Source organism: Streptomyces sp. NRRL B-1140 (assembly GCF_001280065.1).
Taxonomy (GTDB): domain Bacteria; phylum Actinomycetota; class Actinomycetes; order Streptomycetales; family Streptomycetaceae; genus Streptomyces.
Genome location: NZ_LGEA01000095.1, coordinates 1 through 57,671, shown reverse-complemented (window position 1 = coordinate 57,671; position 57,671 = coordinate 1). Strand labels below are relative to the sequence as shown.

Below are 57,671 nucleotides of genomic sequence, written 5' to 3'. Positions count from 1 at the left end.
CGACAGGGCTCCGAAGATACGGTCCACCTCGGCCTGTTCTGCCTCCCCGCCGCCGTCGAGGGTGCGACGCAGTTCCGCGTAGGCCTCCAGCTTGGCGCGCAGGCCGGCGAAGGCGAACGGTTTGACCAGGTACTGCAGGGCGCCGTGCCGCATCGCCGCCTGCACGGTGGAGACGTCCCGGGCCGCCGTCACCATGATCACGTCGGTCTGGTCGCCGCGCCGCCGCATCTCCTGAACCACCGCGAGCCCCGTGGCGTCCGGCAGATAGTGGTCCAGGAGCACCAGGTCCAGCCGGGGCGGTGTCTCCAGCTGGTGCAGTGCTTCCGCCGCGCTGTGGGCCACACCGGCGACATGGAAGTTCGGCACCTTCTCGACGTAGGCGGCATTGACCTTCGCGACTCTCAGGTCGTCGTCCACGACCAGGACCTCGATCATCACGACTCCTTCTCGGCGGTGTGCGGAGCTGACGGCACGGTCGGCACGGCCGGTTCGGGACCCGGCTCGGCCAGTGCCTCGGGCAGGACGACGGTGAACTCCGCGCCCCCGCCGTGTGCCTCGCCGACGGTCGCGCTGCCCCCCTGCCGTTCGGCCAGCCTGCGCACCAGGGAGAGTCCGATACCCCGTTCACGGTGAGCCGGCGGCTTCTTCGTAGACCATCCCGACGTGAAGATCAACTCCCGGTGTTCCGGCGGCACGCCCGGGCCCGTGTCACGCACCCGGAGGATCGCCGTACGCCCCTCGGCGCGCAGTTCGACCTCCACGCGCGCGTGCGGCTTGCCGGCGACGGCGTCGAGGGCGTTGTCCACCAGGTTTCCCACGACCGTGACGAGACCCTGCGGGTCGACCAGGCGGTCCGGGAGCCGGGTCCGGTCCGACACCGCCAGGGCGACGCCCCGTTCTGCCGCGACGGTCGCCTTGCCGACCAGCAGGGCTGCGAGCAGCGGGTCCTCGATCCGCTCGGTGACCTGCTCTGCCGTGGCCCGGTGGTCACCGACCACCTCGCCGACGAACTCGACGGCGTCGTCGTACATCTCCAGTTCGAGCAGCCCGAGAAGCGTGTGCATTCGGTTGGCGTGCTCGTGGTCCTGGGCGCGCAGGGCGTCGATCAGGCCGTGGGTGGAGTCCAGTTCCCGGCCCAGCTGCTCCAGTTCGGTGCGGTCGCGCAGGGTGGCCACGGCGCCGCCGTCGTCGGTGGGCATGCGGTTGGCGACCAGTACCCGCTGGCCGCGCACGGTGAGGAGGTCCGTGCCGGTGACGCGACCGGCCAGCACGTCGGCCGTGCGGCCCGTGCCGAGCGCCTCGTCGGGGGAGTGGCCCACGACCGTCTCCCCGATGCCCAGCAGGCGCTGCGCCTCGTCGTTCACGAGGCGAATGCGGCCGGTGCGGTCCAGCGCCACGACGCCCTCCCGGATGCCGTGCAGCATCGCCTCACGTTCGGCGAGGAGCGCCGCGATATCGGAGAAGGCCAGGTCCCTCGTCTGCCGCTGGACGCGCCGTGAGATGATCCACGCGGCCAGCGCGCCCACGGCCAGGGCGCCCCCGGCGTACGCGAGCAGCCCCGGGATCGCGTGGATCAGACGGGCCCGCACGCTGTCGTAGGCGATGCCGACCGAGACCGCGCCGACGACATGGCCGTCGTCGTCGCGCAGCGGCACCTTGCCCCGCGCGGAGCGGCCCAGGGTGCCGCTGTCGATCTCCATGATCTCCTTGCCGGCCAGGGCCTGGCCGGGGTCGGTGGAGACGATGCCGCCGATCTGCTTCGGGTCCGTGTGCGACCAGCGCACGCCCCGCCAGTCCATCACCACGATGTACTCGGCCTTGGTGGCCTTCCGGATCCGCTCCGCCTCCCGCTGCACCGGGCCGTTCGGCGTGGGAGGAGTGTCTCGCAGGTCCTTCGCTAGATCTGGCAGTTGCGCGGTCGTCTGCGCGATCGCGAGCGCACGGCGCATCGCCTGGTCGTCCAGCTGGTTGCCGAGGGGCGCGAGGAACAGCCCGGTCGCGAGCACCGCGACTCCCGCGGCGATCACGACCTGCATCAGCAGCACCTGCGAGAACACCCGCCGGGGCAGGCCGAGGCGCAGGCGGCGTGCGGGGGGAGTGGGGCTCATACCCAAGACCGTACGTGCGGACGGCTACCCGCCCTAGACGGGTGTGGCGTGGATCTCCAGATCAATGTGAGGGGAGCCGCTTGCCGGGTGCCGAGGCCCGAAGTGCTCGGATCCATACGGTCGGGCCGGCCCAGCCCGGGGTGAGCCAGCTGCTCAGCCGGCCAGGGCCGGCGTGACACGCACCTCGCGCACCGCCACCACGTCCATCCGCGCCGGAGAACCGAGAACGGACGCCCCGCAGCTCTCCGGGCGGGGCGGCAGGCCCGCGGCCTGGGCCACGTCGACCTGCCAGCGGCGTCCGTCGGTGTGGGCGACGGTCACCTCCCACCGCGGTGCCGCACCGACCGTCCGGACGACGCTCAGCGCCTCCGCCGTGAATTCCCCGGCGCTGGCGCGCACGGCGAGCTCGGCAGCCTGACCGGGCCGTTCCCAGGCCGAGCTGCCCCTGCATCCCTCCATGACGATCCGTCCCTCCCGCGCGCTGTGCAGGACCTCCTTGAGGGAGTGGGCCTCGGCTCGGCCGTACGCGTATCCGTACGGCAGCACGAGCACGGTGGGGGAGAAGCGGTGACCACCCAGATGGGTGACTTCCCAGATGCCCTCGACCCCGGACGTCGCCAGCTCGGCCGCGAGGGGACGGCCGAGGAGGGCGCAGCAGCGGTCACGCTTGCCGTTGGTGCAGACGAGGGCCAGCGGGTCGCCGTCGTGGGGCCGGCCGCCGAGCAGGACGTCGAACGTGCGGTGGTCGCCCCGGCCGAGTGCCGCGAAGTCGAGATCGAGCAGTCGCCCGGGGTCCGAGGTCGAGGCGCTGTGCAGCCAGACGTTTCCCGGGACGACGTGCGCCACGTACACCCGGCGCGCGGCGGGCATACGGCGGTCCGCGTGCCGCCCGGGACGGCGGATGAGCGCGATCCGTACGCCGGTGTCCTTCGCGGCCGCCTCCAGGGCACGCCCCAGGGCGGGGTCCAGGTGGCTCGAAGTGAGCGCCTTGGCACCCCACGGACCGGGCTGTTCCAGCAACAGCCAGGTCCTCGCGGTGGCCGCGGTTCCCGAAACGGGCTCGTCGAAGTCCCGGGAGACGCTAGAGCACGTACTCACAGAGGTGAGCCTAACCTGACTTCGGTCGGGGCGGCTTTCGGCCCCCTCCCGTGTTACTCCGGCAGGGGCTGAGGAGGCTTCGGGCCTGCGTAGAGACCGCTCGGCCGCATCCGCAGCGGGCGTTCGCCGTACTCCTCCAGGGCGTGGGCGATCCAGCCCGCCGTCCGGGCCACGGCGAAGATCGTCTCGCCCGCGGTCGGATCCATGCCGCTGGACGCGGTGAGGACGGCGAGCGCCAGGTCCACGTTGGCGTGCAAGGGAGCGTGGCGGGCGGTGGTCTCCACGATGTCGCGGGCGGCGAGGAGAGCGGGCTCCGCGCGCGGGATCCGTTCCAGGAGGGCGAACAGAGCGCGTGCGCGTGGGTCCTCACCGGGATACAGCCGGTGGCCGAGGCCCGGGATGCGGCGTCCGGCGCGCAGTTCGGCCGCGATCACGGGCGCCGCGTCGCCCTGTTCGAGCACGTCCTGCAGCAGCCGGTGGGCGAGCCCGCCGGCCGCGCCGTGCAGCGGGCCCTCGATCACGCCCAGCCCCGCGGAGACCGCCGCATAGGCGTGTGCGCGGGCAGACGCCGCGACCCGCACGGCGAGGGTGGAGGCGGCCAGGTCGTGGTCGACGAGGAGGGCGAGGGCGGCGTCCAGGGCGCGCAGGGATGCCTCGTCGGGGTTCTCGCGCACCGACAGCCTGCTCCACAGACGGTGGGCCAGGGGGCCGTCGTCGCGGCGGTGGTGCCCAGCGGGGGGCAGTGCGTCGACGAGCGTGGGGATGAGGCTGCGCGCGGTGCCGAGCACGGCCTCCTCGGACAGGTCGAACCGCAGCGGGTCGGCGGTCGCGGCGGCGATCGTCGCCACCCGCAAGCGGTCGGTGGGAGCGGCGTGTCCGGGCAGGGCTTCGACGGCCCGGCGGGCGACGGCGACGGAGGCGGCGGGCGCGGTGAAGGTGCGGCCCGGGATCATCCGGCCCGTCCACAGCCACTCCGCGACCTCCTCGTAGGAGTGTCGTGTGGCCAGGTCGACCGCGTCGACACCACGGAAGAAGTAGTGGTCGTTCCCGATGAGCGTGATCCGGGTGCGTACGGACAGGTCGCCGCCGGAACCGGAACCGGAAGCGCCCGCGCCCTCACGCCTGTTCCGCCGGGCGAGGGCCTCGACCTCCTGGGCGTCGAAGGTGCTGCCGCGCCCGCCGCTCACCCGTCGGCTGCTGAGCTGGCCGCGGCTCACGTACGCGTACACGGTCTCCGGCTTCACGCCGAGCAGCTCGGCGGCTTCCTTGGTGCTCAGCCGTCGTTCCGCGCCGAGGGGGGCGGGGTCTTGATCGCGCATGGGGGTCACCGTATCCGTCTGGCGGACCATTGACTGCAACATTGATTCAATCAATATTGACACGCCGTGAATCAATCATGGACAGTCAAATCAAGTTCAGGGAGGCAGTCATGTCCGTCAACAGGTCAGCAGCAACTCTTCTCGAAGCACCTCGGGGGCTCGCCGGAGTCGTGGTCACCGACACCCGCGTCGGTGACGTCCGGGGCCGGGAGGGCTTCTACCACTACCGGCAGTACTCGGCCGTCGACCTCGCGCGCACCCGGGGCTTCGAGGACGTCTGGCATCTGCTCGTGCACGGAGACCTTCCGGACGCCGGGCGGAGCGCGGCCTTCGCGGCCGAGACCGCGGCGTTGCGGCGGCTGCCCGACGAGGTGCGAGCGGCACTGCCCGCCATCGCGGCGGCCGGCGGCCGCTCCGGGCCGCTCGCCGGGATGCGTACGGCCCTGTCACTGCTGGGCGCGGCGAAGGGTTTCCGCCCCGTGTACGACATCGACGCCGAACGGCGCCGACAGGACACCATCGAGGCGGCCGCGGCCGTGCCCACGCTGCTCACGGCGCTGCACCGGCTGGGCAACGGGCTGGAACCGGTGGAGCCGCGCGAGGACCTGTCCTACGCGGCGAACTACCTCTACATGCTGACCGGTTCGGTGCCGGCCGAGTCGCACGCACGGGCGATCGAGCAGTACCTGATCTCAACCATTGATCATGGGTTCAACGCATCCACTTTCACGGCCCGGGTCATCGCGTCGACGGGCGCGGACGTGGCGGCGTGCCTGGCCGGTGCGGTGGCCGCGCTGTCGGGCCCGTTGCACGGAGGTGCGCCCAGCCGCGCGCTGGACACCCTGGACGCGATCGGCACCCCGGACCGGATCGAGCCCTGGGTGCGTCGGCGCGTGCTCGCCGGTGAGCGCATCATGGGCTTCGGGCACGCGATCTACCGCACCGAGGACCCGCGGTCCCGGATGCTGCGCGAGGTCGCCCAGGGGTTCGGCGGGCCGCGGGTGGACTTCGCCGTCGAAGTCGAGCGCCACATCGAGGCGATCCTGGCGGAGCTGAAGCCCGGCCGGGAACTGCACACCAACGTCGAGTACTACGCGGGCGTGGTCATGGAACTCTGCGGCCTGCCCCGCGAGATGTTCACCCCGACCTTCGCCGCCGCGCGGGCGGTGGGCTGGAGCGCCAACATCCTGGAGCAGGCGGAGGACACGAAGATCATCAGGCCGGTGGCGCGGTATGTGGGGCCGGAGGCGCCGGTGCCCGTGCCCGCCTGACAGTCCGGGTCGGCTGAGGGGGCCGAGACCGAGCGGTGCGAGGTGCGCCGCCGACCCGTTCACTCCGGCGTGGATCTCCCGGCTCGTATCCTGGGGCGGCATCCCATCCTCCACGTGTGCCGGGAACGCGAGCCGGTGCACGCGTCGGCGCGAGAAAGGCCGCACGGTGAGCCAGCCGAGCCCGCAACCGCAGCAGATCCCGGTGGTCGTCCTGGCCGGATTCCTCGGCTCGGGGAAGACCACCTTGCTCAACCACCTTCTGCACCGCAGCGGCGGCAGCCGGATCGGCGCCCTCGTCAACGACTTCGGGGCGATCGAGATCGATGCGATGGCGGTCGCGGGCGCGCTCGGCGACTCGACGGTGTCCCTCGGCAACGGCTGTCTGTGCTGCGCCGTCGACGCGAGTGAACTGGACCAGTACCTGGAGCGGCTCGCGGAGCCCTCGGTCGGCATCGACGTCATCGTCATCGAGGCCAGCGGTCTCGCCGAGCCGCAGGAGCTCGTGCGGATGCTGCTGGCCAGCGAGCACCCGGGGGTCGTCTACGGCGGGCTCGTCGAGGTCGTCGACGCCGCCGAGTTCGACGACACCCGGGCCAGGCACCCCGAGATCGACCGGCATCTCGCGCTGGCCGACCTGGTCGTGGTCAATAAGCTCGACCGGGCCACGGACGGCGAACGCGTCCTCGGGCTGGTCCGGTCCCTCGTCGACCGCGCCGCCGTCGTCCCGGCCACCTACGGCCGGATCGACCCCGAGTTCCTCTTCGACTGCCGGCCGAGCGAGGAACGCATCGGGCAGCTGTCCTTCGACGACCTGCACGAACACGGCCCCGCCGGGAACGAGGACCACACGGGCGAGGACCACTCCGGGCACCTGCACACCGCCTACGACAGCCTGTCGTTCGCCTCGCCGGAACCCCTCGACCCGCGCAGGCTGATGGCGTTCCTCGACAGCCGGCCCGAGGGGCTGTACCGGATCAAGGGCTACGTCGACTTCGGGCCGTACGACATCCGCAACCGCTACGCCGTCCACGCCGTCGGCCGCTTCCTGCGCTTCTACCCGGAGCCCTGGCCGGCCGACGCCGAACGCCTCACCCAACTCGTCCTCATCGGCTCGGGGATCGACGCGCCCGCTCTCGAGCAGGAACTCAAGGCGTGCAGGAGCGAGGCCCCACATGCCGACGAGCACGGCATGTGGGGCGTCCTGCGGTATGTGCGCGACCCCGAGGAGGACGGCGACGCCGACCCGGCCTGGACCGGCCCGGCTTCCACCGCCTGAACCGGCCCGGCCACCAGCTCCCGGACCGGCCGGGCCACCACCTCCTAGACCGGCCGGGCCACCACCTCCTAGACCGGTCCGGCCACCACCGCGACCGTCTTCGCCAGGGACACCCCTGAACCGTCGCGGCGCGGGTCGATCTCCGGAAGCTCGGCCGGAGTGCCGTTCTTCTGCGCCGCCAGGGCCGGGGTGGGGCCCGCCCAGGCCAGGGACAGGCAGTCCTCGCCCTTCAGGAACCGCTGGCAGCGGACGCCGCCGGTGGCCCGGCCCTTGCGCGGGTACTGGTCGAACGGGGTCAGCTTGGCCGTCGTCTGGACGGAGTCGTCCAGCGTGCCCCGCGAGCCCGCGACGGTGAAGACGACGGCGTCCACGGCCGGGTCCACCGCCGTGAACGAGATGACCTTCGCGCCCTCGGTGAGCTTGATGCCCGCCACACCGCCGGCCGGGCGCCCCTGCGGTCGGACCTGGGACGCCTGGAAGCGCAGCAGCTGCGCGTCGTCCGTGATGAAGACCAGGTCCTCCTCACCGGTGCGCAACTCGATCGCGCCGACGATCCGGTCGCCCTCCCTGAGGCTGATCACCTCGAGCTCTTCCTTGTTGGCCGGATAGTCCGGCACCACGCGCTTGACGACGCCCTGTGCCGTGCCGAGCGCCAGGCCCGGCGACGACTCGTCGAGCGTGGTCAGGCAGACCACCGTCTCGTCGTCCTCCAGGGAGACGAACTCCGCCAGCGGGGCACCGCCCGCGAGGTTCGGCGACGGGAGCGAATCCGGAAGCTGCGGCAGGTCGATCACGTTCAGCCGGAGCAGCCTGCCCGCCGAGGTGACCGCACCCACCTCGCCGCGGGCGGTGGCCGGCACCGCCGAGACGATCACGTCGTGCTTCACACGCTTGGCGGCGGCGTCCTCCGTGAACGGCTCACCGTTCGCCGTGCGGGCCAGCAGTCCCGTGGAGGACAGCAGCACCCGGCACGGGTCGTCGGCCACCTGCAGGGGCACGGCCGCCACCGGGGCACCGCCCGACTCCAGCAGGACCGTACGCCGGTCGGTGCCGAACTTCTTGGCGACCGTGGCCAGTTCGGACGAGACCAGCTTGCGCAGCTCCGCGTCCGAGTCGAGGATCCGGGTCAGCTCCTCGATCTCCGCGTTGAGCCGGTCCTTCTCCGTCTCCAGCTCGATGCGGTCGTACCTGGTCAGACGGCGCAGCGGCGTGTCCAGGATGTACTGCGTCTGCACCTCGCTCAGCGAGAACTGCTCCATCAGGCGCTGCTTGGCCTGCGCGGAGTTGTCGCTGGAGCGGATCAGGCGGATGACCTCGTCGATGTCCAGCAGGGCCGTCAGCAGACCCTCGACCAGATGCAGCCGGTCGCGCTTCTTGCCGCGGCGGAACTCCGAGCGCCGCCGTACGACGTTGAAGCGGTGGTCGAGGTAGACCTCCAGGAGCTCCTTCAGGCCCAGCGTGAGCGGCTGGCCGTCGACCAGGGCCACGTTGTTGATGCCGAAGGACTCCTCCATCGGCGTCAGCTTGTAGAGCTGCTCCAGGACGGCCTCCGGCACGAAGCCGTTCTTGATCTCGATCACCAGGCGCAGGCCGTGCTCACGGTCGGTGAGGTCCTTGACGTCGGCGATGCCCTGGAGCTTCTTCGAGCCCACCAGGTCCTTGATCTTGGCGATGACCTTCTCGGGGCCGACCGTGAAGGGCAGCTCCGTGACGACGAGGCCCTTGCGGCGGGCCGTCACGGGCTCCACCGACACCGTCGCACGGATCTTGAAGCTGCCGCGGCCGGACTCGTAGGCGTCCCGGATGCCGGACAGGCCGACGATGCGGCCGCCCGTGGGCAGGTCGGGGCCCGGGACGTGCTTCATCAGGGCGTCGAGATCCGCGTTGGGGTGCCGGATCAGATGGCGGGCGGCGGCGATGACCTCGCGCAGGTTGTGCGGCGCCATGTTCGTGGCCATGCCGACCGCGATGCCCGAGGCGCCGTTGACCAGGAGGTTCGGGAAGGCGGCGGGCAGGGCCACCGGTTCCCGCTCCTGGCCGTCGTAGTTGGGGTTGAAGTCGACGGTGTCCTCGTCGATGGACTCCGTCATCAGGCTCGTGGCCTCGGCCATCCGGCACTCGGTGTACCGCATGGCGGCCGGCGGGTCGTCGTTGCCCAGGGAACCGAAGTTGCCGTGGCCGTCGACCAGGGGGACGCGCATCGAGAAGGGCTGGGCCATGCGCACGAGGGCGTCGTAGATCGACGCGTCGCCGTGCGGGTGCAGCTTGCCCATCACCTCGCCGACGACCCGGGCGCACTTGACGTACCCGCGCTCGGGGCGCAGGCCCATCTCGCTCATCTGGTAGACGATGCGGCGGTGCACGGGCTTGAGGCCGTCGCGTGCGTCCGGCAGGGCGCGGGAGTAGATGACCGAGTACGCGTACTCGAGGAAGGAGCCCTGCATCTCGTCGACGACGTCGATGTCGAGGATCCGCTCCTCGTACGCGTCGTCGGGCGGCGGGGTCTTCGTGCTGCGGCGGGCCATCGCTGCCGGCTCCTTGCTGCTGCGATCCAGATCTGACGCGGACCATTGTGGACCGCCGCACTGACAAGCGGGACCAGGACCCGGGGCAAGCGGCGTCCCGGTCCTGGGACCGAGGTCGCCGCCGGGAACTTCACCAGTGCTCCGCACGCTTGCATACAGTGGCAGGACCGGCAGGAATCCGCGGTCTGAACAACCGCTCCGCGAGCGAAGGGACGTACATGCCCATGGGTCACACGGCCACAGCCCAGGCAGGCTCCGGGGGCCTGACAGCGACCGAGCACCGCCTGGCCAACGGTCTGCGCGTGGTGCTCTCCGAGGACCACCTGACCCCGGTCGCGGCGGTGTGCCTCTGGTACGACGTCGGCTCACGTCACGAAGTCAAGGGGCGTACCGGCCTGGCTCACCTTTTCGAGCACTTGATGTTCCAGGGTTCCGCGCAGGTCAAGGGCAATGGTCATTTCGAGCTCGTCCAGGGCGCGGGCGGCTCGCTGAACGGCACGACCAGCTTCGAGCGGACCAACTACTTCGAGACCATGCCCGCCCACGAGCTGGAGCTCGCCCTCTGGCTGGAGGCCGACCGCATGGGCTCGCTGCTGGCCGCGCTCGACGACGAGTCGATGGAGAACCAGCGCGACGTCGTCAAGAACGAGCGCCGCCAGCGCTACGACAACGTCCCCTACGGCACCGCCTTCGAGAAGCTGACCGCCCTCGCCTACCCGGAGGGCCACCCCTACCACCACACCCCGATCGGCTCGATGGCCGACCTGGACGCGGCGACCCTGGAGGACGCGCGCGCGTTCTTCCGCACCTACTACGCGCCGAACAACGCCGTGCTCTCGGTGGTGGGCGACATCGACCCGGAGCAGACCCTCGCCTGGGTGGAGAAGTACTTCGGATCCATCCCCGGCCACGACGGCAAGCCCGCCCCGCGCGACGGCTCGCTGCCGGAGATCATCGGCGAGCAGCTGCGCGAGGTCGTCGAGGAGGAGGTCCCGGCCCGTGCCCTGATGGCCGCCTACCGGCTGCCGCACGACGGCACGCGCGCCTGCGACGCGGCCGATCTGGCCCTCACCGTCCTCGGCGGCGGCGAGTCGTCCCGGCTGTACAACCGGCTCGTGCGCCGCGACCGTACGGCCGTGGCGGCCGGCTTCGGCCTGCTGCGGCTCGCCGGGGCCCCCTCCCTGGGGTGGCTGGACGTGAAGACGTCCGGCGACGTGGAGGTCCCGGTCATCGAGAGCGCCATCGACGAGGAGCTCGCCCGGTTCGCCGAGCAGGGCCCCACGGCCGAGGAGATGGAGCGCGCCCAGGCCCAGTTGGAGCGCGAGTGGCTGGACCGGCTCGGCACGGTCGCGGGCCGCGCCGACGAACTGTGCCGGTACGCCGTGCTCTTCGGCGACCCGCAGCTCGCCCTGACCGCCGTGCAGCGCGTGCTGGAGATCACGCCGGAGGAGGTCCAGGAGGTCGCCAAGGCCCGCCTGCGCCCCGACAACCGCGCGGTGCTCGTCTACGAGCCGACCGCCCCCGAAGCCCCCGCCGACCAGGACGAGAACGAGGAGGCGGCCCGGTGACCGAGCTCGCCACGATGGACTTCCACCCCCGGCCGCAGGCGGGCGACGCCAAGCCGTGGGCCTTCCCGGCCCCCGAGCGCGGCTCGCTCGACAACGGCCTCACGGTGCTGCGCTGCCACCGCCCCGGCCAGCAGGTCGTCGCCGTGGAGGTGCTGCTCGACGCCCCGCTGGACGCCGAGCCCGCCGGCCTCGACGGTGTGGCCACGATCATGGCCCGGGCCTTCTCCGAGGGCACCGACAAGCACTCCGCCGAGGACTTCGCCGCCGAACTGGAGCGCGCCGGCGCCACCCTCGACGCGCACGCCGACCACCCCGGTGTCCGGCTCAGCCTGGAGGTGCCGGCCTCCCGGCTCACCAAGGGACTGGGCCTGGTCGCCGACGCCCTGAGGGCGCCCGCGTTCGCCGACAGCGAGGTCGAGCGGCTGGTCGCCAACCGTCTCGACGAGATCCCGCACGAGCTGGCCAACCCCTCGCGCCGGGCCGCCAAGGAGCTGTCCCGGCAGCTGTTCCCGGCGGACTCGCGCATGTCGCGGCCCCGGCAGGGCACCGAGGAGACCGTCGCCGCCATCGACTCCGCGGCCGTACGCGCCTTCTACGAGAAGCACGTCCGCCCCGCCACGGCCACCGCCGTGGTCGTCGGGGACCTCACCGGCATCGACCTCGACGCCCTGCTAGGGGACACGCTGGGCGCCTGGACGGGCTCCCCGGCCGAGCCTCGTCCCGTGCCGCCGGTGACCGCCGACGACACCGGCCGGGTCGTCATCGTGGACCGCCCGGGCGCCGTACAGACGCAGCTGCTGATCGGCCGGATCGGCCCGGACCGGCACGACCGCGTGTGGCCCGCGCAGGTGCTCGGCACGTACTGCCTCGGCGGCACCCTCACCTCCCGCCTGGACCGCGTCCTGCGCGAGGAGAAGGGCTACACCTACGGCGTACGGGCGTTCGGCCAGGTCCTCAGGTCCGCCCCCGACGGCACGGGCGCGGCGATGCTCGCCATCAGCGGCTCCGTGGACACGCCCAACACCGGACCCGCTCTGGAGGACCTCTGGACGGTGCTGCGCACGCTCGCCGCCGAGGGGCTGACCGACGCCGAGCGGGACGTCGCCGTGCAGAACCTGGTCGGTGTCGCGCCGCTGAAGTACGAGACGGCGGCGGCCGTCGCGAGCACACTGGCCGACCAGGTCGAGCAGCATCTGCCCGACGACTACCAGGCCGCGCTGTACCGGCAGCTCGCCGCGACCGGCACCGTGGAGGCCACCGCGGCGGCCGTCAGCGCCTTCCCGGTGGACCGGCTGGTGACCGTCCTCGTCGGTGACGCGGCGCAGATCAAGGCGCCTGTGGAGGCCCTCGGCATCGGCGAAGTCAGCGTCGTCGCCGCCGAGTAGCGGCACGCGCGCTGAGGGGCCCTGGATGTCTTCGAAGGCACCAGGGCCCCCTTATGCCCGAATTGGGATGGGAGTTGCCTGTCTGCCCTGTGGGATGCGCTACAAAAGCGGGGATCCGTTTGGGAATTGAAAGTGGCGCCGCTTAGCGTCGTCCGGGCTGTTCGTCAGGCAGTGCGCCGCACCCGCGGCACCGGACAGTCATCGCCGAGTCCCCGTACGGCGCGAGCCAGGGGAGCCGGGGACCCACCGCAGTCCCTGGGGTGAATCGGACGCCCGCGCGTGCCGCGAGGGAGTCCGTAGGAGACCTTCCTGCTCCGAACCCGTCAGCTAACCCGGTAGGCGAGAGGGAAGGAAAGGACCAGCCACCACATGGCGTTCACTCGCGCCACCGGGAAGCACCGTCGTCCCAGCAGGATCCAGCGCCGCACCGCCCGCGCGGCGGGTGTCGCGGCTCTCGCCACCACCGGCGTGCTCGGCACCGTGGCGGCCCCCGCGGCCTTCGCCGCCGAGCCCAGCGCCGAGCAGACCGGCCTCACCCCGGTCGTCACCATGGGTGACACCGTTGCCCAGCAGGTCGACGCGCAGGCCGTCGCGCAGCAGCAGGCCGCCGAAGAGGCCGCCGCCAAGCGGAAGGCCGAGGAGGCCGCCCGCAAGCGGGCCGCCGAGGTGGCCGAGAAGGCCAAGGCGGAGGCCGAGAAGGCCCGTGAGGCCAAGGAGCGCGCCGCCCGCGAGGCCGAGCGCAAGCGCCTCAACGCCTACGTGGCCCCGATCTCCGGCTCGTACGTCTCCACCGGCTACAAGGCCAGCAGCGGCCTGTGGTCCTCCGGCAGCCACACCGGCGTGGACTTCCACGCCGCCACCGGCACCTCCGTCCACGCGGTCGGCAGGGGCGAGGTCGTCGAGGCCGGCTGGGGCGGCTCCTACGGCAACAACATCGTGATCAAGATGGACGACGGCACGTACACCCAGTACGGCCACCTGTCGTCCATCGGCGTCTCGGTCGGCCAGAAGGTCACCCCCGGCCAGCAGATCGGCCTGTCCGGCGCGACCGGCAACGTCACCGGCCCGCACCTGCACTTCGAGGCGCGTACGAGCCCCGAGTACGGCTCGGACATCGACCCGGTCGCCTACCTCCGCTCGCACGGCGTCGGCGTCTGACCCGGACCCCTCCACCGTTTCCGAAGCCCCGGCTCCCCGAGCCGGGGCTTCGGTGTTTTCCGCTTGCCCGCGGGATGTCCGTGAGGTGCCGCCGGATGCCCGCCGTCCAAAAAATATCCCTGGATTCCCGCCTGCCGTCGGAAATTCCGGCTCATTGCAATAGAGTCACAGAATCACGCGCCGCTCGCCGGCGTTTCACGGGGATTAAGCGGAGGTCGGTCATGCGTATTCCCGCGCACTCGGTGTGCACCGCCATCCGGGACGACATCGTCGCGGGAGTCCACCCGCGCGGCAGCCGGCTCACCGAGGAACTCCTCGCCCGGCGCTACGGCGTCTCGCGGGTGCCCGTCCGGGAGGCGCTCCGCACGCTGGAGGCCGAGGGCTTCGTGGTGACCCGCCGGCACGCGGGCGCGTGCGTGGCGGAACCCACCGAGCAGGAGGCGGGCGACCTGCTGGAGATGCGGATGCTCCTGGAGCCGCTCGGGGCGGCCCGCGCCGCCCAGCGCCGCACCGAGGCGCATCTGAAGGTCCTGCGCGGACTGGTCCGGCTGGGCCAGGACCGGGCCCGTCGCGGCAACAGCGACGACCTGCGCTCCCTCGGCGGCTGGTTCCACGAGACGCTCGCCCAGGCCTCCGGCAGCCCCGCCCTGACCTCGATGCTCACGCAGCTCCGCCACAAGATCGCATGGATGTACGCCGTGGAGGTACCGCTCAGCCCGGTGGAGTCCTGGGCGGAGCACGGCGCGATCGTGGACGCGGTGGCGCGCGGGGACGGCGAGCGCGCCCGGGCGGTCACGGCGCTGCACACCGAGCGGGCGACCGGCGCGCACCGCCTGCGTCTCGGCCCGGCCGAGGAACGCGCCGACCGTGTGAGGAACTCGCAACATCCCGTAAACACGGCGAGCCTGCGGCATTAACACGGCAGCCGTATACAAAGAGAGGCGAATTCACGGGGGCTTATTTCCGCTGCCCGCACACGGGAATTCTGTGCCCGGGCTCGGGAAATCCTGCACCCGAGTGGGCCGGGAATGGCGAAGGGCCCGCCCGGTGAATTCGGACGAGCCCTTCACTGTGCGCCGCATCGGGCGCTCGGGACATCAGACGGTCTCGGGCAGTTCCTCGAGACCCTCGGAGACCAGCTTCGCCAGCCGGTCGAGGGCGGCGTCCGCGCCCTCGGCGTCGGAGGCGAGGACGATCTCCTCGCCTCCCTGGGCGCCGAGGCCCAGGACGGCCAGCATCGAGGCCGCGTTGACGGGGTTGCCGTCAGCCTTGGCGATCGTCACCGGGACGCCTGCGGCCGTGGCGGCTCGGACGAAGATGGAGGCGGGGCGGGCGTGGAGGCCCTCGGCCCAGCCGACGTTGACGCGGCGCTCAGCCATGTGTTGCTGCCCTTCGGTGTTCAGGGTTGTCTAGACCAGTTTCCCATATCGTGAAGCCCGCCCGGAGCGGTCCTCGCGTTCCACTCCGGGGGTGCCGTCGGATCGCGGCCTCGACCCGACTGACGCCCTCCACAGACTGCCTCGCACCCGCTGTCGGACGCTAGCCGTACTCTGGGGCCCATGCAGACCTCGCCGGACCGGCACGAGTATCCCGCCCACTGGGAAGCCGACGTGGTGCTGCGCGACGGGGGTACCGCGCGCATCCGGCCCATCACCGTTGATGACGCCGATCGCCTGGTCAGCTTCTATGAGCAGGTCTCCGACGAGTCGAAGTACTACCGCTTCTTCGCGCCGTACCCTCGCCTGTCCGCCAAGGACGTCCACCGCTTCACGCACCACGACTTTGTGGACCGGGTGGGACTCGCGGCCACAGTGGGCGGCGAGTTCATCGCCACCGTACGCTACGACCGGATCGGCCCGGACGGAACGCCCGCGTCCGCACCCGCCGACGAGGCCGAGGTCGCCTTCCTCGTGCAGGACGCCCACCAGGGCCGTGGGGTCGCCTCCGCCCTGCTCGAACACATCGGTGCCGTCGCCCGTGAGCGCGGCATCCGCCGTTTCGCCGCCGAGGTGCTGCCCGCCAACACCAAGATGATCAAGGTGTTCACGGACGCCGGCTACACGCAGAAGCGCAGCTTCGAGGACGGCGTCGTCCGTCTGGAGTTCGACCTCGAACCCACCGACCGCTCCCTGGCCGTGCAGTACGCCCGGGAACACCGCGCCGAGGCGCGGTCGGTGCAGCGGCTGCTCGCCCCCGGTTCGGTCGCCGTCATCGGCGCCGGCCGCACCCCCGGCGGTGTGGGCCGCAGCGTCCTCGGCAACATCCGGGACGCCGGGTACACCGGCCGCCTCCACGCCGTGAACAAGGCCCTTCCCGAGGAGCAGAAGGAGCTCGACGGGGTGCCCGCCCACCGCTCGGTGCGCGACATCGACGGCCCCGTGGACCTCGCCGTCGTCGCCGTCCCGGCCGAACACGTCCCCGAGGTCGTCACCGAGTGCGGCGAACACGGCGTGCAGGGGCTGGTCGTGGTCTCCGCCGGATACGCCGAGAGCGGCCCCGAGGGGCGCGAACGCCAGCGCGCCCTCGTGCGGCACGCGCGTACGTACGGCATGCGGATCATCGGCCCGAACGCCTTCGGCATCATCAACACCTCCCCCCGGGTGCGGCTCAACGCCTCCCTCGCCCCCGAGGTGCCGCGCCCCGGCCGGATCGGCCTGTTCGCCCAGTCCGGCGCCATCGGCATCGCCCTGCTGTCCCGGCTGCACCGGCGCGGCGGAGGCGTCACCGGTGTGACCGGAGTCTCCACCTTCGTCTCCTCCGGAAACCGCGCCGACGTCTCCGGCAACGATGTCCTGCAGTACTGGTACGAGGACCCCGACACCGACGTCGTCCTCATGTACCTGGAGTCCATCGGCAACCCCCGCAAGTTCACCCGCCTCGCCCGCCGGACCGCCGCGGCCAAGCCCCTGGTCGTCGTCCAGGGCGCGCGGCACGGCGCCGCCCCCCAGGGGCACGCCGTACGGGCGACCAGGCTCCCGCACGCGACCGTGTCGGCCCTGCTGCGGCAGGCCGGAGTCATCCGCGTCGACACCATCACCGAGCTGGTGGACGCGGGTCTGCTGCTCGCCCGCCAGCCCCTGCCGGCCGGGCCCAGGGTGGCGATCCTCGGCAACTCCGAGTCGCTCGGCCTGCTCACCTACGACGCGTGCCTCGCCGAGGGCCTGCGGCCGCACCCTCCGCAGGACCTGACCACGGCGGCGTCCGCGGCCGACTTCCACGCGGCCCTGTCCCGCGCGCTGGCCGACGACCGGTGCGACGCCGTCGTCGTCACCGCCATCCCGGCGGTGGGGGAGGGCTCGGTCGGGGACGCGGCCCTCGCACAGGCCCTGCGGTCGGCATCGGCAGCGGCTCCGGCGAAGCCGGTCCTCGTGGTCCATGTGGAACTCGGCGGTCTGGCGGAGGCCCTGTCGGCGGCGGCGAGCACGGCACCACAGGCCGGATCGGACAATCCACCACAAACAGCTCCCAGTCCGGCTCCGACCGCGACGCAGCCCACCGCGACGCAGCCTTCCGCCGCCGAGGCGCCCGAGGACACCCACCTCATCCCCGCCTACCCCGCCGCGGAGCGCGCCGTGCGCGCCCTCGGCCAGGCCGTCACCTACGCGCAGTGGCGACGTGACGCCGCCGACCCCGGCAAGGTGCCCGAGTACGACGACATCAACCAGAGGGGCGCCGCCGCGTTGATCGAGGGCCTCCTCGCACGCGGGCAGGGCCTCACACTCGGCTCGGACGAGACCTGCGACCTCCTCGGCCACTACGGCGTCCAGGTTCATCGCGCCCTGCCCGCCCCGACCCCCGACGCCGCCGCCGAGGCCGCCCGCACCCTCGGCTACCCGGTCGCGCTCAAGGCCACCGCCCCGCACCTGCGGCACCGCGCCGACCTGGGCGGCGTCCGCCTCGACCTCGCGGACGAGGACCAACTGCGCAGGGCCTACGTCGAGTTGACCGACCTGTTCGGCGCGCCGGAGGAGCTGCGGCCGGTGGTGCAGCGGATGGCGCCGCGCGGCGTGGACGTCGTCGTACGCGCCGTCATCGACCCCGCGGCCGGAGCCGTGCTGTCCTTCGGGCTCGCCGGGGCCGCCTCGCAGCTGCTCGGGGACACCGCGCACCGGCTCATCCCGGTCACCGACCGGGAGGCGACCTCCCTGGTGCGCTCGATCCGCACCGCCCCGCTGCTGTTCGGCTGGCGCGGCTCCGCACCGGCCGACACCCGGGCCCTCGAGGAACTGCTGCTGCGGGTGTCCCGGCTGGTCGACGACCACCCCGAGGTCGTCGCGGTCACCCTGGAGCCGGTCGTCGTCGCCTCGCACGGCCTGAGCGTGCTCGGCGCCTCCGTCCGCCTCGCGCCCCCTCCCGCCCGCGACGACCTCGGCCCACGCACGCTCCCCGCGTACTGACCGGGGGCGAGCGGTCCCTCGCAGTCAGTGGTCCCCCGTAGGATGGGCGTCATGGCCAAGACCAGTACGACGACCCAGGGGCTGCGGGCGGCGATCGAGCGCAGCGGCTACTACCCGGCCCTCGTGGCCGAGGCGGTGGAGGCCGCCGTGGGCGGCGAGCCCATGCGGTCGTACCTGGTCCACCAGGAGACGACGTTCGACCAGAACGAGGTGCGGCGGCACGTGACGGTGCTCGTCCTCACCGACACCCGCTTCATCGTCAGCCACACCGACGAGCAGGCCGCCGACAGCACCTCCCCGACGCCGTACGCCACGACGTCGACGGAGTCCGTGAAGATCGGCCGCATCTCGTCGGTCGTGGTCAGCCGCGTGGTCGCCAACCCGGAGTCGTACAAGCCGGGGACACTGCCCCGCGAAGTGGTCCTCACCATCGGCTGGGGCGCCGTCTCGCGCATCGACCTGGAGCCGGCCGCCTGCGGCGACCCCAACTGCGAGGCGGACCACGGCTACACCGGAAACTCCACGGCGGACGACCTCAGCCTGCGCGTCAGCGAGGCCGGGGACGGACCGGAGACCGTGCGGGAGGCGCTCGCCTTCGCGCAGGCCCTCTCCGAGGCGACCGCGGACACGACCCGCTGATGGCGCAGCTCGACACGGCGTGGGACCAGCACCCCGAACCGCTCTCCCTCGCGTCCGCGCCGGTCCCCGAATACGGCAGCGGATCACTCGCCGACCTTCTGCCGACCCTGGCCGCCGGTCTGGGCGTACCGGACATGAGCGCCGCGATCACCGAGCTGACCCCCGCCGACCGGAACTGCGTGTTCCTGATCGACGGCCTCGGCTGGGAGCAGCTGAGGGCGCACCCCGAGGACGCTCCTTTCATGGCGTCCCTGCTCGCCACCTCCCGCGGCGGCACCGGACGTCCGCTCACCGCCGGCTACCCGGCGACCACCGCGACCTCCCTCGCCTCCGTCGGTACCGGCCTGCCGCCCGGCGCGCACGGCCTGCCCGGCTACACCGTCCGCAACCCGGACACCGGCGAGCTGATGAACCAGCTGCGCTGGCAGCCGTGGGCCCCGCCCGGCCCCTGGCAGCCGTACCCCACGGTCTTCCAGCTGGCGCACGCGGCCGGGGTGCACGCCGCGCAGGTGTCGTCCCCGACCTTCGAGAACACCCCGCTGACCAAGGTCGCACTGAGTGGAGGAACGTTCCTCGGGCGGCTGTCCGGCGAGGACCGCGTGGACCTGGCGGCCGAGCAACTGGCCGCGGGCGACCGCTCCCTGGTGTACACGTACTTCGCCGAGGTCGACGGCGCCGGCCACCGCTACGGCGTCGACTCCGACACCTGGCGCGGCCAGCTCATGTACGCCGACCGCCTGGTCCAGCGCCTGGCCGAGCAACTGCCGCCGCGCAGCGCCCTCTACGTCACCGCCGACCACGGCATGATCGACGTGCCCTTCGACGAGCAGCACCGCATCGACTTCGACGAGGACTGGGAGCTGAGCGCCGGTGTCGCCCTGCTCGGCGGCGAAGGCCGCGCCCGCCACGTCTACGCGGTGCCCGGCGCCTCGAACGACGTCCTGACCTGCTGGCGCGAGGTGCTCGGCGAGCAGTTCTGGGTGGCCTCACGCGACGAGGCCATCGCGGCGGGCTGGTTCGGCCCGCGGATCGACGAACGGGTGTACGGCAGGATCGGCGACGTGGTCGCGGCCGCCCGCGACGACGTCCTGCTCATCGCCTCCGAGCGGGAGCCGAAGGAGTCGGCGATGGTCGGCAACCACGGCTCGATGACCCCCGCCGAGCAGCTCGTCCCCCTGCTCGAAGTACGCTCCTGAGACAGCCCCACCCCAAGCCCCGCTGTCCTCCCACGCCGAAAGGTGCTCAACTCCACATGCCCGAGCTGGTGTTCTTCTGCGGAACGATGGACTGCGGGAAGTCGACGCTGGCTCTCCAGATCGAGCACAACCGCTCCGCGCGCGGCCTGCAGGGCATGATCTACTCGCGTGACGACCGCGCCGGCGAGGGCAAGCTGTCCTCGCGTCTCGGCCTGGTGACGGACGCGGTGGAGGTCGGGGACGGGCAGGACCTCTACAGCCATCTCGTCGACCACCTCTCGCAGGGCGGCCGTGCGGACTACGTCATCGCCGACGAGGCCCAGTTCCTCGCGCCGGAGCAGATCGACCAACTCGCGCGTGTGGTCGACGACCTGAGCCTCGACGTGTACGCCTTCGGCATCACGACCGACTTCCGCTCCAAGCTCTTCCCCGGCTCGCAGCGGCTGGTGGAACTGGCCGACCGGGTCGAGGTGCTGCAGGTCGAGGCCCTGTGCTGGTGCGGAGCCCGCGCCACGCACAACGCCCGCACGATAGGCGGGGTGATGGTCGTCGAAGGCGCCCAGGTGGTCGTCGGCGACGTCACCCACTCCGCGGACGAGGTCGGCTACGAGGTGCTGTGCCGGCGTCACCACCGCCGCCGGATGACGGCGGCGACGTCCCGCGCCGCGGCCCTCTCCCCGGACGTGCTGCCGGTGACGTCCGCCTGATCCGAGGCCGGTGCGCCGGGCTTCAGCTCGGGCACTGCACCAACGCGAACCGGGCCCCTTCCGGGTCCGACACCTGCGCCACCCGCCCGTGCTCGGTGTCGTGCACCGGCTTGAGGACCTGCCCGCCCAGGTGGGCCAGGTGGTCAAGGGCATCGTTTACGTCGGCCACCTGGAAGTACGTGATCCAGTGCGGCCCCCGGTCACGGGGCAGGGTGTGTCCCAGGCCGTGGATGCCGGCCACGGGTTCGCCGCCGAGGTGCAGGGACACGTAGTCGAAGTCGGCGGAGACCACCGGCTCCTCCTCGTAGCCGAAGACCAGCCGGTAGAACTTGGCGACGCTCGCCGACTCGAAGGTCAGCAGCTCGTTCCAGGCGGGTGTGCCGGAAACGCCGGAGACGGCGGTGCCGAGGTGCGCGGCGGCCTGCCAGACACCGAAGACCGCGCCGGCGGGATCGGAGCAGATCGCCATGCGGCCGGCGTCGGCGGCGTCCAGCGGGCCCACGCCGACCGTGCCACCGCGGCTGCGCACCGTCTCGGCCGTCAGATCCACGTTCTCCGAGGCGAAGTACGGCGTCCACGCGATGGGCAGATGGCGGTCCGGCGGCAGGCGTCCGATCCCGGCCACCTCGCGCCCGTCGAGCAGCGCCCGCACGTAGGGCCCGAGTTGCTGGGGGCCGGGCTGGAACTCCCAGCCGAACAGCGCTCCGTAGAACTCCTGGGTCGCGTCCGGGCCGTGCACCATCAGGCTCACCCAACAGGGCGCGCCGGGCGCGTGCCGAGCGGGTGTGTCGCTGCTCGGCCCGGCGGGCCCCCGTGCGTCGGTCATCGTCACTCTCTTCTCGGCCTCGCGGTGGCCGTGCTCTCCGCAGCCTGGTGGGGCGGCCCTGTGGGGCGTCCCGTTCCGGGAGAATGCCCGATGTGCGGGCACCTGGGGCTCACGGCGCGCTTGTCGGCGGGTGTCGCTCAGCTGTACAGCACGTGCTTGTTCCCGTACGCCGCGTAACCGCCCTGCTCCGGCCGAGCAGAGTAGCCGGACAGGGACGGCTCGGCCACCCCGTGCGCGAGGATGGGGCCATGAACGCCATCATCTCCGCATCCGACCTCGCCAGGGACCTCACCGGCGCCCGCCCGCCGGTCCTGCTCGACGTCCGCTGGCAGCTCACCGCGGCCAAGGCGGCCGGCGAGCCGCCGTTCGACGGCCGGGCCGCGTACGAGGCAGGGCACCTGCCCGGAGCCGTCTACGTCGACCTGGACCGGGAGTTGGCCTCCGCGCCGGGCGCCGACGGCCGGCACCCCCTGCCCGACCTCGCGCGCTTCGGCGCCGCGATGCGCCGGGCGGGCGTCTTCGCCGGAACTCCGGTGGTCGCCTACGACGGCGGCCAGGGGTGGGCGGCGGCCCGGGCGTGGTGGCTGCTGCGCTGGACGGGTCACCCGGATGTGCGAGTCCTCGACGGCGGGTTGCCGTCCTGGGAAGGCCCGTTGGACACCTCCGTGCCGACTCCGGAGGAGGGCGACTTCGTGCCCGAGCCGGGAGCGACGGGGCTGCTCGACGCGGATGCCGCCGCGGCGCTGGCACGGTCCGGTGTGCTGCTGGACGCGCGGGCGGGGGAGCGGTACCGCGGCGAGGTGGAGCCGATCGACCCGGTGGCCGGGCACATCCCGGGCGCGGTGTCGGCGCCCACCACGGAGAACGTGGGGGCCGACGGGCGTTTCCTTCCCGCCGGGGAACTGCGAGAGCGGTTCAAGGGGCTGGGTGTGACCGAGGGTTCGAGGGTCGGCGTGTACTGCGGTTCGGGGGTCTCCGCCGCCCACCAGGTCCTGGCCCTAGCGGCCGCCGGGATTCCGGCCGAGCTGTACGTGGGGTCATGGTCGGAGTGGTCCTCGGACCCGGACCGGCCGGTGGCCGTGGGTCCGGACCCGCAGTGATCTGACAGGAGGAGGGGGCCGCGCCTGGTTTCGGCGTGGCCCCCTCCTCCTCGGAATGACTCGTGCGAGAGTTCGCCCGGCTACTCCTGCTTCTTGCGCCGCGTGCCGAACACGATCTCGTCCCAGCTCGGTACGGCCGCCCTGCGGCCGGGGCGGACGCCGTCGGCTTCGGCCTGCCGGTCGGTGGCGCCGATGAGCCGGTCGCGGTGGCTGCCCACGCTGCGCGGCATGAGGACGTCCGCATAGGCGGAACCGGCCGAGGCCGCGGAAGCCGGAGGCTCCTCCTCCTCGACCTCGGCGACGACGACGGCCTCCTCCTCGGTCTCCGCCGGGGGGAGTTCCGGAACCACGAGGTCGCCGCGGAAGCTCGGCACCGCCTCGAGCAGGCTGGTCAGCGAGTCGCGCTCGCCGGTGGTCTCCTCGAGTGGCTCGGACGCCTGGGCGGGCAGACTCGGCCGCTCGCGTTCGGGGCGGTCCAGCGGTCTGTCGCGCGGCAGCCGGGCGATCCGGGGGACGAACGGGAAGCTGGGCTCGGGTGCCGACAGGTCGTCGGTCTCGCCGATCAGGGAGCGCGCCTCGTCGTCGACGGCCTGGACGAGCCGCCGGGGCGGGTCGTACGTCCAGCTCGCCGAGTGCGGTTCGCCGGCGACGCGGTAGACCAGCAGGACCTCCCACGTGCCGTCGTCGCGACGCCACGAGTCCCACTGGACGGTGTCCTTGTCGGCACCGCGCAGCAGCAGCCGCTCCTGCACGGCCTCGCCGAGGGGCGGGCCGGAGTTCTCGCCGGGGCGGCGGACCGGGGTCTTGCGCGCCCGCTCGGCCATGAAGGCACGCTCGGCGAGCACGGGGCCCTCGAAGCGGCGCACCCGGTCGACGGGGATGCCGGCCATCTGCGCGACCTCTTCCGCGGTCGCGCCGGCACGTATACGCGCCTGGATGTCGCGGGGGCGGAGGTGGCTCTCGACCTCGATCTCGATCTGGCCGAGGCGCGGACGGTCGCCGCGCACCGCAGCGCGCAGGCGTTCGTCGATCGGAAGCGTGTACTCCGTAGAGTCGGCAGCCTTCAGCACCAGCCGTGTGCCGTCATTCGAGACGGCCACGACACGCAGTTCGGGCATGGGGACCTCCCGGGTGGTGCCTGCCGACGTCACGTGCGTCGCTGCTTCCGCTAGTCGAGTGTGGCCTGCCCGGGTGCAGCCTGCCACAACCTTGCCGAGTTGCCCGGCGTGTCGGGCGCGGGCCCTGGATCGCCGTTATGGCACGGTTACCTATTCGCAACGCTAAGTGACGAACTCTGTCACGCTGTGCAACTAGCCCCCTCCCGGCGGTCCTCAAGGCCCTGTACACCCTGACGGGAGACCGGACCCAGGGCTCGCAACAGTACTCCATTCGGGCCACGTGCGTGGATTGGCGCGCCGCCCAACTTCTGCCACGGGGTGGGACTTGACTTCTCCTGCCCCCCACTCGCGATCTTGAACGTGGGGTACTTCACGTAATCACCAGAATCGGAACCAAGGGGTCGGGCCGGGGCGCGCGGTCGCCGCCCCGCCGCGTCGCGTGCCACGCCCTGCCCCGCCCGACTCCCAGCGTCACGGGGAGCGTGGGCACGGGAAGCGCAACCCCTTTGCGCCCCCTACGCCCCCAAAACCCTGCGCAAGTAGTCGTTCTGGAACAGCCGGTCGGGGTCGAGACGATCCCGCAGCGCCGTGAACTCGCCGAAGCGCGGATACACCCGGGAGAAGTACTCGGCGTCCCTGGTGTGGATCTTCCCCCAGTGCGGACGGCCCTCGTGGGCGGTGAAGATGCGCTCGGCGGACGTGAAGTACCGCTGGTACGGCGTGCCCCGGAACATGTGGACGGCGATGTAGGCGCTGTCCCTGCCGGAGGCGGTGGACAGCGTGATGTCGTCCGCGGGGGCGGTGCGCACCTCGACGGGGAAGCTGACCCTGAGGCCCGAGCGGTCGACCATCGCCTTCAGCTCGCGCAGCGTCTCGACGACGGCCGCGCGCGGAACGGCGTACTCCATCTCCACGAAGCGCACCCGGCGCGGCGACGTGAAGACCTTGTAGGGGATGTCCGTGTAGGTCCGCGCGGACAACGCCTTGCTGGAGATCCGGGCGATCGCGGGGATCGTGGCGGGCACCGCGCGGCCGACCCAGTTGGCCACCTGGAAGACCCCGTTGGAGAGGAACTCGTCCTCGATGAAGCTCTTGAACTGCGGCACGGGCTTCTCCGGCCCCGCGCTGCGGTTGTTGCGCTTGGTGTTGGTGCTGCCCGTGTGGGGGAACCAGTAGAACTCGAAGTGCTCGTTCTCGGCCCAGAGTTCCTCGAAGTCGGAGAGGACCCGGTCGAACGGCATGGGCTCCTCGCGGGCCGTGAGCAGGAAGACCGGCTCGACGGCGAAGGTGATCGCGGTGACCAGGCCCAGGGCGCCGAGGCCGATGCGGGCGGCGGCGAAGACCTCCGGGTTCTCCTTCTCGGAGCAGGTGAGGACCGAGCCGTCGGCGGTGACCAGTTCCAGGCCCTTGATCTGGGCGGCGATCGAGCCGGATTCGCGGCCCGTGCCGTGCGTTCCGGTGCTGGTGGCCCCGGAGACCGTCTGCTCCATGATGTCGCCCATGTTCGTGAGCGACAGGCCCTCGCGCGCGAGAGCCACATTGAGCCTCTTGAGCGGGGTGCCGGCCTCCACCGTGACCGTCATGTTCTCACGGTCGATGTGGCGGATCCCGGTCAGCAGCTGAGGACGGATCAGCACACCGTCCGTCGCGGCTATGGAGGTGAAGGAGTGCCCGGCGCCGACCGCCTTCACCTTGAGGCCGTCCTCGGCGGCCCGCCGCACCGCGGCGGCCAGTTCGTCGACGGAAGCGGGGGTGACCTCTCGCGCGGGACGAGCCGAGACGTTGCCGCCCCAGTTACGCCACGTGCCGTTCTTTCCGTTCGCTGTGCTGCTCAACGGAGCCTCCCCGACCCGCTGCCGGTCGCTTGAGCCGGCGGAACCCGAGGAAACCCACCGCGACCGCGACGGCCCCGGCCACGGCCGGAACCCCGTACCCCGCACGCGCCCCGGCCGCGTCGATCACCCAGCCGGCCGCGGAGGAGCCGAGTGCGACCCCCACCGCGAGCCCGGTGCTCACCCAGGTCATGCCCTCGGTGAGCTGCGCGCGTGGTACGTGCTCTTCGATGAGGGACATCGTCGTGATCATCGTCGGAGCGATGGACAGACCCGCAACGAACAGCGCCACGGCCAGAAACGGCAAGTTTCCGACCAGTAGGAGGGGGATCATACTCACGGCCATGGCACACACGCCCAGCAGCCACCGACGTTCCGGCGCCCCGGCGAAGCGCAGCAGCCCGTAGATCATCCCCGCGACACAGGAACCGCCCGCGTACAGGGCGAGGACGACGCTCGCCGCGGCCTTGCGGCCCTCCTCGTCGGCGAAGGCCACGGTGACCACGTCGACCGCCCCGAAGATGGCGCCGGTGGCGACGAAGGTGGCGACCAGGACCTGAAGCCCCGGCGCGCGCATCGCGCTGCCGCCGCCCTTGTGCTCCCGCGGGTGCGGCTCGGGCTCGGTGGCGCGCTGCGCGGTCAGCCAGAACACCCCGGCGGCCAGGAAGCAGGCGGCGAGCAGCGGGCCGGCCTCCGGGAACCAGGCCGTGGACAGACCGATGGAGATGATCGGCCCGAAGACGAAGCACACCTCGTCCACCACGGACTCGAAGGAGTACGCGGTGTGCAGCTGCGGGGTGCCGCGGTACAGCGCCGCCCAGCGGGCCCGGATCATCGCGCCGACGCTCGGCACGCAGCCGATGCCCACGCAGGCCACGAACAGCACCCAGTCCGGCCACCCGTAGTGCGCGGCGAACAGCAGGAGGGCCGCCGCCGTGAGCGAGATCAGCGTGGCCGGGCGCAGCACCCGCCGCTGCCCGTACTGGTCCACCAGGCGGGAGACCTGCGGCCCGGCCACCGCGGCGGCCAGCGCGATGGTCGCCGAGAGGGCACCGGCCAGCCCGTACCGCCCGGTGAGCTGCGAGATCATCGTGACCACGCCGATGCCCATCATCGACAGCGGCATCCGGCCGAGGAAGCCCGCGGCGGAGAAACCCTTGGAGCCTGGGGCTGCGAAGAGGGCGCGGTAGGGGCTGGGCAACGGGGTCTCCGAGAGGCTCAGTAAGCTGCGAACGCAGTCGACACAGCTTACGGCCCGGAACGCCTCCGATGCACCCGTCCGGCCCGGCATCACAGCGCCCCGGCGCTCCCTTCCGCCCCGGCACAGCGGGGCCTCGGCGCTCTCGTCCGGCCGGGCACCACTTCGCCCGGCGCCCGCGGCCGACCCTGCTAGCGCATCGCCCCCGTGCCTGGCGGCCGCGCCGGTGTCACCCCCGCCGTTTCCCGGCTGTCGGTGCAGAGTGGCAGGATCGACTCATGCCAGACGCGCGCGATGTCAGCCCCTACGACGCCCTGCTCCTGCTCTCGTTCGGCGGCCCGGAAGGCCCGGACGACGTGGTTCCGTTCCTGGAGAACGTGACGCGTGGGCGCGGCATCCCCAAGGAACGCCTCAAGGAAGTCGGGCAGCACTACTTCCTGTTCGGCGGGGTCAGTCCGATCAACGACCAGAACCGCGCCCTGCTGGACGCCCTGCGCAAGGACTTCGCCGACCACGGCCTGGACCTGCCGGTCTACTGGGGGAACCGCAACTGGGCGCCGTACCTGACGGACACCCTGCGCGACATGGTCCGCGACGGCCGCCGCCGCGTCCTGGTCCTCGCCACCAGCGCCTACGCCTCCTACTCGGGCTGCCGCCAGTACCGCGAGAACCTCGCCGACGCGCTCGCGACCCTGGAGGCGGAGGGCCTGGAGCCGCCGAGGGTCGACAAGCTGCGGCACTACTTCAACCACCCGGGGTTCCTGGAGCCCATGATCGACGGCGTGCTCCAGTCCCTCGCCGAGCTTCCCGAGGACGTCCGGGACGGGGCGCACCTCGCCTTCTCGACACACTCGATCCCGACGGCCTCCGCCGACACCTCCGGCCCCGTCGAGGAGCACGGCGACGGCGGGGCGTACGTGAAGCAGCACCTGGACGTGGCGCAGCAGATCGCCGACGCCGTCCGGGAGCGCACCGGCGTCGACCACCCCTGGCAGCTCGTCTACCAGTCCCGCTCCGGCGCCCCACACATCCCGTGGCTGGAGCCCGACATCTGCGACCACCTCGACGAGCGGCACGCGGCCGGCGTCCCGGCCGTCGTCATCGCCCCCATCGGCTTCGTCTCCGACCACATGGAGGTCCTCTACGACCTCGACACGGAGGCCAGGGCCAGGGCCGAGGAGCTCGGTCTGCCGATGCGGCGCTCGGCCACCGTCGGTGCCGATCCCAGGTTCGCCGCCGCCGTCCGCGAGCTCGTCGTGGAGCGTGCCGCCGTCGAACGCGGGCAGGACGTCGCACCGTGCGCCCTGGGGGCTCTCGGGGCGAGCCACAACCTCTGCCCGGTCGGCTGCTGCCCGGCCCGCGCCCCCCGGCCCGCCGCCGCGGGCGCCGACAGCACCTACGCCTGAGGAGCCTTGTGACCGACCCCCTGCACACGGACCTGCTCGACCTCGCCCAGGAGGCCGCCCGCCGCGCCGGCGCTCTGCTGCGGGACGGGCGCCCGGCCGACCTCGCGGTCGCCGCGACCAAGTCCAGCCCCATCGACGTCGTCACCGAGATGGACATCGCGGCGGAGAAGCTGATCACAGGTCTGATCGCCGAGCACCGCCCGGACGACGGCATCCTCGGCGAGGAGGGCGCCGCCACGGAGGGCACGAGCGGCGTCCGCTGGGTGATCGACCCGCTCGACGGCACGGTGAACTACCTGTACGGGCTGCCCACCTGGGCCGTCTCCATCGCCGCCGAGCAGAACGGCGAGACCGTCGTCGGAGTCGTCACGGCCCCGATGCGCGGGGAGTCGTTCCACGCGGTGCGCGGCCGCGGCGCCTGGGCGACCGGCGCCTGGGACGGTGAGCGCAGGCTGGCCTGCCGCCCCGCGGCGCCCCTGGAGCAGGCGCTGGTGTCGACGGGCTTCAACTACGTCGCCGACGTCCGCGCCCACCAGGCCGATGTGGCCCAGCGGCTGATCCCGCTGCTGCGGGACATCCGGCGCGGCGGCTCGGCCGCGGTCGACCTGTGCGACGTGGCCGCGGGACGCCTCGACGGCTACTACGAGCGCGGTCTGCACCCCTGGGACCTCGCGGCGGGGGACCTGATCGCCCGGGAGGCGGGCGCGCTGACCGGTGGACGCCCCGGAGAGCGCCCGTCGGGCGATCTGACGGTGGCGGGCACCCCCGGCGTGTTCGAACCCCTCCAGCGGCTCCTGGAGGAGTTCGGGGCCTGGCACGACTGAGGAGGCGGGGCCCTGCGGACAGGGGCCGACGACGCGGTGAACACCGGGTGAACGCGCCTGCGTGACAACGCGACGGGCCCCGGCGCTGGATTCGCCGGGGCCCGCTCTTGCCGCGTGATCAGACGCTCGTCGCGCCGACCTGCACACCGTGCTCCGCGGCGAGTCGGCGCAGGTCGTCGAGCTCGCCCTGCTCCACGTCGACGAGGAACTCGTCGCCCTCGTCGCGAGCCCGGGACAGATCGGACTCGGTCGCCCTTATGCGCTGCAGAAGTCCTGCGGTGAAAGCGTCCATGCTGCGCCCCCTCGTCCTGGGTCGTGGGTCGATGGCACGGGGGTGTGCCGTTCGGAAGGGACGATCACGCCGCATGTGGATGCCCAGCGCCGCTCGGCCGGGCGGCGACGGTGCCGGACACCCACGCCCGCCCTGCGGAAAGCGGATTGATGCGCACCGCATGGTGGTGCGGCGCCAGCAGAGCGTGATCGTGGGATGTAAAGCCGTCCTCCCCAAGCTCCCTTCCGTGGAAACCTAACCGGGGGAGAAAATCTGGTATTCCCTCCCGGAGCCAGGGGCCCTCACCCGCCTTACCTCCGACTTATGGCCGAAAAGGGCAGGATGGAGGGCAACACACCAAGCACTGTCGAAGACCCCTGCCCACGTGTGCCCGGTGAAGGGCTACGCGGGTGGACATGAGGAAGGACCAGCAACGTGCGCGTACTCGTCGTCGAGGACGAGCAGCTGCTCGCCGATGCGGTGGCCACCGGACTGCGCCGGGAGGCCATGGCCGTCGACGTCGTGTACGACGGTGCGGCCGCCCTGGAGCGCATCGGCGTCAACGACTACGACGTGGTCGTCCTCGACCGCGACCTCCCGGTTGTGCACGGTGACGACGTCTGCCGCAAGATCGTCGAACTGGGCATGCCCACGCGCGTGCTGATGCTGACGGCCTCCGGCGACGTCAGCGACCGGGTCGAGGGACTGGAGATCGGCGCCGACGACTACCTGCCCAAGCCGTTCGCCTTCAGTGAGCTCATTGCGCGGGTGCGCGCCCTCGGCCGGCGCACCAGCGTCCCCCTGCCGCCCGTCCTGGAGCGTGCCGGGATCAAGCTCGACCCCAACCGGCGCGAGGTGTTCCGCGACGGCCAGGAGGTCCAGCTCGCTCCCAAGGAGTTCGCGGTCCTGGAAGTGCTGATGCGCAGCGAGGGCGCCGTCGTCTCCGCCGAGCAGCTCCTGGAGAAGGCCTGGGACGAGAACACGGACCCGTTCACGAACGTCGTGCGCGTGACCGTCATGACGCTGCGCCGCAAGCTGGGCGAGCCCCCCGTCATCGTCACCGTCCCCGGCTCCGGCTACCGGATCTGATACCCCGTGGCAACCACTCCCGCACCCCCGCAGGCACCCCCCAAGCCCACCTGGGACCCCCGGCGGCCCGTGCCGCCTTTCCCGTGGCTGCGCCCGACCATCCGCATAAGGCTCACGCTGCTCTACGGCGGCATGTTCCTGATCGCCGGCATCCTGCTGTTGTCGATCATCTACCTGCTGGCCGCGCAGGCGCTGCACGTGGGCAGCGACCTGCCCTTCAAGATCGTCGAGGGCAAGGTCACCAGCGACATCTGCAACCTGCCCGACCAGGCCTCGCCGAGCGAGTTCAACAACGCCATGAACGCCTGTGTCAACGAGCAGCGGCGGCACGCCCTGGACGACCTGCTCAGCCGCTCCCTCCTGGCCCTGCTCGGCCTGGCCGTCATCGCCTTCGCCTTCGGTTACGCGATGGCCGGCCGCGTCCTGTCGCCGCTGGGCCGGATCACCCGTACCGCCCGGGCGGTGGCGGGCTCGGATCTGTCCCGCCGGATCGAGCTGGACGGCCCGGACGATGAGCTCAAGGAGCTGGCGGACACCTTCGACGACATGCTGGAGCGGCTGCAGCGCGCCTTCACGGCCCAGCAGCGCTTCGTCGGCAACGCCTCGCACGAACTGCGGACGCCGCTGGCGATCAACCGCACGCTCCTGGAGGTGCACCTGTCCGACCCGAACGCGCCGATGGAGCTCCAGCAGCTCGGCAAGACGCTGCTGGCCACCAACGAGCGCAGTGAGCAGCTCGTCGAGGGGCTGCTGCTGCTCGCCCGCAGCGACAACCAGGTCGTCGAGCGGGGGCCCGTGGACCTCGCCGAGGTCGCCTCGCAGGCCATCGACCAGGTGAACGGCGAGGCCGAGAGCAAGGGCGTCGTGATCCGGGGCGAGCGGAAGCCCGCGGTCGTGCAGGGCAACGGCGTGCTGCTGGAGCGCATCGCGCTCAACCTCGTGCAGAACGCCGTGCGCTACAACGTGGCGGAGGGCGGCTGGGTCGAGGTCACCACCGATGTGCAGCACGGCCAGGCGGTCCTGGTCGTCTCCAACACGGGCCCGGTGGTGCCGGCGTACGAGATCGACAACCTCTTCGAGCCGTTCCGGCGGCTGCGCACGGAGCGGACGGGCAGCGACAAGGGCGTGGGACTCGGGCTGTCCATCGTCCGGTCCGTGGCCCGGGCGCACGGCGGGCACATCTATGCCCAGCCGCGTGAAGGGGGTGGACTCGTCATGCGCGTCACGCTGCCCATCTGAGATCATGTCGCCGATCAACTCGGCGGCACTCGGGGATGTTCGCTTTGCGCGGAATTTCTGAGCCTTCACCGCGCGTGCACCGTGTGTGATCGATCACAGGGACGCCTTTCCGGCCATCTACTCTCCGTGATCATGCACGCTGTCGTAAAGCCGGGAAAATCCCGGTTTTCGGGGGTCTTGATCACGGGAAGTACACGGTGAGACGCCTTTGGCGTGCAGCATTCGGACCGTGTACGGTCCCCATCGCCATCCAAGCCGATCACTCGTCAGGAGTCCGGTTGGGTGTCGATTGAGTAACAGACCTTGATGTGAGGCAAAATCTCCGCCTCAGGTCGGGCACAAGTCCGGCCTCTCACGCGTTACGTGCGCTGGAGACACCGCAGACACCCAGAGGGGGAGAGCGACCATGGCAACCGATTACGACACTCCACGCAAGACCGACGACGACGTCGACTCGGACAGCCTCGAAGAGCTGAAGGCCCGGAGGAACGACAAGTCGGCCTCCGCCGTGGACGTCGACGAGTTCGAGGCCGCCGAAGGCCTCGAGCTGCCCGGAGCCGACCTCTCGAACGAGGAGCTGGCCGTCCGGGTGCTCCCGAAGCAGCAGGACGAGTTCACCTGCATGAGCTGCTTCCTGGTGCACCACCGCAGCCAGCTGGCCCGGGAGAAGAACGGTCAGCCGATCTGCCGCGACTGCGACTGAGGGCGGGTCGGCCGTGACTGGCTCGACCCCTCCCTGGAAGCGCCGCTTCTCCAAGCGAAAAGCGGACGAAGGGCCGATCCACGGCCCTCGGCACGGCGTGCGTGACGACGAGCGAGGCCCAACCGGTCCGGAGACGGCCTCGCTCGAACCGGCAGCGGACCGGGGTGACCTCCCGGCATCCGTGGACGTCCCCGCACCCGTCGCGAGACGGCGGGCGGGGACGATCCGCGAGCGGGCCAGAGAAGGCGCCCGCAAGGGCGGCGACCGGGCCCGGGCCGGAATCGCCTACCTCGCCGACCGGATCATCGAACTGGCACCGCGCGTGCCCGTACGGGACCTGGCGACACTGCGCAGGCAGTTCCCGGGCCTCGGCCCGGAAGAACTGGCGGACAAGCTCGTGGCGGGCGCGGCGAAGGCGACGGCGACGGTCGGAGCCGGTGTCGGCGCGGCCGCGATGCTCCCCGTGCCCCCGGCGATGCCGACGGAACTGGCCGCGGAGGTCACCGGCGTCGCGGCGATCGAGCTGAAGCTCATCGCCGAACTCCACGAGGTCTACGGCGTACGGCCGCCGGGCAATCTCAAGCAGCGCAGCACCGCGTACCTCGACTCCTGGTCGGGGGAGCGCGGCATCGACGCGTCCAAACCGTCGACCGTCAGCACGGCGCTGAACAGCCGCATGAAACGCGAACTGCGGCAGCGGATCATGAAGCGCATGGTCCGCAACATGCCGAACCTGATGCCGTTCCTGGTGGGAGCCGCCGTAGGGGCGGTCATGAACCGCGGCGAGACGAGAAAGCTCGCCGGCCGGATCCGGGGGGACCTGCGCAAGATCCAGGTGCCCTGGGAGGCCCTGGAGGCGCTCCCCGCCCTGGAACGCCCGGTGGACGCCCTGGAGATGGGCGAGATCACGCACGATCCCCTGGGCCGCCACGCGGACCACCGGCACGACGGCAAGCACGGCGACGGGCGCTGAGGCCCGGCCCGTCCGTCATCGACGCGGTGGCCGGGTGACGTCTCGCCCAGGTGTGCTACTCGGGCTTCCCGGTGCGCAACGCCTCCGCCAGGCGCTCCGGCTCGCGCGTGGACAGGTACAGGTACGGAGTCGGATCCTGCGGGTCCGTGACCTCCACGCGCAGAGCCGTGGGGATGTACGCGCGCAGCAGGAGGAAGGCGCGCGGGTCGGCCTTGTAGGTGCGCCAGGCGCGGGCCTCCTCCGCGTCCAGCACCTCCGCCTCGCCCAGGGCCGCCAGCGGGATCTTCGCCTCGCCCGCGATCAGCGAGTCGCCGACCACGCGGATGCGCACCGAGCCGTACGAACTCGCGGCGACGGCCGCGACCGCGGTGCCCCCGGCCAGGCCGCCGAGCATCGGCAGGGTGCCGAACGGGAGCAGGATCAGGGCCATCGAGACGCCCACGAGGAACGAGATCAGCCACCAGGTCCGCGGAGCGGTCAGGCGTTCTTCGTACGGAGCGGCGGAGAGCTGCATGAGGCCTAGCTTGACACGGTGTCCGGAAAGGGCCGACGCGCGGGTAAGGTCTCCGGCTGTGAGTGGTACTTCCCCAGCTCTTCGCCCCCCGGCCGACGCCGCGCGACCGGTGCGGCACCCGGACGCGCCCGCGCCCGGTGAGCTCCTCGGCGCGCACTACGGCGAGTGTTTCGGCTGCGGAGGCGACCAGCCGCACGGGCTGCACCTGGAGGCGCGGGCCGGCGAGGGCGTGTCGCTCACCGCCGAGTTCACCGTCCAGCCCGCCCATCAGGGTGCCCCGGGCCTCGCGCACGGCGGTGTGCTCGCCTCCGCGCTGGACGAGACCCTCGGTTCGCTGAACTGGCTGCTGCGCACGATCGCGGTGACCGGACGGCTGGAGACCGACTTCGTGCGTCCCGTGCCCGTCGGCACCACGCTGCACCTGGAGGCGGAGGTGACGGCCGTCGCGGGGCGGAAGATCTACTCCACCGCGACCGGCCGCGTCGGCGGTCCCGACGGCCCCGTCGCCGTGCGCGCCGACGCCCTCTTCATCGAGGTGAAGGTCGACCACTTCGTCGACCACGGCCGCCAGGAGGAGATCCAGGCGGCCATGAACGACCCGGACCAGGTCCGGCGTGTCCGGGCCTTCGAGGTGAACCCGTGAGCGCAGAACACCCTGTGAACCCCGGCGTACGGCCGCCGCTGGACGTACTGATCCGTCGCCTGGATCCGGAGGTGCCGCTTCCGTCGTACGCGCAGCCCGGGGACGCCGGGGCCGATCTGCGCACCACCGAGGCGTGCCGACTGGAGCCGGGCGAGCGGGCCGTACTGCCCACGGGAGTGTCTGTGGCGCTGCCGGAGGGGTACGCAGCCTTCGTGCACCCGCGATCCGGTCTGGCCGCTCGCTGCGGCGTCGCCCTGGTGAATGCCCCGGGGACGGTTGATGCCGGGTACCGTGGGGAGATCAAGGTGATCGTGGTGAATCTCGACCCGCGCGAGGCCGTGCGGTTCGAGCGCTTCGACCGGATTGCCCAACTGGTGGTCCAGCAGGTCGAGAGGGTCCGCTTCCGGGAGGTGGCGGAACTTCCCGGCTCCGCGCGGGCCGAAGGGGGCTTCGGGTCCACCGGAGGCCATGCCGCGGTGGACGGGACGAGCGGCACAAGCGGTCGGGCCGCCATGGGCGGTCAGGCGGGTGGGAATCGATACGCTTCGGTCGTATCCGACCGGGAAGGACAGTGACGTGTTCGGACGTCGCAAGAAGAGGGATGCCGCCGAGGACGCGGCCGGCGAGGCCGAGCAGGTCGTCGACGGTGTCGACACCGAGGCGGACGAAGAGCGCGAGCGCCTGAGGCTGGAGCCCGCGCCGCGCCCCGACGGCCCGTGGGACAGCTCCGAGGTCCGTGACCCGGGCGAAGGCCGGGTCGACCTGGGCGGTCTGTTCGTGCCGGGCGTCGACGGCATGGAGCTCAGGGTCGAGGTCGCGGGCGACGCGATCGTGGCGGCCACGGTCGTGCTGCGCGACAGCGCCATCCAGCTCCAGGGCTTCGCCGCGCCCAAGCGCGAGGGTATCTGGGGCGAGGTGCGCGAGGAGATCGGCACCGGCATCACCCAGCAGGGCGGCATCGTCGACGAGGTCGAGGGTCCGCTGGGCTGGGAGCTGCGCGCCCAGGTGCCCGTACAGCTGCCGGACGGCACCGGCGGTTTCCAGGTCGTGCGGTTCGTCGGCGTGGACGGCCCCCGCTGGTTCCTGCGCGGGGTCATCTCGGGCCAGGGCGCCGTGCAGCCGCAGGCCGCCGGGCTGCTGGAGCAGATCTTCCGGGACACGGTCGTGGTCCGCGGCGAGGGCCCCATGGCGCCCCGCGATCCGATCGTCCTGAAGCTGCCGAACGACGCCCAGATGGTCCCCGAGGGCGTCCAGCAGGAGGAGGGCTCCCGTTTCGCGGGCGGAATGGGCCAGCTCCAGCGCGGACCGGAGATCACCGAGGTCCGCTGAGCCCACAGGGACAGCAGGGCCGTACCCCGCCGGGTACGGCCCTTTCTCATGCGCGGAACCCTGATGGCGCGCATGGGCAAGGCGGCTGCCCCCTTGACCGACCGGGCGCCGGGGCCCCAGCCGGTCCACGGGTGGACCGGCAGCGTCAGGGTTCCGTCAAGGTGTGCCCCGGGCCCCTGCCCGGCACGCACGAAGCGCTGGCCGGTCGTAGAGTCGACGCTGCGCGGTCGGCACGGCACCGGAAGACAGTGGGGCGATGGGACGCGGCGAGCTTCGGATCCACCTCGGCGCGGCGCCGGGCGTCGGCAAGACGTACGCGATGCTGTCCGAGGCCCATCGCCGCGTCGGGCGGGGCACCGACTGCGTGGTGGCCTTCGTCGAGCACCACGGCCGGCCCCGCACCGCGGTGATGCTGCACGGTCTGGAGCAGGTACCGCGCAAGGAGCTGGCGTACCGCGGCGGCCTCTTCCCCGAGATGGACCTCGACGCCGTCCTCGCCCGCCGCCCCCAGGTCGCCCTGGTGGACGAACTCGCCCACACCAACGTCCCCGGTTCCCGCAACGCGAAGCGCTGGCAGGACGTGGAGGAACTGCTCGCCGCCGGGATCGACGTGGTCTCGACGGTCAACATCCAGCACCTGGAGTCCCTCGGCGACGTCGTCGAGTCGATCACCGGGGTGCGGCAGCGGGAGACCGTGCCGGACGAGGTGGTGCGCCGGGCCGATCAGGTCGAGCTGGTCGACATGACGCCCGAGGCGCTGCGGCGGCGGATGGCGCACGGCAACGTCTACCAGCCCGACAAGGTCGACGCCGCCCTGTCGAACTACTTCCGTCCCGGCAACCTGACGGCCCTGCGCGAGCTGGCGCTGCTGTGGGTGGCCGACCGGGTCGACGCCTCCCTCACCGAGTACCGCAGCGAGCACGGCGTGTCGAGGATCTGGGGCTCGCGCGAGCGGATCGTGGTCGGTCTGACCGGCGGTCCCGAGGGCCGCACGCTCATCCGCCGGGCCGCACGGCTGGCCGAGAAGGGCGCCGGCGGTGAGGTGCTGGCCGTCTACATAGCGCGCAGCGACGCGCTGACCTCTGCCTCGCCGAAGGAGCTGGCGCAGCAGCGCACCCTGGTCGAAGACCTTGGGGGAACGTTTCACCATGTCGTCGGGGACGACATACCGGCCGCGCTGCTGGCCTTCGCCCGGGGCGTGAACGCCACCCAGATCGTCCTGGGCTCCTCGCGCCGCAAGACCTGGCAGTACGTCTTCGGACCCGGCGTCGGTGCGACCGTCGCCCGGGAGTCGGGCCCCGACCTCGACGTGCACATCGTCACCCACGGCGAGGTCGCCAAGGGCCGCGGACTGCCGGTGGCCCGGGGCGCGCGACTCGGGCGCTCCCGGCGGGTCTGGGGCTGGATCGCCGGTGTCGCCGGCCCGCTTCTCCTCACGGCGCTGCTCAGCGCCGTCGACCTCGGCCTCGCCAACGACATGCTGCTGTTCCTGGCGCTGACGGTGGCGGCCGCCCTGCTCGGCGGGCTGCTGCCCGCCCTGGCGTCGGCGGCGGTGGGCTCCCTGCTGCTGAACTACTTCTACGCACCGCCCCTGCACCGGTGGACCATCGCCGACCCGAAGAACATCGTCGCCCTCGTGGTCTTCGTGGCGGTCGGTGTGGCGGTGGCCTCCGTGGTCGATCTCGCCGCCCGTCGCACCCACCAGGCGGCCCGGCTGCGGACAGAGTCCGAGATCCTTTCCTTCCTCGCCGGCAACGTGCTGCGCGGCGAGACGGGCCTTGAGGACCTGCTGGAACGCGTCCGGGAGACCTTCGGCATGGAGTCGGCGGCCCTGCTGGAACGGGCTAGCGACGTCGAGCCGTGGACCTGCGCGGGACGCGTCGGGCGGGGGCGCCGCGTCGAGCGGCCCGACCAGGCGGACGTGGACATACCCGTCGGGGACCGCATGGCGCTGGCGCTGACCGGCCGCGTGCTGCCCGCCGAGGACCGCAGGGTGCTGGCCGCCTTCGCCGCCCAGGCCGCTGTCGTCCTGGACCGCCGCCGGCTGCAGGAGGAGGCCGACCGGGCCCGCACGCTGGCCGAGGGCAACCGCATCCGCACGGCCCTGCTGGCGGCCGTCAGCCACGACCTCCGTACCCCCCTCGCCGGGATCAAGGCGGCCGTGACCTCCCTGCGCTCCGAGGACGTCGAATGGTCCGAGGAGGACCGGGCCGAGCTGCTGGAGGGCATCGAGGAGGGCACCGACCGCCTCGACCACCTCGTCGGCAACCTCCTCGACATGTCCCGCCTCCAGACCGGCACCGTCACCCCGCTGATCCGCGAGATCGACCTGGACGAGGTCGTGCCGATGGCGCTCGGGGGCGTGCCCGAGGGCAGCGCCGACCTAGACGTCCCAGAGACCCTGCCCATGGTCGCCGTCGACCCCGGACTCCTGGAGCGGGCGGTGGCCAACCTCGTGGAGAACGCCGTCAAGTACGCTCCGCTCGGTACGCCCGTGCTGGTCGCCGCCAGCGCGCTGGCCGACCGGGTCGAGGTGCGGGTGGTCGACCGGGGACCCGGCGTCCCCGACGCAGCCAAGGACCGCATCTTCGAGCCCTTCCAGCGCCACGGCGACGCCCCGCGCGGTGCCGGGGTGGGTCTGGGGCTCGCGGTGGCGCGCGGCTTCGCCGAGGCCATGGGCGGCACCCTGAACGCCGAGGACACCCCCGGCGGCGGGCTCACCATGGTCCTCTCCCTCCGCGCGGCGGGAGGCCGCCCCGCACCGCACCCCACCGCAGAACCGGAAAGGCAGGCCTCATGACCCGCGTCCTGGTGGTCGACGACGAGCCGCAGATCGTGCGCGCCCTCGTGATCAACCTCAAGGCACGCGGCTACGAGGTCGACGCGGCCCACGACGGCGCCACCGCCCTCCGGCTCGCCGCCGCCCGCCACCCCGACGTGGTCGTCCTGGACCTGGGCCTGCCCGACATGGACGGCGTCGAGGTGATCGGGGGCCTGCGCGGCTGGACCAGGGTGCCGATCCTGGTGCTGTCCGCCCGGCACTCCTCCGACGAGAAGGTCGAGGCGCTGGACGCGGGTGCCGACGACTACGTCACCAAGCCGTTCGGCATGGACGAGCTGCTGGCCCGGCTGCGGGCCGCCGTGCGCAGGGCCGAGCCCGCGGCCGGGGAGGGCGACGTGATCGTCGACACGGGCGAGTTCACCGTCGACCTGGCCGCGAAGAAGGTCGACCGCGCCGGCAAGGACGTACGGCTGACGCCCACGGAGTGGCACCTGCTGGAGGTCCTCGTGCGCAACAGCGGCCGCCTCGTCGGGCGCAAGCAGCTGCTCCAGCAGGTGTGGGGGCCCGCGTACGGGAGGGAGACGAACTATCTGCGCGTGTACATGGCGCAGTTGCGGCGGAAGCTGGAAGCAGATCCCTCCCACCCGAAGCACCTCATCACGGAGCCGGGGATGGGGTATCGCTTCGAGAAGTGAGGGGTGCCGCTTGGGGAAACGGGCTCCTCGCCCTTCGTCAGTACGCCCCGGTACGCTTCAGATATGAGTGCTGTTCCTCGTTCCGAAAAGCCGGTGGGCCGGTTCCGGCGCATGCTCGACCGGCTCTCCTCGTCGCAGGAGGACCTGGAGTCCGAGGAACTGCGGGAGGACACCGAGACGGCCGGCTGCACCCGGATCGGAGACTGTCACGACCGGCAGGTGGTGACGGTTACTGGTACCTTGCGCACGGTCACCCTTCGGCCGCGCGCCGGAGTCCCCGCCCTGGAGGCCGAGCTGTTCGACGGCTCCGCCGCGCTGGACGTGGTGTGGCTCGGCAGGCGCTCCATCGTGGGGATAGAGCCCGGGCGCAAGCTGATCGCGTCGGGCCGGATCTCGATGAGCCGGGGCCGCCGGGTGCTGTTCAATCCCAAGTACGAACTGAGACCCCTCGGACGGGAGTAGCCGGTGACGTCGCTCGACAAGCCGACCGAAGAGACATCTGCGGACGACGCCCGGGCGGTGACCGAGGCCGCCCTGTTCGAGGCGTTCGGCGGCGTGCGGGGCATGGTGGAGACGGTGGTTCCCGGCCTCCTCTTCGTCACCATCTTCACGATCAACAAGGACCTCCACCTGTCGGCGATCGCGGCGCTGGCCGTGTCGCTGGTGCTGGTCGCGGTCCGGCTGGTGATGAAGGACACCGTCAAGCACGCGTTCAGCGGGGTCTTCGGCGTGGCCTTCGGCGTGGTCTTCGCGATGATGACCGGCAACGCCAAGGACTTCTACCTGCCCGGCATGCTCTACACGCTGGGACTGGGTCTCGCCTACATCATCACCACTCTGTGCGGCGTGCCGCTGATCGGGCTGATCCTCGGCCCGGTCTTCAAGGAGAACCTCTCCTGGCGCACCCGGAACCCGGGCCGCAAGAAGGCGTATGCGAAGGCCAGCTACGCGTGGGGCACGATCCTGCTCGCCAAGTGCGCGATCCTCTTCCCGCTGTACTGGTGGGCCGACACCACGCAGCTGGGCTGGGTCCTGGTCGCTCTGAAGATCCCGCCCTTCCTGCTCGCGGTGTACCTGACGTGGGTGTTCCTCGCGAAGGCGCCCGCGCCGATCGACGTGTTCGCGGAGATGGAGGCGGAGGAGAAGGCGGCCGAGGAGCGGGAGCGGCAGGCCGCCGCCCGGTCCGCCGAGCAGTGATCCGCCCGGCCTGAACCGGACGGAAGGGGGCGTCCCGAGCTTTCAGGACGCCCCCTTCCTCATGCTTGGAAGACGCTCAGCCCGCCGCGTTCCGCCGTACCGACAGCAGGTCCTCCAGCTGTTCCTCGCGGGCCTGGGCGGCCACGAAGAGGAGCTCGTCGCCCGCCTCCAGGGAGTCCTCCCGGGAAGGGGTCAGCACGCGGTTGCCGCGGATGATCGTCACCAGGGACGTGTCCTGCGGCCAGTCGACGTCACCGACCTGCGTGCCGGCCAGGGCCGACTCCTCCGGCAGGGTCAGCTCGACCAGGTTGGCGTCGCCGTGGCTGAAGCGGAGCAGGCGGACCAGGTCGCCCACGCTCACCGCCTCCTCGACCAGGGCCGACATCAGACGCGGGGTGGAGACGGCCACGTCCACGCCCCAGGACTCGTTGAACAGCCACTCGTTCTTGGGGTTGTTCACGCGGGCGACGACGCGCGGGACGCCGTACTCCGTCTTGGCGAGGAGCGAGACCACCAGGTTCACCTTGTCGTCGCCGGTCGCGGCGATGACGACGTTGCAGCGCTGCAGCGCCGCCTCGTCCAGGGACGTGATCTCGCAGGCGTCGGCGAGCAGCCATTCGGCCTGCGGGACGCGTTCGACCGAGATGGCGGTCGGCGCCTTGTCGATCAGCAGGACCTCGTGGCCGTTCTCCAGCAGTTCGCCCGCGATCGAGCGGCCGACCGCGCCGGCTCCGGCAATGGCGACCCTCATCAGTGACCGCCCTCCTCTTCGGGACCGTTGGCGAACACTGCCTCGACCTTGTCGACCTCGTCGGTGCGCATCATCACGTGCACCAGGTCGCCCTCCTGCAGCACCGTCTGCGAGGTGGGCAGGACCGCCTCACCGAGCCGGGTCAGGAACGCGACGCGCACGCCGGTCTCCTCCTGGATCCGGCTGATCTTGTGGCCGACCCAGGCGGTGGAGGTGTGCACCTCGGCGAGCTGGACGCCGCCGGTGGGGTCGCGCCACAGCGGCTCGGCGCCGGAGGGGAGCAGACGGCGCAGCATCTGGTCGGCCGTCCATCGGACGGTCGCGACGGTGGGGATGCCCAGGCGCTGGTAGACCTCCGCGCGGCGGGGGTCGTAGATGCGGGCGGCGACGTTCTCGATGCCGAACATCTCGCGGGCCACGCGGGCGGCGATGATGTTGGAGTTGTCACCGCTGGAGACGGCGGCGAAGGCGCCGGCCTCCTCGATGCCCGCCTCGCGCAGGGTGTCCTGGTCGAAGCCGACACCGGTGACCCGGCGGCCGCCGAACGAGGAGCCCAGCCGGCGGAAGGCCGTGGGGTCCTGGTCGACCACGGCGACCGTGTGCCCCTGTTGCTCCAGGTTCTGGGCCAGTGCGGAACCCACCCTTCCGCAACCCATGATCACAATATGCATCGCGTCACACCGCGCTTCCTGCAGGCCCTCTGGGCTTCATGAATGTCGTGCTCATGTCTCTCTCTCGGCTCGCCAGGCATCACGTCGCGGCCTGCGTGCGGGCCGCCGGGCAACATCATGCCGGTGGAATCACGCCATGATGCCCTCCGGGGGCACTGCCGCGTTCGGCCGCCCGACTCCAACGTATCCGCAAAGCCGAGGGCGTTGCCGGGGCCTTGCGAGGCCCCGGGGCCGAGGGAAACCCGCCATGAGTCACGAGAGCCGGACCTGAGGAGCCCACGGCGGGGGAGGTACACCGCGGTCCGGGCAGCCGGGCCCCGAACGGCTAGCGCGTCCCCGGCGACACGTCCTTGCGGCGGCTGATGCTGCGCACACTCGCCAGGGTCAGGATCCCGAGGGCGACAAGAGTGGCCGCGGCGCCGATCAGCTGGGCGGGCGTGTGCATGGGACCTCCAGGGGCGGCAACGGCCGGAAAGCGGACAGGGCTTAGTCATATAGGCATGAGAAGCGGGTGACCTGCGGAATCCTCAGCCGCATGCGCCTCTGAATTCACTCGGAGAGCAGACGGAGCGCCGATGGGGGGTGGCGGGTGGGCACCCCCGCAATCGAACGCCTACGATCCTCTGTTGTGTCCAAACTGACCGACGTGCCCAAACGGATCCTGATCGGGCGCGCACTGCGCAGTGACCGGCTGGGCGAAACGCTCCTGCCGAAGCGCATCGCACTCCCCGTCTTCGCCTCCGACCCGCTCTCCTCCGTGGCGTACGCGCCCGGCGAGGTGCTGCTGGTCCTGTCGATCGCGGGCGTGACGGCGTACCACTTCAGCCCGTGGATCGCCGTCGCGGTCGTCGTGCTGATGTTCACCGTGGTCGCCAGCTACCGGCAGAACGTGCACGCCTACCCCAGCGGCGGCGGCGACTACGAGGTGGCGAACACCAACCTCGGGCCCAAGGCCGGCCTGACGGTCGCGAGCGCGCTGCTCGTGGACTACGTGCTCACCGTCGCGGTGTCGATCTCCTCCGGCATCGAGAACCTCGGCTCCGCCGTCCCGTTCGTGGTCGAGCACAAGGTGCTCTGCGCGATCGGCGTGATCGTGCTGCTGACCCTGATGAACCTGCGCGGAGTGAAGGAGTCGGGCTCGCTGTTCGCGATCCCGACCTACGTGTTCGTCGCGGGCGTCTTCACCATGATCGCCTGGGGGGCCTTCCGCGGACTGGTCCTCGGCGACTCCATGCGGGCACCGACGGCGGACTACGTCATCAAGCCCGAGCACCAGGGCCTGGCCGGCTTCGCCCTGGTCTTCCTGCTGCTGCGCGCCTTCTCCTCCGGCTGCGCCGCCCTCACCGGCGTCGAGGCGATCTCCAACGGCGTCCCGGCCTTCCGCAAGCCCAAGTCGAAGAACGCCGCGACCACCCTCGCGATGATGGGCCTGCTGGCCGTCACCATGTTCTGCGGCATCATCGCGCTGGCCGCCGCGACCGACGTCCGCATGGCCGAGAACCCGGCCAAGGACCTGTTCCACAACGGTGTCCCGCTCGGCGGGGACTACGTCCAGAACCCGGTGATCTCCCAGGTCGCCGAAGCCGTCTTCGGCAAGGGCAGCTTCCTCTTCATCATCCTGGCCGCGGCCACCGCGCTGGTGCTGTTCCTCGCCGCCAACACCGCCTACAACGGCTTCCCGCTGCTCGGCTCGATCCTTGCCCAGGACCGCTACCTGCCGCGCCAGCTGCACACGCGCGGCGACCGGCTGGCCTTCTCCAACGGCATCGTCCTCCTCGCCGGTGCAGCCGGGCTGCTGGTGGGGATCTACGGCGCCGACTCCACCCGACTGATCCAGCTCTACATCGTCGGCGTGTTCGTGTCCTTCACGCTCAGCCAGACCGGCATGGTCCGGCACTGGAACCGCCACCTGGCCGCCGAGAAGGACCAGGCCAAGCGCCGCCACATGATCCGCTCCCGGGCCATCAACGCCTTCGGCGCCTTCTTCACCGGCCTCGTGCTGGTCGTCGTCCTGCTCACCAAGTTCACCCACGGAGCCTGGGTCGCCCTGCTCGGCATGGTGATCTTCTACGCGACGATGACGGCCATCCGGAAGCACTACGACCGGGTCGCCGCCGAGATCGCCGCTCCCGAGGGCCCCACCGACGACCTCGTACGGCCCTCGCGGGTCCACTCGGTCGTGCTGATCTCCAAGATCCACCGCCCGACGCTGCGCGCCCTGGCCTACGCCAAGCTGATGCGCTCGGACACTCTGGAGGCGCTGAGCGTCAACGTCGACCCGGCGGAGACCAAGGCGCTGCGCGAGGAGTGGGAGCGGCGCGGCATCGACGTACCGCTGAAGGTCCTGGACTCGCCTTATCGCGAGATCACGCGGCCGGTCATCGAGTACGTCAAGAGCCTCCGCAAGGAGTCCCCGCGCGACGCGGTGTCCGTGATCATCCCGGAGTACGTGGTCGGCCACTGGTACGAGCACCTGCTGCACAACCAGAGCGCCCTGCGGCTGAAGGGCCGGCTGCTGTTCACGCCCGGCATCATGGTGACCTCGGTGCCGTACCAGCTGCAGTCCTCCGAGGCGGCCAAGCGTCGGGCCCGCAGGCAGCAGGACTGGAACGCGCCGGGCTCGGTGCGGCGCGGCCCCGCGCAGGTGCGGTCCAAGGAGTCCTCCGAGCCCAAGTCCTGAGGATCTCCCCGGACGACGGCTCGTGTGAAACGGCCGGGCGGCAGCCACGTAGACTGGTGGGCTGTTGTCCGGCCGTTTCCGTTCGGCCCTTCCCCCTCACGCGTTTTGGAGTCACTCCGCCATGCAGGCAGAACCGAGGAAGTCGCTGGTGGGGGAGGAGTACGAGGTCGAGGTCGGCCCCGTCGCCCACGGCGGCCACTGCATCGCCCGCACGTCCGAGGGCCAGGTGCTGTTCGTCCGGCACGCGCTGCCCGGCGAGCGGGTCGTGGCGCGGGTGACGGAGGGCGAGGAGGGCGCGCGGTTCCTGCGCGCCGACGCCGTGACCGTGCTCGACGCCTCCAAGGACCGGATCGACGAGCCCTGCCCGTTCGCCGGTCCCGGCCGCTGCGGCGGCTGCGACTGGCAGCACGCCAAGCCGGGCGCGCAGCGGCGCCTGAAGGCCGACGTCATCGCCGAACAGCTCCAGCACCTCGCCGGGCTCACCCCCGAGGAGGCCGGCTGGGACGGCACGGTGCTGCCCGCGGAGGGCGACAAGGTGCCCGCGGGCCAGGTCCCCGCATGGCGCACCCGCGTCCAGTACGCCGTCACCGCCGACGGCCGGGCGGGCCTGCGCCGGCACCGCTCGCACGAGGTGGAGCCGATCGACCACTGCATGATCGCCGCGGAGGGCGTCAGCGAGCTGGGCATCGAGAAGCGGTCCTGGACGGGCATCGACTCCGTCGAGGCGATCGCCGCGACGGGGTCCCAGGACCGTCAGGTGGTCCTCACCCCGAAGCCGGGCGCGCGTCTCCCGCTCGTCGAACTGGACCGGCCGGTATCGGTCCTGCGCGTGGACGAGCGCTCCGGCGGTGTCCACCGCGTCCACGGCCGTCCCTTCGTCCGCGAACGCGCCGACGGCCGCACGCACCGGGTCGGGGGCGGCGGCTTCTGGCAGGTCCACCCGAAGGCCGCGGACACCCTGGTGACCGCGGTCATGCAGGGCCTGCTGCCCCGCAAGGGCGACATGGCGCTCGACCTCTACTGCGGCGTCGGCCTCTTCGCCGGCGCCCTCGCCGACCGCGTCGGCGACCAGGGCGCGGTCCTCGGCATCGAGTCGGGCAAGCGGGCGGTGGAGGACGCGCGGCACAACCTCGCGGACTTCGAGCGGGTGCGGATCGAGCAGGGCAAGGTCGAGAGCGTGCTGCCGCGCACGGGTATCTCCGAGGTCGACCTGATCGTCCTGGACCCGCCGCGGGCGGGGGCGGGCCGTAAGACGGTGGAGCACCTGGCCTCGTTGGGAGCACGGCGGATCGCGTACGTCGCGTGTGATCCGGCCGCGCTGGCCCGGGACTTGGGGTACTTCCGGGACGGGGGGTACCGGGTGCGGACGCTGCGGGCGTTCGATCTGTTCCCGATGACGTCGCATGTGGAGTGTGTGGCGATTTTGGAGCCCGCTATGAAGGGGCTCTGACCTGTGGTTTTCTCGGGTCCTTCAGGTGTGGCCGGGTGAGCTCGACCTGTTTCCCGAGGTCCACCGCGTGGAGCATGACGCAGGTGCCCGTCACATGTCTCACCTGCGTTTTCGCAGAGGGCGCGGGTCGAGAACGCTCTGCCTCAACTCCGTGAGGGACGGGCTCGGGAGATGTCTTGACGCTCGTTCGACGCTGATTCTGACGGAGCGTGGCGCAATCGTCATGGATCAGATGGCGCGGGTCAATCGCCAGCTGGCCGTGAGGTCCCGGGAACCGGGGGACTACGGGGTGGGCAGGGGCGCAGCGCCTGCAGCATGGCGCGCACGGCACGCTGATCTCCTGCCGATTTTCGAACCGCGGGCGGGAGACGGCTGTGACCGAGCGCCGCAGCCAGCCATTGAGTGCCTCAGGCGGCTGTGCCCGCGCTTCGTGAGGATTACGGCAAGTGCGTCGGTGGTCCGTACTTCATCGAGGCGATCCTTCACGCCACCATGGTCGGGACCGATCGAGTCGTCGGTTGATCTCTTCCCGGGCAGAGGGCGCGTATGGACATTCGGCAGCTGGAGTACTTCCTTGCGATTGTTGATCGTGGGGGGTTCAACCGTGCGGCGTCGGCTCTGTACGTGTCGCAGCCGTCGCTGTCGCAGGCCGTGCGGGCGCTGGAGCGTGATCTCGGCTCCGAACTGTTCCATCGGATCGGGCGCAGGGCCGTGCTGACGGAGGCCGGTAAGGCTCTGATCGAGCCCGCCCGGGAGGCCGTGCGGAGTCTGGAGACGGCGCGGGCGAGTGTCGCGGCGGTGCATGAGCTGCGTGAAGGGCGCCTGGACGTGGCGGCTATGCCGTCGCAGGCGGTGGAGCCGCTGACGAGCTTGGTCAGTGCCTTCAGCCGCCGTTATCCCGGTGTCTCCGTGGCGATCAATGCCGCGTTCACGTCGCGTGATGTGATCGACATGGTGCGCACGGGCGCGGTGGAATTGGGGCTCCTGGCGTCCGCCGGTCCCCTCTCCGACAAGGAGGTCGTCTCCCATGCGCTGGGGCGGCAGCGTTTTGTGCTGGCGGTGCCGGCCGACGGCCCGTTCGCCGGTCGGAGGGCGGTTCAGGCACGGGAGCTTGCGGGACAGCGGCTGATCGTCGGGCAGTCGGGTACCGGGATGCGTGCCTACGTCGACGCGCTGCGGGAGCAGGGCATCGACTTCGCCGTCGCCGTCGAGACCGAGCACAGGGTGTCGCTCATGCCTCTGGTGCTGGCCGGGGTGGGGCTGGCGGTGGTCACGGATTCCTGGCGGGACCTGGCCGGGCGGCTGGGCGCTCGTGTCCTGGACATCGAGCCGGAGAACACCTTGGACATCGCCCTCGTCGCCCGCCGGGGCCTCCTGTCGCCGGCGGCCGCAGCGTTCGTCACGGCCGCGACCTCGGCCCCCGACAGGTGATAGGCCCCGCTTATAAGACAGATCCGCTTTGCGTCTTGGACGCCTCACGGACCGCCCTGCTGCAATCGACGCCATGAAGACGAACCACCGGATCGCCCTGATCCCGGGCGACGGCATCGGCGCTGAGGTACTGCCTCCGGCACAGCAGGTGCTCGATGTTCTCGGCCGCCGCCACGGCTTCAGCTTGTCCTACACGTCGTACGACTGGGGTTGCGAGCGGTACCTGCGCCAGGGCGCCATGATGCCCGCCGACGGGATCGACCGGCTGCGCGAGGCGGACGCGATCCTGCTGGGCGCGGTCGGATACCCGGGGGTGTCCGACCATGTCTCGCTGTGGGGGCTGCTGATCCCGATCCGGCGCAGCTTCCGCCAGTACGTCAACCTCCGGCCCATCCGTGTCTTCGAGGGCATCGACAGCCCGGTGCGCGGCGCACGGCCGGGCGAGGTCGATGTCGTCGTCGTCCGCGAGAACGTGGAAGGCGAGTACAGCGAGGTCGGCGGCCGGCTCAACAGCGGCTTCCCGGACGAGGTCGCCGTGCAGGAGGCCGTGTTCACCCGGGCCGGCGTCACACGCCTGCTGGACTACGCCTTCACGCTCGCCTCCCGGCGCGGCGGCCGCCTGACCTCCGCGACCAAGTCGAACGGCATCATCCACACCATGCCGTTCTGGGACCAGCTCGTCACCGAGCGGGCCGCCTCGTTCCCACAGGTCGCCTGGGACCAGGAGCACATCGACGCGCTCGCGGCCAAGTTCGTCCTGGAGCCGGCCCGCTTCGACGTCGTCGTCGCCTCCAACCTCTTCGGCGACATCCTCAGCGACCTCGCGGCCGCCGTCGCCGGATCCATCGGTATCGCCCCGGCGGCCAACCTCAACCCCGAGCGGGACTTCCCCTCGATGTTCGAGCCGGTGCACGGCTCCGCGCCCGACATCGCGGGGAAGGGCATCGCCAACCCGCTGGGCGCGATCTGGTCCGCGGCCATGATGCTCGACCACCTCGGCCATCCCGCCGCGGCCAGGGACATCACGGACGCGATCGCCGCGGTCCTGGCCAAGACCGATGTCCGCACCCGTGACCTGGGCGGATCCGCGACCACCGCCGAGTTCACCGACAAGCTGATCGAACTCCTCTGAGCCGTCTCCCCCTGCCCCAGGGGTGAAGCAAAGCATGGGTTGACCCGCAGGATTCCATGGCCGAAAGCGAACGCCATTCCAGCGGGGACTAAACCGGAAGAAAGGAGCGATTTCATGAGCATCCCCAAGCGCGTCGCCGTGATCGGCGCCGGCAGCATGGGCAGCCAGGCCATGTGGAGACTGGCCGCCCGCGGAGCCGAGGTCATCGGCTACGACCGGTACGCACCGGGTCACGACCGCGGCGCGGCCGGGGGCGAGAGCCGCATGTACCGAGCCGCCCACCTCGGCGAGCCCGGGTACGTTCCGCTGCTGCGGCTCGCGGACCGGATGTGGGAGCAGCTCCAGGCCGAGACGGGCCGGTCGCTGCTGCGCCGCAGCGGCAGCCTGGTGATGGGGGAGGCCGCCTCACCGTCCATGCGCCTCCTCCTGTCCACCAGCGCCGCCCAGGGGCTGGATCACGAGGTACTGGACCGGGAGGAACTCGCCCGCCGCTACCCCCAGCACCGGCTCCCGGACGGACACACCGCCGTCCTGGACCGGTTGGGCGCCGTCATCAGACCCGAGGCGTCCATCCAGGCCGCCGCCACCCGCGCCGAACAGCTGGGCGCCCGGCTGCACCGCTACACCACGGTGCGCGAGGTCGTCCCCGCGGCGGGCGGCGGGGTGAAGATCGTCACCGACCAGGGCACGGACCACGTGGACACCGCCGTGGTGACCGTGGGCCCCTGGATCAACACCCTGCTCCCGGACCTGCCCCAGGCCATCGACATCCGCCGGGTGATCTGCTCCTGGCACCAGCCCACCCGCCACGACTGGTTCGCGGGCGGTGCCCTTCCCTTCGTGCGCGCCACACCCCACGACTGCTTCGGAATCCCCTCGCCCGACGGCATCTCCGTCAAGCTCGGTCTCTCCTTCAAATACCACGCGCCCGTGCCCGAGCCCGAACGGCTCGACCGCACGGTCCCCCCCGAGGAACTCGGCATCTTCCGCGAGCTCATCGGTGAACTCATGCCCGACCTGAACCCCGACCCCATCAGGATGTCGGCCTACATGGAGGGCTACACCACGTCCGGAAACCCGCTCGTCGGCCATCTCCCCGGCGAGGACGACATCATCGTCATGGCCGGATTCTCCGGCAGCGGCTTCAAGTTCTCGCCCGCGATGGGCGAGATCGCCGCCGACCTGGCGCTCGACGGCACTACGCAGCACCCCGTCGGCTTCCTCGCTCCCGCAGGAGTCGGCGCCACCTGACCCGGGGCGAACGTCGACGACATCACCCCGCACCCCCACACCCCGCACCCCATCGCGACATCTCTGTCATGGGCATGCCCGGAATCGGGGTTGCCCGCAACCAGTTCCCCGCAGCAAGAAAGTGAGCACTCCCATGCCCATTCCCTCGTTCCAGTGGCGCCCGAAGTACGTCTCGTTCGACTGCTACGGCACGCTGATCGAGTGGCCGATGACCCCCATCACGTGGGAGCTCGTCGGCGACCAGATCCCTGCCGAGCAGTGGGACCAGTTCGTCAAGGAGTTCCGCGGCTACCGCTTCGACGTCTGTGGCGAGTACTACTCCTACGAGCAGACTCTGCAGGACGCCTTCGAGAGGGTCTGCCGCAAGTGGGGCGTGAAGGCCGCCCCGGACGCCGGCAAGCGGTTCGCCGACGGCGTGCGCAGCTGGGGCCCGCACGCGGATGTGCTGGAACCGCTGAAGAAGATGGCCGAGAACTACAAGCTGGTGATCCTCTCCAACGCCGACGACTCCTTCCTCGCGGAGAGCGTGCCCCGGCTCGGAGTGGACTTCCACGCGGTCTACACCGCGGAGCAGGCCGGCTGCTACAAGCCCCGCTACGCCGCGTTCGAGTACATGCTCGACCAGCTCGACGCGTCCCCCGAGGACTTCGTGCACGTCTCCTCGCACACCCGCTACGACCTGATGCCGATGCACGACATGGGCTTCCGCAACCTCGTCCTCCTGGACCGCGGCTGCGACCCGGTCACCCACGGCTACGACTACGTGACCGTCAAGTCCCTGAACGAGCTCAACCAGATGCTGGGCATCTGACGCGCGACGCGCACCCACTCACCCAGCACCTTCTTCCAGAGGGGCGCCCGGTCTCGCGTGGCCGCCCATGAGCCCTGCGCGTTTCCGGGCGCCCCCTGACGAAGACCCGCCCCCCGTCCGATCCGCACGTCGCCCCCACAGCACGGATTCCCCGTATCCCCCGTATCCCCAGCGTTCTCCAGGAGGCACCGCCATGAAGAGCAACCGGACAGGCCGCAGAACCGCACTCCGCACCGCAGGCGCTGTGGCAGCCGCCATGCAGGTCAACAGGCACGTGAGCGTTCCGATCGTCACCACCGCCCTGGCCCTCGCGCTCACCGCGTGCGGGGCGAGCGACACTGCGCAGAAGGCAGAGGCGAAGAGCACGACCCAGGGCGGGGGTTCTGGTTCGTCGGCGGAGCACACCGACGACATCTCGGCGGGTGTGAAGCCGGACGCGAAGGCGGTGAAGCTGCTGCCCGCGGCGGTGAAGGCCAAGGGCACGCTCTCGGTGGCCATGGACCTGGCCTACCCGCCCACCTCGTTCATGGCGTCGGACAACAAGAGCCCGATCGGGTTCAACCCGGACATGTCCCGGCTGATCGCCGCCAAGCTCGGCCTGAAGCTGCAGATCAACAACGTCAAGTTCGACACCATCATCACCGGCCTGCAGGCCAACAGGTACGACTTCACCTCCTCCACCATGGGCGCCACGAAGGACCGGCTGAAGGTGCTCGACATGGTCGAGTACGTCAACTCCGGGACCGGGGTGTCCGTCCCCTACGGGAACCCGCAGAAGCTGACCACCCACACCCTGTGCGGGCACCGCGTGGCTGTCGTCTCCGGCACCACCGCGGAGCTGCAGTGGCTGCCCCAGCTGTCCAAGCAGGACTGTACGAGCAAGGGCAAGCCGGCCATCAAGGCGGTGACCCTGCCCGGTGTGAACGACGCTCTGACCCAGCTGGTCTCCAAGCGGATCGACGCGGTGATGTACGACTTCATCGCGCTCGAGTGGGCGGCCAGGCAGCAGCCCAAGACGTTCGACGTCCTCAAGCCCCTGGTGGCCACCAAGCCCGCGACCGTCGCCCTGAAGAAGGACTCGCCGCTGACCCCCGCGGTCAAGGCCGCCATCCAGTCCATCATCGACGACCCCAAGTACGCCGAGGCGCTGGGCCGCTGGGGTTTCCAGGACCTCGGGATCAAGACCGCGGCCATGGCCGTCCCGCAGGACTGACATGTCCACGGATCTGATCGGTACGAAGACCAGGAGCCGACCGGTGTCACCACTGATGGCCGAAGAGAAGAAGCGGATCACGCCGAAACGTCCGCGCGATTATGTCGCCTGGGCGGTCGCGATCGCGATCGTGGCCGGTCTGGTGTGGACGGCGGTGACGAACGAGAACTACCGCTGGCCGGTGGTGTTCAGTTACTTCACCACTGAAACCGTCCTCAACGGCCTGCTGATCACGCTGTTTCTGACGGCGGCGAGCATGGTTCTGGGCACGCTGCTGGGGCTGGTGCTGGCGGTGATGCGCATGTCGCACCAGCGGCCCGTCTCCGGGCTGGCCCAGCTGTACATCGCGTTCTTCCGCGGCACTCCGGTGCTGGTGCAGCTGATCTTCTGGTTCAACATCGCGGCGCTGTACCCGAACATCTCCATCGGCATCCCGTTCACCGACATCTCCACGCCGGTGAACGTGAACGCGATCATGACTCCGATGACCGCGGCCGTGGTGGGGCTGACGCTGAACCAGGCCGCGTACATGTCGGAGATCATCCGCGGCGGGTTCGCCTCGGTCAGCCGCGGACAGCACGAGGCCGCGGAGTCCCTGGGCATGTCGGGGTTCACCAAGCTCCGGCACGTGATCATCCCGCAGACCATGCCAGCGATCATCCCGTCCACCGGCAACCAGGTCATCGGCATGCTCAAGGAGACCTCGCTGGTGAGCGTGCTGGGCGTGGCCGACCTGCTGCAGAGCGCACAGTCGATCTACGCCCGCAACTACCAGACGATTCCGCTGCTGATCGTGGCCAGCCTCTGGTACCTGATCATGACGCTGGTGCTGAGCGTGCCGCAGTCCATGATCGAGCGCCGTTTCTCCCGCTCGACCCGGGCACGGCTGACCCCGGCCGCCACCTCGGCCGAACCCGGGGCCGGCCAGCCCGTTCCCACCACGAGGGAGGCCCTGCTGTGAACCCGGACGGAACGATCGTCGCACGCAAGCTGTGCAAGAGCTTCGGACGCCACCAGGTCCTGCGTGACATCGACCTGACCGTCAAGGCCGGGGAGATCTCCTGCATCATCGGCCCCAGCGGATCAGGCAAATCGACCCTGCTGCGCTGTATCAACGGCCTGGAGACCATCGACCGCGGAGTCCTCAAGGTCAACGGCGAGGACTTCGGCTACACCGAGAAGGACGACGCCTACCACGCCGTCCGCCCCAAGCGGCTGGCCGAACAGCGCGCCCGCATCGGCATGGTGTTCCAGCAGTTCAACCTGTTCCCGAACATGACCGCCGAGAGCAACGTCATGTCCGGACCGGTGCTGGTGCACAAGAAGGACCGCGCCGCCTCCCGGGAGCGGGCACAGGAACTGCTGGCCAGGGTCGGGCTGAAGGGGTGCGGCCACAAGTACCCCGCCCAGCTCTCCGGCGGCCAGCAGCAGCGCGTGGCCATCGCCCGCGCGCTGGCGATGGACCCCACCATCATGCTGTTCGACGAACCCACCAGCGCACTGGACCCCGAACGAGTGGGCGAAGTACTCGCCGTCATGCGCGACCTCGCCGGCAACGGCATGACCATGCTCCTCGTCACCCACGAGATGGGCTTCGCCCGCGAGGTTGCCGACGACATCCTGTTCATGGACGAAGGCATCGCCGTCGAACGCGGCGACGCCCGCGAAGTCCTGGGCAACCCCCGCGAGAAACGCACCCAGGCATTCCTCGAAAAGGTGCTGTAGACGGCTGCACGGACAGGCGGTGACGGCTCCGGCAGCGAGTCAGGACAAGACGCTGGTCGACTGCGGCTGACGTGACCCCCGCACCCTGCCGGTCCAGGTCTTCAACGCCCTCCGGCTCGACGTCGACCCGACCGTCACCGCCATCAGCGCGGTACTCATCGCCCTGGCGATCCTCGCCCTCGTCGTGGTCGTCCTCGGCCGCGAACTCGGCGGCCAACGGGACGGCCACAACCTCCGCCCCGTAGAACCGGTCACCCGAGCCCTGCGCCGGCACGGGCCGCGCCAGCGCTGACAGCGCCGTCGGCCGGGCCCTGGTCGTGCCCAGCCGCCCCCCCCCGAAACTCCCCGCTAAGGACCCGACATGAAGACGATTCCCTACTGGATAGAAACCGCTGGGGCGTTTCCCGACCGGTCCGGCAAGCCGCTGACCGAGGACACCGACCTGGTGGTCGTCGGCGCCGGCCTGACGGGCCTGTCCACCGCCCTGCACTCCGCCCGCAAGGGCGCTCGCGTCACCCTTGTCGAGAAGGGCCAGATCGGCTCCGGTGCCTCCGCCCGCAACGGCGGCATGGCCAACCTGGGCTTCACCATCGGCATACGCCAGGCCATCCGCCGGTACGGCCCCGAACGGGCCCGCGCGATCTACAACTCCTACGGCGAGGCCGTGGACACCGTCGAGCGGCTCGTGAACGAGGAGTCCATCGACTGCCAGTTCCGCCGTGTCGGACGCCTGGGCCTCGCGTCCCGCCCCGCTCACTTCGAGAGCCAGAAGGCCAAGCAGCGCGATCTGGCCAAGTACTTCGGACACGAGACCACTCTGATCGGCAAGTCCGAGCTGCGTTCCGAAATCGGATCCGATGCCTACCACGGCGGGCTGCTCGACCCGTTCAGTGCCGCACTGCACGTGGGCCGCTTCGTGCGCGGGATGGCCGAGGCGTGCGAGCGCACCGGTGTCGAGATCCACGAGCGCAACGCGGCCATCGGCGTGCGGCGTACCGCCGCCGGCCGGTTCGAGGTCAGCACCGAGCGTGGTGTCATCCGTGCCGGGCAGGTCATGATGGCCACCGACGCCTACACCGACAAGAACTTTCCGTGGCTGCGCCGCCAGCAGGTCTGCGTGGGCAGCTTCATCATCGTCACCGAGCCGCTCGGCGAGGAGCTCGCCCGGGACATCATCCCCAAAGCCCGCCTCCTCGTCGACTCCAACAAGGTCTGCCACTACTTCCGGCTCACCCCGGACAACCGGCTGCTGTTCGGCGGCCGCGCCCGCTTCGCACCGTCCGACCCCACCTCGGACAAGAAGAGCGGACAGGTTCTGTTCCGTGAGATGTGCGAGATCTTCCCCCAGCTCTCCCGCACGAAGATCGAGTACGTGTGGGGCGGCTCCGTCGGCTTCGCCATGGACCGCATCGTGCACGCCGGGCAGAGCGAGGACGGCGTCTACTACTCCATGGGATACGCCGGCCACGGCGTCCAGATGGCCACCCACATGGGCCACGTCATGGCCGAGGTGATGGACGGCCACCCCGAGGCCAGCCCCGTCCGCGACATCGCCCCGCCCCGCATCCCCCTCTACAACGGCACCGCCTGGTTCCTGCCCTTCGCGGGCGCCTACTACAAGACGCTGGACCGCATCCGCTGACCGGTCGACAGCCGACCTGGGCAGCACCGGAAGCCAAGAAGGGCCTCGACGCTGACCGCGCGTGGCCCAACCGTTCAGCACAAGGGCCTGTTGCCCGCCGAGAGACTCACCGACCTACTGCGCGCCGTGACCGTGGAGGGCAGCCGTCAGGCCCTGGTCCGGGATGCACGTAGAGCCTGGTCGGACTCGACCCGGTGACACCTGGTATGTCCGTTCTCGATTTGCATCGCTCCCGAAACCAACAGAGGAAAAAGCATGTCGCTCCTGAAGACCATCGACACCGATCCCTCCTTCGACCCCAGCGAGTCCGGCCCGCTGCCGGAACGCCTGATCTCCGGCGACCCGACGTACAAGACCTGGGCCCAGGACACCGCCCGTGAGGGAACGATCAACACGGGTGTCTGGGAAGCCACGCCTGGCGAGACGCGCTCGATCAAGGGCGAGATCTTCGAGTTCTGCCACATCCTTTCCGGCGTCGTCGAACTCACGCCGGAAGGCGGCGAGCCGGTGATCTACAAGGCAGGCGACAGCTTCGTCATGAAGCCGGGCTACGTCGGTGTCTGGAAGACCATCGAAACCGTGCGCAAGATCTACCTGACCGTGTCGTAACACCGATCCCGCAGACACGATCGGCATCGGGACCTCTCGCGAGGGCAACCTGCCCAGTAGACGCATGTCTTCGATGCCCTGAGGGCCGCGCTGTGGCAGATATGCGGCTCAGCGACGGGGTATGCGGTGATGGGACCGTCGGCTGCCGCCCGGTCCCATCCGTACTGCTCGGCGTCGCCGCGTGGAAGGCAGGCGGGCGCACCAAGAGGCCCAGATCGAAGAGGCCCTCCGTGCGCCTGCGGCCCGCAGGCGGTGGCCTGCTCGTCCGTGGCGTTGACAGCCCAGCCGGTCACCCAGCGCACCCGGCGCCGGCTCGTGGACAGCTGGTGGAGATGATCGAGCAGGGCGTGGCTGAAGGCCGCGCCCTGCGATCCGTACCAGCAGCTTCGACCACAGCGGCAGCGGGAGCCGCCGAAACTGCAAGGCCAGGACCGTCTTGTGGTCGGTGACGTCGTTGGGCGGGGCGGGGCGGTGCCGGGCCGCAGCAGCATGGCGACGCACTCACGGGTGTTGGCCACCCACGCACCCAGCGGCATGTGACCGAAGCTGCCCTTGAAGGTGCCCGCCGCGCCTTTCCTTGCGGCTGGTGCGGTTGACGATGGTCGCGTCCAGGTCGAGGACGTACCAGTTGGCCGGCTCGCGGCCGCACACCGAGATTCAGGGGAAGCTGCCGGGTTGCAGGGCGAGCAGCGTCCACACCATGCGGCGTATCGCGGCGCGGGCGCGCTCGATCCGGGCCCGCCACGGGGGCGTCGATCGCCGCCAGAGACGGCGCAAAGTGCTCTCCGAGACCGGTAGGCCGAACACCGCCCGCCGGCGGTACTGGAGTTGCTCGGCCTGTGAAGTGTTCGTCGCACCGGGCACGATTGCGCAGGCGAGCTGGATCAGCGCTGTGCCCCGGTCCCGCCGGTCCGGCCCGGTGCCCCTCGGAACGCCGCGTTCAGCGCAGTGGCCGGACCGACGCGGGTGGCAACCTTCCGCAGCAACACCACGCCCGCGTTGCCGATCAGGTTCTTGCCGTCGGCCCGCAGGGCAAGGCGATGATCCCAGCCGGTATTCCTCACCCGTCGGGTGCCTCTTCCTCGCGGTCTTGCTGATCTAGACAGTCCAGATCATCGCGGGTGGAGGCACCCTTCTGCTGTCAGGGCGTCAGGCGATCGTTCAGCTGGCTTCATGAGGCTGGTGCTACAGACAGTGGCGCGCCATCCACAGACCTGACAATCCCTCCGGTCGCGCCACTGCCCAGAGAGTCGAGCTCGGCGCAAGGGGATCAGTGCACCACACCACTGATGTGGTTGATGCAGACGACCTTGGGCTGAGTCATGTCCTCGAAGGCGAAGCGGACGCCTTCGCGGCCCATGCTGCCGTACTTGTACCCGCCGAACGGCATGGCGTCGAAGCGGTAGTCGGACGAGTCGTTGATCATGACTCCGCCCGCTTCGAGTTGCTGGGCCGCGGTCAGGGCGCGGTCCAGGCGTGCGGTGAAGATGCCGGCGTGGAGGCTGTAGTCGATGGCGTTGGCCTGTTCGATGGCGTCCTCGAAGGACGTGAACGGCTGCAGTACGACGACCGGGGCGAACACCTCCTCCTGCCAGATCGAGCAGGCCGCGGGGACGTTTTCCAGGACGGCCGGCGCGTACAGGGCGCCGGTGACGTCGTTGCCGCACAGCAGGACCGCGCCTTCGGCCACTGCGGTGTCGACTTTGGCCTGGGTGGCGGCCGCGGCCTGATGGGTGATCATGGGGCCGACGTCGGTGCGCTCGTCGAGCGGGTCGCCGACGCGCAGCAGCCGGGTGCGGGCGACGAAGGCGTCGCGGAAACGCTCGTAGACCTCGGCCGCGATGAGGATCCGCTGGGTGCCGATGCAGTTCTGGCCGGCGGCCCAGAACGCGCCGGAGACGCAGGAGGCCACGGCCTCG

At 71.0% G+C, this 57,671-nt stretch carries 50 protein-coding genes and 1 riboswitch (1 of these 51 running past the window's edge); of the genes, 35 read left to right on the top strand and 15 right to left on the bottom strand.

What is annotated here, in order from left to right; translation table 11 throughout:
- From ADK65_RS16975 to ADK65_RS16960, 4 genes are all read right to left on the bottom strand, one after another.
- Positions 1-435: the 5' portion of a response regulator gene (locus ADK65_RS16975; RefSeq protein ID WP_053670999.1), read on the bottom strand. 246 nt of this gene lie to the left of the window's left edge; only the first 435 of its 681 coding nucleotides appear in the window; its start codon is at positions 433-435; its stop codon lies beyond the left edge, outside the window.
- Positions 435-2,108, bottom strand: coding sequence for an ATP-binding protein (locus tag ADK65_RS16970; protein WP_053670998.1), 1,674 nt, complete (start codon positions 2,106-2,108; stop codon positions 435-437). The genes ADK65_RS16975 and ADK65_RS16970 overlap by 1 nt, the downstream gene beginning before the upstream one ends.
- A gap of 153 nt (positions 2,109-2,261) precedes the next feature.
- The gene (locus ADK65_RS16965) at positions 2,262-3,206 is read right to left on the bottom strand and encodes a sucrase ferredoxin (RefSeq protein WP_053670997.1); all 945 of its coding nucleotides are present in this window, start codon (positions 3,204-3,206) and stop codon (positions 2,262-2,264) included.
- A gap of 53 nt (positions 3,207-3,259) precedes the next feature.
- The gene (locus ADK65_RS16960) at positions 3,260-4,525 is read right to left on the bottom strand and encodes a citrate synthase (protein WP_053670996.1); all 1,266 of its coding nucleotides are present in this window, start codon (positions 4,523-4,525) and stop codon (positions 3,260-3,262) included.
- A 110-nt stretch (positions 4,526-4,635) separates the two neighbouring features.
- Between ADK65_RS16960 and ADK65_RS16955 the strand changes: the two genes are divergently transcribed.
- On the top strand, positions 4,636-5,796 hold the full coding sequence (locus tag ADK65_RS16955) for a citrate synthase (protein WP_053670995.1): 1,161 nt from the start codon (positions 4,636-4,638) through the stop codon (positions 5,794-5,796).
- A 166-nt stretch (positions 5,797-5,962) separates the two neighbouring features.
- Positions 5,963-7,072: a CobW family GTP-binding protein gene (locus ADK65_RS16950; RefSeq protein ID WP_053670994.1), complete on the top strand. Its 1,110-nt coding sequence runs from the start codon at positions 5,963-5,965 to the stop codon at positions 7,070-7,072.
- 68 nt (positions 7,073-7,140) lie between these two features.
- Here the strand turns inward: ADK65_RS16950 and ADK65_RS16945 are convergent, their stop codons facing one another.
- Positions 7,141-9,597 carry a DNA gyrase/topoisomerase IV subunit A gene (locus ADK65_RS16945; protein ID WP_053670993.1) on the bottom strand — a complete coding sequence of 819 codons (2,457 nt, stop codon included), beginning with the start codon at positions 9,595-9,597 and terminating at the stop codon, positions 7,141-7,143.
- A gap of 218 nt (positions 9,598-9,815) precedes the next feature.
- Between ADK65_RS16945 and ADK65_RS16940 the strand changes: the two genes are divergently transcribed.
- The 4 genes from ADK65_RS16940 (at position 9,816) to ADK65_RS16925 (ending at position 14,625) form a co-directional block, all read left to right on the top strand.
- Positions 9,816-11,165: a M16 family metallopeptidase gene (locus tag ADK65_RS16940; protein ID WP_078956012.1), complete on the top strand. Its 1,350-nt coding sequence runs from the start codon at positions 9,816-9,818 to the stop codon at positions 11,163-11,165.
- Positions 11,162-12,550 (top strand): M16 family metallopeptidase, encoded by a 1,389-nt coding sequence (locus ADK65_RS16935; protein ID WP_053670991.1) that lies wholly within the window; start codon positions 11,162-11,164, stop codon positions 12,548-12,550. Before ADK65_RS16940 ends, ADK65_RS16935 begins: the two co-directional genes overlap by 4 nt.
- A 192-nt stretch (positions 12,551-12,742) precedes the next feature.
- Positions 12,743-12,907, top strand: a riboswitch (cyclic di-AMP (ydaO/yuaA leader).
- 12 nt (positions 12,908-12,919) lie between these two features.
- Positions 12,920-13,708 (top strand): M23 family metallopeptidase, encoded by a 789-nt coding sequence (locus ADK65_RS16930; RefSeq protein WP_053670990.1) that lies wholly within the window; start codon positions 12,920-12,922, stop codon positions 13,706-13,708.
- Positions 13,709-13,929: 221 nt separating this feature from the next.
- Positions 13,930-14,625, top strand: coding sequence for a GntR family transcriptional regulator (locus ADK65_RS16925; RefSeq protein WP_053670989.1), 696 nt, complete (start codon positions 13,930-13,932; stop codon positions 14,623-14,625).
- 180 nt (positions 14,626-14,805) lie between these two features.
- On the opposite strand, the gene ADK65_RS16920 is transcribed toward ADK65_RS16925, so the two are convergent.
- Positions 14,806-15,087, bottom strand: coding sequence for an HPr family phosphocarrier protein (locus ADK65_RS16920; protein WP_003993478.1), 282 nt, complete (start codon positions 15,085-15,087; stop codon positions 14,806-14,808).
- Between the two features lie 180 nt (positions 15,088-15,267).
- On the opposite strand from ADK65_RS16920, the gene ADK65_RS16915 reads away from it, so the two are divergent.
- The 4 genes from ADK65_RS16915 to ADK65_RS16900 are packed head-to-tail and all read left to right on the top strand — an operon-like array spanning position 15,268 to position 20,647.
- On the top strand, positions 15,268-18,105 hold the full coding sequence (locus tag ADK65_RS16915; protein ID WP_053670988.1) for a bifunctional GNAT family N-acetyltransferase/acetate--CoA ligase family protein: 2,838 nt from the start codon (positions 15,268-15,270) through the stop codon (positions 18,103-18,105).
- A gap of 51 nt (positions 18,106-18,156) precedes the next feature.
- A complete protein-coding gene (locus ADK65_RS16910; protein ID WP_170320912.1) occupies positions 18,157-18,744 on the top strand; it encodes a DUF5998 family protein in 588 nt (195 codons plus the stop codon).
- On the top strand, positions 18,744-19,940 hold the full coding sequence (locus ADK65_RS16905; protein WP_053670986.1) for an alkaline phosphatase family protein: 1,197 nt from the start codon (positions 18,744-18,746) through the stop codon (positions 19,938-19,940). The genes ADK65_RS16910 and ADK65_RS16905 overlap by 1 nt, the downstream gene beginning before the upstream one ends.
- A 56-nt stretch (positions 19,941-19,996) precedes the next feature.
- Complete coding sequence (locus tag ADK65_RS16900; RefSeq protein ID WP_053670985.1) at positions 19,997-20,647, top strand: thymidine kinase; 651 nt, start codon at positions 19,997-19,999, stop codon at positions 20,645-20,647.
- A gap of 22 nt (positions 20,648-20,669) precedes the next feature.
- On the opposite strand, the gene ADK65_RS16895 is transcribed toward ADK65_RS16900, so the two are convergent.
- Positions 20,670-21,473 (bottom strand): VOC family protein, encoded by an 804-nt coding sequence (locus ADK65_RS16895; RefSeq protein ID WP_053670984.1) that lies wholly within the window; start codon positions 21,471-21,473, stop codon positions 20,670-20,672.
- 248 nt (positions 21,474-21,721) lie between these two features.
- Between ADK65_RS16895 and ADK65_RS16890 the strand changes: the two genes are divergently transcribed.
- A complete protein-coding gene (locus ADK65_RS16890; RefSeq protein WP_053670983.1) occupies positions 21,722-22,573 on the top strand; it encodes a sulfurtransferase in 852 nt (283 codons plus the stop codon).
- Positions 22,574-22,653: 80 nt separating this feature from the next.
- Here the strand turns inward: ADK65_RS16890 and sepH are convergent, their stop codons facing one another.
- From sepH to ADK65_RS16875, 3 genes are all read right to left on the bottom strand, one after another.
- Positions 22,654-23,691, bottom strand: a complete 1,038-nt coding sequence (gene sepH, locus ADK65_RS16885) for a septation protein SepH (RefSeq protein WP_053670982.1) — start codon at positions 23,689-23,691, stop codon at positions 22,654-22,656.
- Between the two features lie 515 nt (positions 23,692-24,206).
- Positions 24,207-25,526, bottom strand: a complete 1,320-nt coding sequence (locus ADK65_RS16880; RefSeq protein ID WP_053670981.1) for a D-arabinono-1,4-lactone oxidase — start codon at positions 25,524-25,526, stop codon at positions 24,207-24,209.
- Positions 25,486-26,724, bottom strand: a complete 1,239-nt coding sequence (locus tag ADK65_RS16875) for an MFS transporter (protein ID WP_053670980.1) — start codon at positions 26,722-26,724, stop codon at positions 25,486-25,488. The genes ADK65_RS16880 and ADK65_RS16875 overlap by 41 nt, the downstream gene beginning before the upstream one ends.
- Positions 26,725-26,999: 275 nt before the next feature.
- Between ADK65_RS16875 and ADK65_RS16870 the strand changes: the two genes are divergently transcribed.
- Both ADK65_RS16870 and ADK65_RS16865 read left to right on the top strand, forming a co-directional pair.
- Positions 27,000-28,127, top strand: a complete 1,128-nt coding sequence (locus tag ADK65_RS16870) for a ferrochelatase (RefSeq protein ID WP_053670979.1) — start codon at positions 27,000-27,002, stop codon at positions 28,125-28,127.
- Positions 28,128-28,135: 8 nt separating this feature from the next.
- On the top strand, positions 28,136-28,951 hold the full coding sequence (locus ADK65_RS16865) for an inositol monophosphatase family protein (RefSeq protein ID WP_053670978.1): 816 nt from the start codon (positions 28,136-28,138) through the stop codon (positions 28,949-28,951).
- Between the two features lie 118 nt (positions 28,952-29,069).
- On the opposite strand, the gene ADK65_RS38855 is transcribed toward ADK65_RS16865, so the two are convergent.
- Positions 29,070-29,243 (bottom strand): hypothetical protein, encoded by a 174-nt coding sequence (locus tag ADK65_RS38855; protein WP_167526644.1) that lies wholly within the window; start codon positions 29,241-29,243, stop codon positions 29,070-29,072.
- Positions 29,244-29,657: 414 nt separating this feature from the next.
- Between ADK65_RS38855 and ADK65_RS16860 the strand changes: the two genes are divergently transcribed.
- The 4 genes from ADK65_RS16860 to ADK65_RS16845 all read left to right on the top strand — a co-directional run bounded on the left by ADK65_RS16860 (position 29,658) and on the right by ADK65_RS16845 (position 33,226).
- Positions 29,658-30,311, top strand: coding sequence for a response regulator transcription factor (locus ADK65_RS16860; protein ID WP_053670977.1), 654 nt, complete (start codon positions 29,658-29,660; stop codon positions 30,309-30,311).
- Positions 30,312-30,317: 6 nt separating this feature from the next.
- Positions 30,318-31,550 carry a sensor histidine kinase gene (locus ADK65_RS16855; RefSeq protein ID WP_053670976.1) on the top strand — a complete coding sequence of 411 codons (1,233 nt, stop codon included), beginning with the start codon at positions 30,318-30,320 and terminating at the stop codon, positions 31,548-31,550.
- Positions 31,551-31,956: 406 nt separating this feature from the next.
- Positions 31,957-32,253, top strand: coding sequence for a DUF4193 domain-containing protein (locus tag ADK65_RS16850; protein ID WP_003993510.1), 297 nt, complete (start codon positions 31,957-31,959; stop codon positions 32,251-32,253).
- Between the two features lie 13 nt (positions 32,254-32,266).
- Positions 32,267-33,226 carry a hypothetical protein gene (locus ADK65_RS16845; RefSeq protein ID WP_053670975.1) on the top strand — a complete coding sequence of 320 codons (960 nt, stop codon included), beginning with the start codon at positions 32,267-32,269 and terminating at the stop codon, positions 33,224-33,226.
- Between the two features lie 55 nt (positions 33,227-33,281).
- Here the strand turns inward: ADK65_RS16845 and ADK65_RS16840 are convergent, their stop codons facing one another.
- Positions 33,282-33,740: a DUF3093 domain-containing protein gene (locus tag ADK65_RS16840; RefSeq protein WP_053670974.1), complete on the bottom strand. Its 459-nt coding sequence runs from the start codon at positions 33,738-33,740 to the stop codon at positions 33,282-33,284.
- 58 nt (positions 33,741-33,798) lie between these two features.
- On the opposite strand from ADK65_RS16840, the gene ADK65_RS16835 reads away from it, so the two are divergent.
- The 7 genes from ADK65_RS16835 to ADK65_RS16805 all read left to right on the top strand — a co-directional run bounded on the left by ADK65_RS16835 (position 33,799) and on the right by ADK65_RS16805 (position 40,386).
- Positions 33,799-34,383 carry a PaaI family thioesterase gene (locus ADK65_RS16835; RefSeq protein ID WP_053670973.1) on the top strand — a complete coding sequence of 195 codons (585 nt, stop codon included), beginning with the start codon at positions 33,799-33,801 and terminating at the stop codon, positions 34,381-34,383.
- Positions 34,380-34,958 (top strand): dUTP diphosphatase, encoded by a 579-nt coding sequence (gene dut / locus ADK65_RS16830; RefSeq protein ID WP_234352898.1) that lies wholly within the window; start codon positions 34,380-34,382, stop codon positions 34,956-34,958. The genes ADK65_RS16835 and dut overlap by 4 nt, the downstream gene beginning before the upstream one ends.
- 1 nt (position 34,959) lies before the next feature.
- The gene (locus tag ADK65_RS16825) at positions 34,960-35,712 is read left to right on the top strand and encodes a DUF3710 domain-containing protein (RefSeq protein WP_053670971.1); all 753 of its coding nucleotides are present in this window, start codon (positions 34,960-34,962) and stop codon (positions 35,710-35,712) included.
- Positions 35,713-35,968: 256 nt separating this feature from the next.
- Positions 35,969-38,512 (top strand): sensor histidine kinase, encoded by a 2,544-nt coding sequence (locus ADK65_RS16820; protein WP_053670970.1) that lies wholly within the window; start codon positions 35,969-35,971, stop codon positions 38,510-38,512.
- Positions 38,509-39,189, top strand: coding sequence for a response regulator (locus ADK65_RS16815; RefSeq protein ID WP_053670969.1), 681 nt, complete (start codon positions 38,509-38,511; stop codon positions 39,187-39,189). The genes ADK65_RS16820 and ADK65_RS16815 overlap by 4 nt, the downstream gene beginning before the upstream one ends.
- Positions 39,190-39,252: 63 nt before the next feature.
- Positions 39,253-39,651: an OB-fold nucleic acid binding domain-containing protein gene (locus ADK65_RS16810; protein ID WP_043454926.1), complete on the top strand. Its 399-nt coding sequence runs from the start codon at positions 39,253-39,255 to the stop codon at positions 39,649-39,651.
- Between the two features lie 3 nt (positions 39,652-39,654).
- Positions 39,655-40,386, top strand: coding sequence for a DUF3159 domain-containing protein (locus ADK65_RS16805; RefSeq protein WP_053670968.1), 732 nt, complete (start codon positions 39,655-39,657; stop codon positions 40,384-40,386).
- A gap of 76 nt (positions 40,387-40,462) precedes the next feature.
- On the opposite strand, the gene ADK65_RS16800 is transcribed toward ADK65_RS16805, so the two are convergent.
- On the bottom strand, positions 40,463-41,137 hold the full coding sequence (locus tag ADK65_RS16800) for a potassium channel family protein (protein WP_053670967.1): 675 nt from the start codon (positions 41,135-41,137) through the stop codon (positions 40,463-40,465).
- The gene (locus ADK65_RS16795) at positions 41,137-41,808 is read right to left on the bottom strand and encodes a potassium channel family protein (RefSeq protein ID WP_053670966.1); all 672 of its coding nucleotides are present in this window, start codon (positions 41,806-41,808) and stop codon (positions 41,137-41,139) included. The genes ADK65_RS16800 and ADK65_RS16795 overlap by 1 nt, the downstream gene beginning before the upstream one ends.
- Before the next feature lie 628 nt (positions 41,809-42,436).
- Between ADK65_RS16795 and ADK65_RS16790 the strand changes: the two genes are divergently transcribed.
- The 11 genes from ADK65_RS16790 to ADK65_RS16740 all read left to right on the top strand — a co-directional run bounded on the left by ADK65_RS16790 (position 42,437) and on the right by ADK65_RS16740 (position 55,752).
- Positions 42,437-44,488 carry an APC family permease gene (locus ADK65_RS16790; protein WP_053670965.1) on the top strand — a complete coding sequence of 684 codons (2,052 nt, stop codon included), beginning with the start codon at positions 42,437-42,439 and terminating at the stop codon, positions 44,486-44,488.
- A gap of 121 nt (positions 44,489-44,609) precedes the next feature.
- The gene (locus tag ADK65_RS16785) at positions 44,610-45,938 is read left to right on the top strand and encodes a class I SAM-dependent RNA methyltransferase (protein WP_053670964.1); all 1,329 of its coding nucleotides are present in this window, start codon (positions 44,610-44,612) and stop codon (positions 45,936-45,938) included.
- Positions 45,939-46,484: 546 nt separating this feature from the next.
- Positions 46,485-47,369 (top strand): LysR family transcriptional regulator, encoded by an 885-nt coding sequence (locus ADK65_RS16780; protein ID WP_053670963.1) that lies wholly within the window; start codon positions 46,485-46,487, stop codon positions 47,367-47,369.
- A 73-nt stretch (positions 47,370-47,442) separates the two neighbouring features.
- The gene (locus ADK65_RS16775; RefSeq protein ID WP_053670962.1) at positions 47,443-48,501 is read left to right on the top strand and encodes a tartrate dehydrogenase; all 1,059 of its coding nucleotides are present in this window, start codon (positions 47,443-47,445) and stop codon (positions 48,499-48,501) included.
- Between the two features lie 114 nt (positions 48,502-48,615).
- The gene (gene solA, locus ADK65_RS16770) at positions 48,616-49,752 is read left to right on the top strand and encodes an N-methyl-L-tryptophan oxidase (RefSeq protein ID WP_053670961.1); all 1,137 of its coding nucleotides are present in this window, start codon (positions 48,616-48,618) and stop codon (positions 49,750-49,752) included.
- Between the two features lie 133 nt (positions 49,753-49,885).
- Complete coding sequence (locus ADK65_RS16765) at positions 49,886-50,563, top strand: haloacid dehalogenase type II (protein WP_053670960.1); 678 nt, start codon at positions 49,886-49,888, stop codon at positions 50,561-50,563.
- Between the two features lie 274 nt (positions 50,564-50,837).
- Positions 50,838-51,776, top strand: coding sequence for an ABC transporter substrate-binding protein (locus tag ADK65_RS16760; protein ID WP_234352897.1), 939 nt, complete (start codon positions 50,838-50,840; stop codon positions 51,774-51,776).
- A 1-nt stretch (position 51,777) separates the two neighbouring features.
- A complete protein-coding gene (locus ADK65_RS16755) occupies positions 51,778-52,737 on the top strand; it encodes an amino acid ABC transporter permease (RefSeq protein ID WP_199825651.1) in 960 nt (319 codons plus the stop codon).
- Positions 52,734-53,501 (top strand): amino acid ABC transporter ATP-binding protein, encoded by a 768-nt coding sequence (locus ADK65_RS16750; protein ID WP_053670959.1) that lies wholly within the window; start codon positions 52,734-52,736, stop codon positions 53,499-53,501. Before ADK65_RS16755 ends, ADK65_RS16750 begins: the two co-directional genes overlap by 4 nt.
- A 361-nt stretch (positions 53,502-53,862) precedes the next feature.
- Entirely contained in the window at positions 53,863-55,143 is a 1,281-nt protein-coding gene (locus ADK65_RS16745) for an NAD(P)/FAD-dependent oxidoreductase (protein ID WP_053670958.1), read from the top strand.
- Between the two features lie 255 nt (positions 55,144-55,398).
- Positions 55,399-55,752 (top strand): cupin domain-containing protein, encoded by a 354-nt coding sequence (locus tag ADK65_RS16740; RefSeq protein ID WP_053670957.1) that lies wholly within the window; start codon positions 55,399-55,401, stop codon positions 55,750-55,752.
- A gap of 1,270 nt (positions 55,753-57,022) precedes the next feature.
- On the opposite strand, the gene ADK65_RS16735 is transcribed toward ADK65_RS16740, so the two are convergent.
- Positions 57,023-57,671 (bottom strand): aldehyde dehydrogenase family protein (locus tag ADK65_RS16735; protein WP_159038794.1); only part of this gene is annotated, 649 nt, incomplete at its 5' end.

Coding starts and splice junctions, on each gene's coding strand:
- ADK65_RS16905 (WP_053670986.1), top strand. CDS start 18,744: ATGGCGCAGCTCGACACGGCGTGGGACCAGCACCCCGAACCGCTCTCC.
- ADK65_RS16910 (WP_170320912.1), top strand. CDS start 18,157: ATGGCCAAGACCAGTACGACGACCCAGGGGCTGCGGGCGGCGATCGAG.
- ADK65_RS16870 (WP_053670979.1), top strand. CDS start 27,000: ATGCCAGACGCGCGCGATGTCAGCCCCTACGACGCCCTGCTCCTGCTC.
- ADK65_RS16840 (WP_053670974.1), bottom strand. CDS start 33,740: ATGCAGCTCTCCGCCGCTCCGTACGAAGAACGCCTGACCGCTCCGCGG.
- ADK65_RS16895 (WP_053670984.1), bottom strand. CDS start 21,473: ATGACCGACGCACGGGGGCCCGCCGGGCCGAGCAGCGACACACCCGCT.
- ADK65_RS16900 (WP_053670985.1), top strand. CDS start 19,997: ATGCCCGAGCTGGTGTTCTTCTGCGGAACGATGGACTGCGGGAAGTCG.
- ADK65_RS16920 (WP_003993478.1), bottom strand. CDS start 15,087: ATGGCTGAGCGCCGCGTCAACGTCGGCTGGGCCGAGGGCCTCCACGCC.
- ADK65_RS38855 (WP_167526644.1), bottom strand. CDS start 29,243: ATGGACGCTTTCACCGCAGGACTTCTGCAGCGCATAAGGGCGACCGAG.
- ADK65_RS16745 (WP_053670958.1), top strand. CDS start 53,863: ATGAAGACGATTCCCTACTGGATAGAAACCGCTGGGGCGTTTCCCGAC.
- ADK65_RS16925 (WP_053670989.1), top strand. CDS start 13,930: ATGCGTATTCCCGCGCACTCGGTGTGCACCGCCATCCGGGACGACATC.
- ADK65_RS16970 (WP_053670998.1), bottom strand. CDS start 2,108: ATGAGCCCCACTCCCCCCGCACGCCGCCTGCGCCTCGGCCTGCCCCGG.
- ADK65_RS16810 (WP_043454926.1), top strand. CDS start 39,253: ATGAGTGCTGTTCCTCGTTCCGAAAAGCCGGTGGGCCGGTTCCGGCGC.
- ADK65_RS16815 (WP_053670969.1), top strand. CDS start 38,509: ATGACCCGCGTCCTGGTGGTCGACGACGAGCCGCAGATCGTGCGCGCC.
- ADK65_RS16755 (WP_199825651.1), top strand. CDS start 51,778: ATGTCCACGGATCTGATCGGTACGAAGACCAGGAGCCGACCGGTGTCA.
- ADK65_RS16795 (WP_053670966.1), bottom strand. CDS start 41,808: ATGCATATTGTGATCATGGGTTGCGGAAGGGTGGGTTCCGCACTGGCC.
- ADK65_RS16820 (WP_053670970.1), top strand. CDS start 35,969: ATGGGACGCGGCGAGCTTCGGATCCACCTCGGCGCGGCGCCGGGCGTC.
- ADK65_RS16785 (WP_053670964.1), top strand. CDS start 44,610: ATGCAGGCAGAACCGAGGAAGTCGCTGGTGGGGGAGGAGTACGAGGTC.
- ADK65_RS16765 (WP_053670960.1), top strand. CDS start 49,886: ATGCCCATTCCCTCGTTCCAGTGGCGCCCGAAGTACGTCTCGTTCGAC.
- ADK65_RS16890 (WP_053670983.1), top strand. CDS start 21,722: ATGAACGCCATCATCTCCGCATCCGACCTCGCCAGGGACCTCACCGGC.
- ADK65_RS16955 (WP_053670995.1), top strand. CDS start 4,636: ATGTCCGTCAACAGGTCAGCAGCAACTCTTCTCGAAGCACCTCGGGGG.
- ADK65_RS16915 (WP_053670988.1), top strand. CDS start 15,268: ATGCAGACCTCGCCGGACCGGCACGAGTATCCCGCCCACTGGGAAGCC.
- solA (WP_053670961.1), top strand. CDS start 48,616: ATGAGCATCCCCAAGCGCGTCGCCGTGATCGGCGCCGGCAGCATGGGC.
- sepH (WP_053670982.1), bottom strand. CDS start 23,691: ATGCCCGAACTGCGTGTCGTGGCCGTCTCGAATGACGGCACACGGCTG.
- ADK65_RS16780 (WP_053670963.1), top strand. CDS start 46,485: ATGGACATTCGGCAGCTGGAGTACTTCCTTGCGATTGTTGATCGTGGG.
- ADK65_RS16850 (WP_003993510.1), top strand. CDS start 31,957: ATGGCAACCGATTACGACACTCCACGCAAGACCGACGACGACGTCGAC.
- ADK65_RS16800 (WP_053670967.1), bottom strand. CDS start 41,137: ATGAGGGTCGCCATTGCCGGAGCCGGCGCGGTCGGCCGCTCGATCGCG.
- ADK65_RS16940 (WP_078956012.1), top strand. CDS start 9,816: ATGCCCATGGGTCACACGGCCACAGCCCAGGCAGGCTCCGGGGGCCTG.
- ADK65_RS16740 (WP_053670957.1), top strand. CDS start 55,399: ATGTCGCTCCTGAAGACCATCGACACCGATCCCTCCTTCGACCCCAGC.
- ADK65_RS16945 (WP_053670993.1), bottom strand. CDS start 9,597: ATGGCCCGCCGCAGCACGAAGACCCCGCCGCCCGACGACGCGTACGAG.
- ADK65_RS16930 (WP_053670990.1), top strand. CDS start 12,920: ATGGCGTTCACTCGCGCCACCGGGAAGCACCGTCGTCCCAGCAGGATC.
- ADK65_RS16775 (WP_053670962.1), top strand. CDS start 47,443: ATGAAGACGAACCACCGGATCGCCCTGATCCCGGGCGACGGCATCGGC.
- ADK65_RS16960 (WP_053670996.1), bottom strand. CDS start 4,525: ATGCGCGATCAAGACCCCGCCCCCCTCGGCGCGGAACGACGGCTGAGC.